At 63.6% G+C, this 52,919-nt stretch carries 72 protein-coding genes and 2 tRNA genes (1 of these 74 cut by a window edge); 12 read left to right on the top strand and 62 right to left on the bottom strand.

Translation table 11 applies throughout. The features are described 5' to 3' along the window. Positions 1-172: 172 nt before the first annotated feature. Complete coding sequence (locus ACIPY3_RS02730) at positions 173-2,227, top strand: TPM domain-containing protein (protein ID WP_400329773.1); 2,055 nt, start codon at positions 173-175, stop codon at positions 2,225-2,227. A gap of 118 nt (positions 2,228-2,345) precedes the next feature. Beyond that, positions 2,346-3,134, top strand: a complete 789-nt coding sequence (locus ACIPY3_RS02725) for a PspA/IM30 family protein (protein WP_400269764.1) — start codon at positions 2,346-2,348, stop codon at positions 3,132-3,134. Positions 3,135-3,227: 93 nt separating this feature from the next. Here ACIPY3_RS02725 and ACIPY3_RS02720 read toward each other — a convergent pair whose 3' ends face one another. Then, the gene (locus tag ACIPY3_RS02720; protein WP_400329771.1) at positions 3,228-4,025 is read right to left on the bottom strand and encodes a GntR family transcriptional regulator; all 798 of its coding nucleotides are present in this window, start codon (positions 4,023-4,025) and stop codon (positions 3,228-3,230) included. A gap of 116 nt (positions 4,026-4,141) precedes the next feature. Then, positions 4,142-4,215, bottom strand: a tRNA-Met gene (locus tag ACIPY3_RS02715). Positions 4,216-4,697: 482 nt separating this feature from the next. Between ACIPY3_RS02715 and ACIPY3_RS02710 the strand changes: the two genes are divergently transcribed. Further along, positions 4,698-5,174: a hypothetical protein gene (locus tag ACIPY3_RS02710; protein ID WP_400329768.1), complete on the top strand. Its 477-nt coding sequence runs from the start codon at positions 4,698-4,700 to the stop codon at positions 5,172-5,174. A gap of 10 nt (positions 5,175-5,184) precedes the next feature. Then, entirely contained in the window at positions 5,185-5,382 is a 198-nt protein-coding gene (locus ACIPY3_RS02705) for a hypothetical protein (protein ID WP_400329766.1), read from the top strand. A 330-nt stretch (positions 5,383-5,712) separates the two neighbouring features. Here ACIPY3_RS02705 and ACIPY3_RS02700 read toward each other — a convergent pair whose 3' ends face one another. The 6 genes from ACIPY3_RS02700 to ACIPY3_RS02675 form a co-directional block, all read right to left on the bottom strand. Continuing rightward, on the bottom strand, positions 5,713-6,111 hold the full coding sequence (locus ACIPY3_RS02700; protein ID WP_400329763.1) for a hypothetical protein: 399 nt from the start codon (positions 6,109-6,111) through the stop codon (positions 5,713-5,715). Then, positions 6,111-6,962: a hypothetical protein gene (locus ACIPY3_RS02695; RefSeq protein WP_400329760.1), complete on the bottom strand. Its 852-nt coding sequence runs from the start codon at positions 6,960-6,962 to the stop codon at positions 6,111-6,113. The genes ACIPY3_RS02700 and ACIPY3_RS02695 overlap by 1 nt, the downstream gene beginning before the upstream one ends. 11 nt (positions 6,963-6,973) lie before the next feature. Beyond that, a complete protein-coding gene (locus tag ACIPY3_RS02690; RefSeq protein WP_400329758.1) occupies positions 6,974-7,420 on the bottom strand; it encodes a hypothetical protein in 447 nt (148 codons plus the stop codon). A 16-nt stretch (positions 7,421-7,436) separates the two neighbouring features. Beyond that, complete coding sequence (locus tag ACIPY3_RS02685; RefSeq protein WP_400329755.1) at positions 7,437-9,149, bottom strand: hypothetical protein; 1,713 nt, start codon at positions 9,147-9,149, stop codon at positions 7,437-7,439. Further along, positions 9,149-9,619, bottom strand: coding sequence for a hypothetical protein (locus ACIPY3_RS02680; RefSeq protein ID WP_400329752.1), 471 nt, complete (start codon positions 9,617-9,619; stop codon positions 9,149-9,151). Before ACIPY3_RS02680 ends, ACIPY3_RS02685 begins: the two co-directional genes overlap by 1 nt. 64 nt (positions 9,620-9,683) lie before the next feature. Then, positions 9,684-9,884 carry a hypothetical protein gene (locus tag ACIPY3_RS02675; protein WP_400329749.1) on the bottom strand — a complete coding sequence of 67 codons (201 nt, stop codon included), beginning with the start codon at positions 9,882-9,884 and terminating at the stop codon, positions 9,684-9,686. Between the two features lie 29 nt (positions 9,885-9,913). On the opposite strand from ACIPY3_RS02675, the gene ACIPY3_RS02670 reads away from it, so the two are divergent. Next, on the top strand, positions 9,914-10,297 hold the full coding sequence (locus ACIPY3_RS02670; protein WP_400329746.1) for a hypothetical protein: 384 nt from the start codon (positions 9,914-9,916) through the stop codon (positions 10,295-10,297). Here the strand turns inward: ACIPY3_RS02670 and ACIPY3_RS02665 are convergent. The 49 genes from ACIPY3_RS02665 to ACIPY3_RS02425 all read right to left on the bottom strand — a co-directional run bounded on the left by ACIPY3_RS02665 (position 10,294) and on the right by ACIPY3_RS02425 (position 41,462). Further along, the gene (locus ACIPY3_RS02665; protein ID WP_400329743.1) at positions 10,294-11,094 is read right to left on the bottom strand and encodes a hypothetical protein; all 801 of its coding nucleotides are present in this window, start codon (positions 11,092-11,094) and stop codon (positions 10,294-10,296) included. The two genes, ACIPY3_RS02670 and ACIPY3_RS02665, sit on opposite strands and share 4 nt — an antisense overlap. A gap of 3 nt (positions 11,095-11,097) precedes the next feature. Continuing rightward, the gene (locus tag ACIPY3_RS02660) at positions 11,098-12,174 is read right to left on the bottom strand and encodes a hypothetical protein (protein WP_400329741.1); all 1,077 of its coding nucleotides are present in this window, start codon (positions 12,172-12,174) and stop codon (positions 11,098-11,100) included. A 9-nt stretch (positions 12,175-12,183) separates the two neighbouring features. Then, positions 12,184-12,978, bottom strand: coding sequence for a hypothetical protein (locus ACIPY3_RS02655; RefSeq protein ID WP_400329738.1), 795 nt, complete (start codon positions 12,976-12,978; stop codon positions 12,184-12,186). After that, a complete protein-coding gene (locus tag ACIPY3_RS02650) occupies positions 12,975-15,164 on the bottom strand; it encodes a phage tail tape measure protein (protein WP_400329735.1) in 2,190 nt (729 codons plus the stop codon). Before ACIPY3_RS02650 ends, ACIPY3_RS02655 begins: the two co-directional genes overlap by 4 nt. A 12-nt stretch (positions 15,165-15,176) precedes the next feature. Further along, the gene (locus ACIPY3_RS02645; RefSeq protein ID WP_400329732.1) at positions 15,177-15,599 is read right to left on the bottom strand and encodes a hypothetical protein; all 423 of its coding nucleotides are present in this window, start codon (positions 15,597-15,599) and stop codon (positions 15,177-15,179) included. Further along, on the bottom strand, positions 15,542-15,898 hold the full coding sequence (locus ACIPY3_RS02640) for a hypothetical protein (RefSeq protein ID WP_400329729.1): 357 nt from the start codon (positions 15,896-15,898) through the stop codon (positions 15,542-15,544). Before ACIPY3_RS02640 ends, ACIPY3_RS02645 begins: the two co-directional genes overlap by 58 nt. Before the next feature lie 98 nt (positions 15,899-15,996). Continuing rightward, complete coding sequence (locus tag ACIPY3_RS02635) at positions 15,997-16,581, bottom strand: hypothetical protein (protein ID WP_400329727.1); 585 nt, start codon at positions 16,579-16,581, stop codon at positions 15,997-15,999. 24 nt (positions 16,582-16,605) lie between these two features. Next, positions 16,606-17,049, bottom strand: a complete 444-nt coding sequence (locus tag ACIPY3_RS02630) for a hypothetical protein (protein ID WP_400329724.1) — start codon at positions 17,047-17,049, stop codon at positions 16,606-16,608. Beyond that, a complete protein-coding gene (locus tag ACIPY3_RS02625; RefSeq protein WP_400329722.1) occupies positions 17,042-17,296 on the bottom strand; it encodes a hypothetical protein in 255 nt (84 codons plus the stop codon). Before ACIPY3_RS02625 ends, ACIPY3_RS02630 begins: the two co-directional genes overlap by 8 nt. A gap of 4 nt (positions 17,297-17,300) precedes the next feature. Further along, positions 17,301-17,642: a hypothetical protein gene (locus ACIPY3_RS02620; protein ID WP_400329719.1), complete on the bottom strand. Its 342-nt coding sequence runs from the start codon at positions 17,640-17,642 to the stop codon at positions 17,301-17,303. 11 nt (positions 17,643-17,653) lie between these two features. Next, entirely contained in the window at positions 17,654-18,241 is a 588-nt protein-coding gene (locus ACIPY3_RS02615; protein WP_400329716.1) for a hypothetical protein, read from the bottom strand. Between the two features lie 15 nt (positions 18,242-18,256). Beyond that, a complete protein-coding gene (locus tag ACIPY3_RS02610; protein WP_400329714.1) occupies positions 18,257-18,553 on the bottom strand; it encodes a hypothetical protein in 297 nt (98 codons plus the stop codon). A 76-nt stretch (positions 18,554-18,629) separates the two neighbouring features. Then, complete coding sequence (locus tag ACIPY3_RS02605; RefSeq protein ID WP_400329711.1) at positions 18,630-19,943, bottom strand: phage major capsid protein; 1,314 nt, start codon at positions 19,941-19,943, stop codon at positions 18,630-18,632. A gap of 64 nt (positions 19,944-20,007) precedes the next feature. Continuing rightward, positions 20,008-20,766, bottom strand: a complete 759-nt coding sequence (locus ACIPY3_RS02600) for an HK97 family phage prohead protease (protein WP_400329708.1) — start codon at positions 20,764-20,766, stop codon at positions 20,008-20,010. A gap of 15 nt (positions 20,767-20,781) precedes the next feature. Next, entirely contained in the window at positions 20,782-22,716 is a 1,935-nt protein-coding gene (locus ACIPY3_RS02595) for a phage portal protein (protein ID WP_400329706.1), read from the bottom strand. A gap of 14 nt (positions 22,717-22,730) precedes the next feature. Next, the gene (locus ACIPY3_RS02590; RefSeq protein ID WP_400329703.1) at positions 22,731-23,039 is read right to left on the bottom strand and encodes a hypothetical protein; all 309 of its coding nucleotides are present in this window, start codon (positions 23,037-23,039) and stop codon (positions 22,731-22,733) included. Between the two features lie 8 nt (positions 23,040-23,047). After that, on the bottom strand, positions 23,048-24,637 hold the full coding sequence (locus tag ACIPY3_RS02585; protein ID WP_400329701.1) for a hypothetical protein: 1,590 nt from the start codon (positions 24,635-24,637) through the stop codon (positions 23,048-23,050). 7 nt (positions 24,638-24,644) lie between these two features. After that, entirely contained in the window at positions 24,645-24,950 is a 306-nt protein-coding gene (locus ACIPY3_RS02580; RefSeq protein WP_400329698.1) for a hypothetical protein, read from the bottom strand. 10 nt (positions 24,951-24,960) lie between these two features. Then, positions 24,961-25,311, bottom strand: a complete 351-nt coding sequence (locus tag ACIPY3_RS02575) for a hypothetical protein (RefSeq protein WP_400329696.1) — start codon at positions 25,309-25,311, stop codon at positions 24,961-24,963. 167 nt (positions 25,312-25,478) lie between these two features. Then, a complete protein-coding gene (locus ACIPY3_RS02570; RefSeq protein WP_400329694.1) occupies positions 25,479-25,775 on the bottom strand; it encodes an HNH endonuclease in 297 nt (98 codons plus the stop codon). A 176-nt stretch (positions 25,776-25,951) separates the two neighbouring features. Next, positions 25,952-26,875: a phosphoadenosine phosphosulfate reductase family protein gene (locus ACIPY3_RS02565; protein WP_400329692.1), complete on the bottom strand. Its 924-nt coding sequence runs from the start codon at positions 26,873-26,875 to the stop codon at positions 25,952-25,954. Continuing rightward, a complete protein-coding gene (locus ACIPY3_RS02560) occupies positions 26,872-27,045 on the bottom strand; it encodes a hypothetical protein (protein ID WP_400329690.1) in 174 nt (57 codons plus the stop codon). The genes ACIPY3_RS02565 and ACIPY3_RS02560 overlap by 4 nt, the downstream gene beginning before the upstream one ends. A gap of 89 nt (positions 27,046-27,134) precedes the next feature. Next, positions 27,135-27,695, bottom strand: a complete 561-nt coding sequence (locus ACIPY3_RS02555; protein ID WP_400329687.1) for a hypothetical protein — start codon at positions 27,693-27,695, stop codon at positions 27,135-27,137. Further along, complete coding sequence (locus ACIPY3_RS02550) at positions 27,692-28,150, bottom strand: hypothetical protein (RefSeq protein ID WP_400329684.1); 459 nt, start codon at positions 28,148-28,150, stop codon at positions 27,692-27,694. Before ACIPY3_RS02550 ends, ACIPY3_RS02555 begins: the two co-directional genes overlap by 4 nt. Beyond that, positions 28,147-28,638 (bottom strand): hypothetical protein, encoded by a 492-nt coding sequence (locus ACIPY3_RS02545; RefSeq protein WP_400329682.1) that lies wholly within the window; start codon positions 28,636-28,638, stop codon positions 28,147-28,149. The genes ACIPY3_RS02550 and ACIPY3_RS02545 overlap by 4 nt, the downstream gene beginning before the upstream one ends. Beyond that, positions 28,635-28,826 carry a hypothetical protein gene (locus ACIPY3_RS02540; protein WP_400329680.1) on the bottom strand — a complete coding sequence of 64 codons (192 nt, stop codon included), beginning with the start codon at positions 28,824-28,826 and terminating at the stop codon, positions 28,635-28,637. Before ACIPY3_RS02540 ends, ACIPY3_RS02545 begins: the two co-directional genes overlap by 4 nt. Next, on the bottom strand, positions 28,823-29,053 hold the full coding sequence (locus tag ACIPY3_RS02535) for a hypothetical protein (RefSeq protein WP_400329677.1): 231 nt from the start codon (positions 29,051-29,053) through the stop codon (positions 28,823-28,825). The genes ACIPY3_RS02540 and ACIPY3_RS02535 overlap by 4 nt, the downstream gene beginning before the upstream one ends. Further along, entirely contained in the window at positions 29,050-29,310 is a 261-nt protein-coding gene (locus ACIPY3_RS02530) for a hypothetical protein (RefSeq protein WP_400329675.1), read from the bottom strand. The genes ACIPY3_RS02535 and ACIPY3_RS02530 overlap by 4 nt, the downstream gene beginning before the upstream one ends. Then, positions 29,307-29,840 (bottom strand): hypothetical protein, encoded by a 534-nt coding sequence (locus ACIPY3_RS02525; protein WP_400329672.1) that lies wholly within the window; start codon positions 29,838-29,840, stop codon positions 29,307-29,309. The genes ACIPY3_RS02530 and ACIPY3_RS02525 overlap by 4 nt, the downstream gene beginning before the upstream one ends. Positions 29,841-29,982: 142 nt before the next feature. Then, on the bottom strand, positions 29,983-30,342 hold the full coding sequence (locus ACIPY3_RS02520) for a hypothetical protein (protein WP_400329669.1): 360 nt from the start codon (positions 30,340-30,342) through the stop codon (positions 29,983-29,985). Then, positions 30,339-30,545: a hypothetical protein gene (locus tag ACIPY3_RS02515; protein WP_400329666.1), complete on the bottom strand. Its 207-nt coding sequence runs from the start codon at positions 30,543-30,545 to the stop codon at positions 30,339-30,341. The genes ACIPY3_RS02520 and ACIPY3_RS02515 overlap by 4 nt, the downstream gene beginning before the upstream one ends. Next, entirely contained in the window at positions 30,542-30,937 is a 396-nt protein-coding gene (locus ACIPY3_RS02510; protein WP_400329663.1) for a P27 family phage terminase small subunit, read from the bottom strand. The genes ACIPY3_RS02515 and ACIPY3_RS02510 overlap by 4 nt, the downstream gene beginning before the upstream one ends. Next, positions 30,930-31,679: a hypothetical protein gene (locus ACIPY3_RS02505; protein WP_400329660.1), complete on the bottom strand. Its 750-nt coding sequence runs from the start codon at positions 31,677-31,679 to the stop codon at positions 30,930-30,932. The genes ACIPY3_RS02510 and ACIPY3_RS02505 overlap by 8 nt, the downstream gene beginning before the upstream one ends. Before the next feature lie 94 nt (positions 31,680-31,773). Further along, positions 31,774-32,271, bottom strand: a complete 498-nt coding sequence (locus ACIPY3_RS02500) for a single-stranded DNA-binding protein (protein WP_400329657.1) — start codon at positions 32,269-32,271, stop codon at positions 31,774-31,776. Between the two features lie 2 nt (positions 32,272-32,273). Beyond that, entirely contained in the window at positions 32,274-32,498 is a 225-nt protein-coding gene (locus tag ACIPY3_RS02495; protein ID WP_400329654.1) for a hypothetical protein, read from the bottom strand. Continuing rightward, a complete protein-coding gene (locus tag ACIPY3_RS02490) occupies positions 32,495-32,890 on the bottom strand; it encodes a DUF4406 domain-containing protein (protein ID WP_400329651.1) in 396 nt (131 codons plus the stop codon). The genes ACIPY3_RS02495 and ACIPY3_RS02490 overlap by 4 nt, the downstream gene beginning before the upstream one ends. Continuing rightward, positions 32,883-33,140 (bottom strand): hypothetical protein, encoded by a 258-nt coding sequence (locus tag ACIPY3_RS02485; RefSeq protein WP_400329648.1) that lies wholly within the window; start codon positions 33,138-33,140, stop codon positions 32,883-32,885. The genes ACIPY3_RS02490 and ACIPY3_RS02485 overlap by 8 nt, the downstream gene beginning before the upstream one ends. Next, on the bottom strand, positions 33,133-33,402 hold the full coding sequence (locus tag ACIPY3_RS02480; RefSeq protein WP_400329646.1) for a hypothetical protein: 270 nt from the start codon (positions 33,400-33,402) through the stop codon (positions 33,133-33,135). Before ACIPY3_RS02480 ends, ACIPY3_RS02485 begins: the two co-directional genes overlap by 8 nt. Beyond that, positions 33,399-33,551, bottom strand: coding sequence for a hypothetical protein (locus ACIPY3_RS02475; protein WP_400329643.1), 153 nt, complete (start codon positions 33,549-33,551; stop codon positions 33,399-33,401). Before ACIPY3_RS02475 ends, ACIPY3_RS02480 begins: the two co-directional genes overlap by 4 nt. A 992-nt stretch (positions 33,552-34,543) precedes the next feature. Further along, positions 34,544-35,041, bottom strand: a complete 498-nt coding sequence (locus tag ACIPY3_RS02470) for a hypothetical protein (protein ID WP_400329640.1) — start codon at positions 35,039-35,041, stop codon at positions 34,544-34,546. Beyond that, positions 35,038-36,042 carry a DNA cytosine methyltransferase gene (locus tag ACIPY3_RS02465; protein WP_400329637.1) on the bottom strand — a complete coding sequence of 335 codons (1,005 nt, stop codon included), beginning with the start codon at positions 36,040-36,042 and terminating at the stop codon, positions 35,038-35,040. The genes ACIPY3_RS02470 and ACIPY3_RS02465 overlap by 4 nt, the downstream gene beginning before the upstream one ends. Further along, a complete protein-coding gene (locus ACIPY3_RS02460; protein ID WP_400329635.1) occupies positions 36,039-37,316 on the bottom strand; it encodes a DNA-methyltransferase in 1,278 nt (425 codons plus the stop codon). The genes ACIPY3_RS02465 and ACIPY3_RS02460 overlap by 4 nt, the downstream gene beginning before the upstream one ends. A gap of 22 nt (positions 37,317-37,338) precedes the next feature. After that, on the bottom strand, positions 37,339-38,139 hold the full coding sequence (locus ACIPY3_RS02455) for a helix-turn-helix domain-containing protein (protein ID WP_400329632.1): 801 nt from the start codon (positions 38,137-38,139) through the stop codon (positions 37,339-37,341). Then, a complete protein-coding gene (locus tag ACIPY3_RS02450) occupies positions 38,136-38,600 on the bottom strand; it encodes a RusA family crossover junction endodeoxyribonuclease (protein ID WP_400329629.1) in 465 nt (154 codons plus the stop codon). Before ACIPY3_RS02450 ends, ACIPY3_RS02455 begins: the two co-directional genes overlap by 4 nt. Further along, positions 38,597-38,980: a hypothetical protein gene (locus ACIPY3_RS02445; protein WP_400329626.1), complete on the bottom strand. Its 384-nt coding sequence runs from the start codon at positions 38,978-38,980 to the stop codon at positions 38,597-38,599. The genes ACIPY3_RS02450 and ACIPY3_RS02445 overlap by 4 nt, the downstream gene beginning before the upstream one ends. 24 nt (positions 38,981-39,004) lie before the next feature. Then, positions 39,005-39,802, bottom strand: coding sequence for a recombinase RecT (locus tag ACIPY3_RS02440; protein ID WP_400329623.1), 798 nt, complete (start codon positions 39,800-39,802; stop codon positions 39,005-39,007). Positions 39,803-39,804: 2 nt separating this feature from the next. Continuing rightward, on the bottom strand, positions 39,805-40,833 hold the full coding sequence (locus ACIPY3_RS02435; RefSeq protein ID WP_400329620.1) for a YqaJ viral recombinase family protein: 1,029 nt from the start codon (positions 40,831-40,833) through the stop codon (positions 39,805-39,807). 139 nt (positions 40,834-40,972) lie between these two features. Next, entirely contained in the window at positions 40,973-41,170 is a 198-nt protein-coding gene (locus ACIPY3_RS02430) for a helix-turn-helix domain-containing protein (RefSeq protein WP_400329617.1), read from the bottom strand. 31 nt (positions 41,171-41,201) lie between these two features. Further along, on the bottom strand, positions 41,202-41,462 hold the full coding sequence (locus ACIPY3_RS02425; protein WP_400329614.1) for a helix-turn-helix domain-containing protein: 261 nt from the start codon (positions 41,460-41,462) through the stop codon (positions 41,202-41,204). A 227-nt stretch (positions 41,463-41,689) separates the two neighbouring features. Between ACIPY3_RS02425 and ACIPY3_RS02420 the strand changes: the two genes are divergently transcribed. The 6 genes from ACIPY3_RS02420 to ACIPY3_RS02395 all read left to right on the top strand — a co-directional run bounded on the left by ACIPY3_RS02420 (position 41,690) and on the right by ACIPY3_RS02395 (position 45,140). Further along, on the top strand, positions 41,690-42,040 hold the full coding sequence (locus ACIPY3_RS02420; RefSeq protein WP_400329612.1) for a hypothetical protein: 351 nt from the start codon (positions 41,690-41,692) through the stop codon (positions 42,038-42,040). Between the two features lie 7 nt (positions 42,041-42,047). Continuing rightward, entirely contained in the window at positions 42,048-43,214 is a 1,167-nt protein-coding gene (locus ACIPY3_RS02415; RefSeq protein ID WP_400329609.1) for a tyrosine-type recombinase/integrase, read from the top strand. A 100-nt stretch (positions 43,215-43,314) separates the two neighbouring features. Then, the gene (locus tag ACIPY3_RS02410; RefSeq protein WP_400329606.1) at positions 43,315-43,503 is read left to right on the top strand and encodes a hypothetical protein; all 189 of its coding nucleotides are present in this window, start codon (positions 43,315-43,317) and stop codon (positions 43,501-43,503) included. A 234-nt stretch (positions 43,504-43,737) separates the two neighbouring features. Beyond that, on the top strand, positions 43,738-43,962 hold the full coding sequence (locus tag ACIPY3_RS02405; protein WP_400329603.1) for a hypothetical protein: 225 nt from the start codon (positions 43,738-43,740) through the stop codon (positions 43,960-43,962). 324 nt (positions 43,963-44,286) lie between these two features. After that, the gene (locus ACIPY3_RS02400) at positions 44,287-44,640 is read left to right on the top strand and encodes a hypothetical protein (protein ID WP_400329600.1); all 354 of its coding nucleotides are present in this window, start codon (positions 44,287-44,289) and stop codon (positions 44,638-44,640) included. Between the two features lie 143 nt (positions 44,641-44,783). Continuing rightward, a complete protein-coding gene (locus ACIPY3_RS02395; protein WP_400329597.1) occupies positions 44,784-45,140 on the top strand; it encodes a hypothetical protein in 357 nt (118 codons plus the stop codon). Between the two features lie 64 nt (positions 45,141-45,204). Here the strand turns inward: ACIPY3_RS02395 and ACIPY3_RS02390 are convergent. The 3 genes from ACIPY3_RS02390 to ACIPY3_RS02380 all read right to left on the bottom strand — a co-directional run bounded on the left by ACIPY3_RS02390 (position 45,205) and on the right by ACIPY3_RS02380 (position 49,675). Continuing rightward, positions 45,205-45,281 (bottom strand) — tRNA-Met (locus ACIPY3_RS02390). Positions 45,282-45,412: 131 nt separating this feature from the next. Continuing rightward, complete coding sequence (locus ACIPY3_RS02385; RefSeq protein WP_400329594.1) at positions 45,413-48,409, bottom strand: UPF0182 family protein; 2,997 nt, start codon at positions 48,407-48,409, stop codon at positions 45,413-45,415. Between the two features lie 129 nt (positions 48,410-48,538). Further along, a complete protein-coding gene (locus ACIPY3_RS02380; protein WP_400329591.1) occupies positions 48,539-49,675 on the bottom strand; it encodes a PDZ domain-containing protein in 1,137 nt (378 codons plus the stop codon). Positions 49,676-49,886: 211 nt separating this feature from the next. On the opposite strand from ACIPY3_RS02380, the gene ACIPY3_RS02375 reads away from it, so the two are divergent. Continuing rightward, positions 49,887-51,323: a zinc-dependent metalloprotease gene (locus ACIPY3_RS02375; protein ID WP_400329588.1), complete on the top strand. Its 1,437-nt coding sequence runs from the start codon at positions 49,887-49,889 to the stop codon at positions 51,321-51,323. 44 nt (positions 51,324-51,367) lie between these two features. On the opposite strand, the gene ACIPY3_RS02370 is transcribed toward ACIPY3_RS02375, so the two are convergent. Next, positions 51,368-51,961, bottom strand: coding sequence for a M48 family metallopeptidase (locus ACIPY3_RS02370; RefSeq protein ID WP_400329586.1), 594 nt, complete (start codon positions 51,959-51,961; stop codon positions 51,368-51,370). After that, positions 51,961-52,919 carry the final stretch of an ATP-dependent DNA helicase UvrD2 gene (locus tag ACIPY3_RS02365; protein ID WP_400330596.1) on the bottom strand. 1,162 nt of this gene lie beyond the right edge of the window, so the window shows 959 of its 2,121 coding nt (coding positions 1,163-2,121); its start codon lies off the right edge, out of view; the stop codon is at positions 51,961-51,963. Before ACIPY3_RS02365 ends, ACIPY3_RS02370 begins: the two co-directional genes overlap by 1 nt.

Raw genomic sequence — 52,919 nt, 5'->3', positions numbered from 1 at the left:
TCATTTCGCTGGTGGCATATTCACCCCGGTGGACGGGGTATCAGGTGCACCATAGAATCAAGAGGAATTGCCACAGCGACCTGCGGCTTTACACACCATGCGTGGGGGCGCTGAGCATTCTGTGACGATTGGTTCGCCCTGTTCCAGTCGCAGACGTGCTGAAGGGTTGCACATGCGGTCAATAGTGAAACGTGTACTCGCCGTGATTGGCGTGGCTGGAGTGCTGGCCCTCCCGGCCGGCGCGGCGTGGGCCGCTGATCCGGTCACCATACCATCGGGCCAAAACATCGTCGATGATGCCAACGTCCTCGGCAGCCGGAAGGGCGAAGTCCAGGACGCCATCCAGAAGACGCTGAAGGACCACAAGTACAACCTCTATGTGGTGACGGTGAACTCTTTCGAGAACCCGTCGGATCCTGCACAGTGGGGGCAGGCTGTCGCAACGAACAAGAAGATGGGACCGGCGGACGTCATCCTGGCCATCTCGACCGCCGGACAATATTACTTTGCGCCCAACTCCGCGAGTTCCATCTACTCCAAGCGGACGAACATCACCCAGAACGCCATCGCAGCGAACCTTGGCGCGGGCAAGAAGGACTATGCCCAGGCTGCCATCGACACCGCGGCTGCCATTGGTGACGCGGCCGGCGGTGGCAGCGGAACCGTGCCGAGCGGCAACGCAGGCGCAGGCGTCCTGGTGGGTGTCGGCGTCGTTGCGGCCGGTGGCGTGGGCACGTACCTGTACCTGCGCAACCGGCGTAAAAAGTCCGGCCAGGCCTCCAGCGCCAGTTACGGACCCCAGGGCGAACAGCTCGATCCCCTGGCCGGCCTCAGCATCCCGGAACTCCGGCAGAAGAGCGGCTCGCTGCTCATCGAAGCGGACGATGCCATCAAGTCCAGCGAACAGGAGCTGGGCTTCGCCCAGGCGCAGTACGGCGACGCCGCGATCGGCAACTTCACCAAGGCCCTGCAGGAAGCCAAGGGCCACATGACTGAGTCCTTTAAGCTGCAGCAGCAGCTCGATGACCACATTCCGGACACCGAGGAACAGCAGCGGAGCTGGCTCGGCGAAATCATCCGCCGCTCCGAAGCTGCCCTGGCGTCGCTACGGGACCAGAAGTCCGATTTCGATTCGCTGCGCGAACTGGAAAAGAACGCGCCCCAGGCCCTGGCCGCGGTCACGGACGGCGCACGTGAGGCAGATGCGAAAATTGCGACTGCGGAACAGTCGCTGGAGACGCTCCGGGCCAAGTATGCCGACTCGGCCGTCGCGCAGGTCTCGGACAACATCATGCAGGCCAAGGAACGCCTGGCCTTCGTGAACAACGCAGCCGCGACAGCGCAGGAGAAGCTTGGCTCGGGCGAAAACAGCCTGGCCGCCGTTGCGGTTCGCGCTGCAGAAGAGAGCCTGCACCAGACCAACGTGCTGATCGACGCCATTTCCAAGACCGCAGGAAGCCTGGACGAGGCCCGCACGTCCTTGGAGAGCGCCGTTGCCGAAACAAGCCAGGACCTGGCCCAGGCGCGGGCCATGATCCAGTCCGGCCAGCACCCGGAACTTGCCGGACCGGTAGCCGGCGTCGAAGCGGCCTTGGCGCAGGTCAAGACAGAAATCCAAGGCGGCAGGATCGATCCCCTGGCAACGCTCAACCGCGTGGAGACAGCACACCAGGCGTTGGACCAGTCCCTCTCCGGCATTCGGGACCAGGAAGAGCAGGCGCGTCGTGCCCAGGCATCCCTGCAGCAGACCATCATGGCAGCACAGGCACAGATCAGTGCCACATCGGACTACATCACTGCACGCCGCGGAGGGGTGGGGACCGAAGCCAGGACCCGTCTGGCAGAAGCCCAGCGGAACCTCGACTACGCGTTGTCGATCTCACGCAACGATCCTGTGACTGCCCTGACCTACGCCCAGCAGGCACACTCGCTTGCGGCGCAGGCGGCTCAACTGGCTCAGGCTGACGTTGACCACTTTGGCTATGCAGACCAAGGCTACGGCCGGGGCGGCATGTTCGGTGGAGGCGGCGGAGGCGGAGGCCTCGGCGGCGCCATCCTTGGCGGTATCCTCATCAACTCCATCCTTAACGGCGGCCACGGCGGCTGGGGCGGTGGCCACAGCGACGGCGGTGGAGGCGGCGGCTTCTTCGGCGGCGACTCAGGCGGCGGAGGCGACTGGGGCGGTGGCGGAGGAGACTTCGGCGGCGGCGACTCCGGCAGCTTCTAGGCACCACACTGGTTCCGGCCAGCACAAACTAGGTGGGGTTCCCGCCCCATGTAGAAGCGGTACAACAACTGATCACTGATTTCAGTGGGCTCCACTGAGCAGGACGAAAGGCAACACCATGGTTAAGCAGTCCATTTTCGGTCGGATCGCACAACTGGCCAAGGCAAACATCAACTCTTTGCTTGACCAGGCCGAGGACCCGCAGAAGATGCTGGACCAGATGGTCCGCGACTACACGAACAACATTGCCGAGGCCGAGTCAGCCGTTGCCCAGACCATCGGCAACCTGCGAATGCTGCAGGCCGATTACAACGAGGACGTCAAGAACGCCCAGGACTGGGGCAACAAGGCTCTCGCAGCCTCCCGAAAAGCCGATGAGTACCGCGCGGCCGGCGACGCCGCAGACGCACAGAAGTTCGACAACCTGGCGAAGGTTGCCATCCAGCGCCAGATGACGGCTGAATCCGAAGCCAAGGCGGCCGAACCGAGCATCGCTTCCCAGACCGAAGTTGTGGACAAGCTCAAGAGCGGCCTCGACCAAATGAAGAACAAGCTCAACCAACTCACCGCCAAGCGCAACGAGCTTGTGGCCCGCTCCAAGACCGCTGCTGCCCAGTCCCAGGTGCACGACGCCCTCAAGAGCATCGACATCATGGACCCCACCAGCGAGGTTGGCCGTTTCGAAGAAAAGATCCGCCGGGAAGAAGCCAAGGTCCTTGGACAGCAGGAGCTGGCGGCTTCAAGCCTCGACGCCCAGTTCAACCAGCTCGAAGACCTGGGTGAGCAGACGGAAATCGAGGCCCGCCTGGCAGCGCTCAAGTCCGGTGGCAGCAAGCCTGCCCTCGGTGCCGGGGCCCCTGCAGCCTCCGGTGCCACCATCGACGAGGCAGACTTCGACAAGCTCTGACTCCGCAAGTCCCATGCGTATGGCCGGGTTCTGTTGGACCCGGCCATTCGCCGTTTAAAAGGCCTGCGCTGGCCCTGCAACCGACCGCCGGGACTAGCTCGCGGGCACTCCTGCATTGTCCGCCCCGGGGCTTGCTTCCGTGGCAACTTCAGCCCGGATCTCAAACCCCTTGGGATGGAAGTACGTCACGGTACATTCCAGGACTTCGCCATCGGGTCCCAACGTGGTCCGCTCCAGGCGCGGCACCATGGGGAAGCCCCGCACGTTGAGGGCATCAGCAAGGTGCTCGGGGGGTGCATGCATGGTCACGGTGATTTCGGCCCGCTGGAGCGGCTTCAGGGTCCTGTCCTGGATCACCTGGTAGATGGAGTTCTTCTCCGCATCGGCGAGGCTGATGTGGCGGCCAATGTGGGATGGAATGAAGATCTCTGCAATCGCATAGGGCCATCCGGCGCTGGAGTACGATCGGCGAATAACCAGGACCAGGTTGTCGTCGGATACGAGCTTGGCTGGAACGGTCCGGTCCTTTTCCATCCACTTGTATTCGATCAAGCCCTTGACCGTCTTCATTCCGGCAGCCGTAAACGTCTCCATGAAGGGTGCCAGACGGTTCAGCATCCGCACGGGCCGCTGGGCCATGACAAAGGTTCCCTTACCCTGGCGGCGGACCAACAGGCCCTTTGCCACTAAGGTTTCGATGGCCTTCCGTACGGTGGTCCTGCTGATCCCGTACTGGTCCATCAACGACTCTTCGGTAGGGATGCGCGAACCCGCCTCCAGCCGGCTCACTTGATCTGTCAAAACGTCCGCTACCTGCTGGTACACGGCCACTGGGCTGTCCCTCTGCAGAACCTGGGGTTGGGGGACGGCGTCGTAGTCTTCTTTGACCATGCGGACCTTCCTGGCGTGACCTGCCCCGTTGCCGGCGGGAAAATGATGCCGGCACCAGGGCTGTGCGGATAAAACAAAGGCCCGGACCAGCTAATACTGATCCGGGCCTTTCCCAGTTGCGGGGACAGGATTTGAACCTGTGACCTCTGGGTTATGAGCCCAGCGAGCTACCGAACTGCTCCACCCCGCGTCGCTCAATCAACTTTACCCTATGGCGAATGCGGTTTTGACCACTTCGGCGCCATCGTGCCGCAGATCACGTTTACCATCATTCAGCCCGACGATGCTCGAGGAGCATTCTCCACGCAAACAAAAAGTCCGGATCAGCATGTGCTGATCCGGACTTTTTCTCCAGTTGCGGGGACAGGATTTGAACCTGTGACCTCTGGGTTAAGAAGTCCACGTTCCCTAGATCGCTTCACTCCCCCCATGAATACCCTATTTAGACGCTGGACGCCAACGCTCAAGCGGCAGCCATAAGCGGGGGCCACAAAATTTAGCCCCCGCGCCGGAATCTAGGCCCCCATGTTTTTAGACGTTTCCGGGGGATAGTCGAGGGGAAACCGCGTCTAGAGCTACCAGACGAGTTCACAAATTAAGTAGCCAATACACGCCTAGCCGTGCTAAGCTTAGAGAGTCAGCAAGGCAGGAAAACAACCCCAGGAGCAAGCCATGGAATACCCCAAGCCAGTAGATCCGGCCGAGGCCGCACCGCTTCTCGATGCCCTCCTCGAGAACGAGGAATACGGGATCTACTACAGTGCGGCCACCCGCCGCGACATTCTCCGCCGTGCCGCATACGACATGGGACTTCTCAACCGCCAGGCTCCCCCAGCCCTGCTTCCGGAGATTGCCCAGGACGCCGCGGCCCGCATCCGCGAGGAAGTCGAGCCCCACCTGCAGGAGGTATTCAAGAACGAGCTGCGCGACGAACTCGAGCTTGCAGGGTGGACCGTCAACCCCTCGACAACTTGGTTCACCAAAGAGCAGGCCCCCGGACTGCTCAACTCCTTCTCTCTCGCGCTCACTGTCGAAAGCGTCAAAATCGAGGCGTGCCGGCCTAACTCGATCGTTGAGCTACTCAGCTTCGACCGCGCCAAGACAAGCCCCGAGCGTCTCGCTCGCGTCCTCGCTGCAGTGTTCGCGTAAGGGGCCGGCCGTGGTCGAATTTATCGCAATGATTGGCATGAAGAACTCGTTCAAGGTGTGGGCCGTCAAGTTCGCCTCAAGCTCCGATATGTTTGCTTGGGTAGACGCCCACCCTGAGATCGTCCTGAACTCTTGGTCCCCCATCGTCGATGCCGAGAGCGCCCTCGTCTATGCGTCCCTCGAGGCAGAGAGGAAAGCCGCCCAATGAAGCGTTACCTATCCCGCCCCGAGGTTGCGGAAAGAATCGGGGTCAAGCCGGACACCCTCAACCGGTACAAGCTGCCGGAGCCTGACGCTCAGGTAGGGGCCCGGCAGCTTGGCTGGCTGCCTGAGACGATCGACGCATGGAATGCCTCTAGGCCAGGCCGGAGAGGACCGAGCAAGCCAGCCGGTACAATTGAGAACGCGGGGCCGGTTTGAGCGCTGCCCTTGCTGACACTTCGGTGGTTTAGCTCGCCGGCCCCGCACTTGAACGCAGAAATAGGGCCCCCGGCCACCCCCTAGAGGGATGGACCGGGGGCCCTTTTCTTGTGTGTGGTTACTTCTCGTTGCCCTCGACGTCGGCCGGCTCAACCTGCGCCCCGTAAACGATCTGCCCGCCGTTCGTGATAGTCACGTCACCGGGCGAAGTCTGGGAAACCACCTTGGGAGTCCCGGCGTCCGCCTTGATGCCCTTGAGCAGCTCGTTCACTCGAGGAATCGCCATGATGCGCGAGAGCGCCGCGGCGATCGCCGTGAGCAGACCGGCCGCTGCCAGCAGCCAAGCAATAAAGCCCGGAGGCACTGCCGCGTCCAGTTCCTCAGCGAGGATCTGCAGCACCGAAGGGCCGGCGAACAGGACCAGACCAAAAGCCGGAACGCCGACCTCGAGCACGGTCCGCCACATAGCCCGCCAAGGGTTAGCGACCTGCGAAGGGATAGCCAGATGATTTGCCATTAGTTCCCAACTCCCTGAGTCTTGAGCGCTTCCTTTACCGCGGCAGCGATAAGCTCCGGGAGGTTCTTCTCGAGCTTCTCAACCCGAGCGAGGACCTTTAGCGCGTTCTTGTTTTCGAGAGACGGCAGGGACTCCCCGCCAATGATGGACTCGTTGTTGCCGGCGTTGTTGAACAGCGCGTAGTAGACCGCCTTGGAGAACTCAGAGTTCGTCGGAGGCTTTGGGAATTCCTTTGTGGGGGAAAACGCCGGGTAATTCATGATGGTGTTCATATCAGGCATGTCGTCATCCTCGATTCCGTTGAGTATTTCGTCGGTGTACTTGAAAAACCGGGCCCAATCGAATTTGGGGCCGGGGTCAGAGCGGGAGATCCCGGAGTCGCCGTGTGCGCAGAAGCCAGGCACTCGAGCCCTCGCCTCAGCTCCGGAGATCCGCCGGAGCGGGACCACGATGTCGTGGTTGTCCGCCATGTACTGCACGAAATCGGCGGCCATGCGCGCGAGGTTCCGATAGAAACCCTCCTCGACTTCGGCCGGCATGTTGCCCCAGTCTGTCGTCTTGCACGCGGCCGAGATCCCGACCGCCCAGTTATTGGTCTCCGAGTCCTGCCAGGTTTCCCACTCCCACGGGTAGTAGGTTTCAATGTCCTGCCAGTCACAGGCCCGGTGGTAGCAGCCGTAATCCGCGCGAGATTGAACCAGCCGTGTGAGCGCCGAAACACCGGCCCGCCAGTCCCCTTCCGAGGTGTGGACAATTGCAGTGCCGGACAGCGCCGCCCCACCACGCCGAGGGAAGGTCCCCTGCGGCGTGGCGAGGTTCGGCGCGTCGACCAGTGTGTAACCAGTCGCCATGGCGTTCCCTCCTAGTGTTCTTTTCCTTCGCTTATTTGTTCTTTGAGTTGGGCGGCCACCGGGACAATGTCCTCCTTCACAACCCGGCTCAGCTCGTCAGCTTTGGCCCGGCGTTCCTCTGTGGTGGCAATGTGCGCGTCCAGCCGTTGAGTGACGACCTTGACGGAATCGTGAACCGCGTCCAGGTCCTCGCGGAGGTTGGTTTTGTGGCTGTTCTGCACTTGAGCCCGGAGCGTCTCGAGTTGGGCCATGACACCGGGCCGGGCAGGCTCTATGACCTGCCCGGACCCGTCCACCCGTTCCGGCACGCCGTGCCAGTCCTCCGCGAGGTGCCCAAGCTTCTTGATGAACTGCCGGACCGGCTTGAGTACCTTCACAGCGCCGGCGACGGCCCCACCGACGCCGGCCAGGAAGAGGACTATTTCGCCCACGGTCAGATTGGTTACCCATTCAGGCATAGTCTTTGCGCCCCCCTTATGCGTTGATCAGCTTGAGCGCCGTAATCGACGCTGTTCCGGAATCGACCGTGGCCGAGGCCGTCGCTGTGGTGGCCGTGAGCGGCAAAGTGCCATGTTGGAACAGCTCGTAGGTGCCAGCCGCCAGCCCCGCATAAGTGCGCGTAGCATTCAGCCCCGTTGTCGCATCAGTGAGCGCAACCGTCACCGATGCCGTCGCCGTGACCGTGACCGTTGCGACCAGCTTCCGGACCGCGCCCCTCAGGTGCGCATACTTCGTTGCGAGGTCCACAGTCTGACTTACGGACGCCGCCGGCGTAATCGGTCGGAGAATGTTGTTCCGGTAGGTGCTGGAAAAGTCAGCGATCTCGAACCCCGTATGGGTAGCAATATCGATCCGGCCCGCATCTCGCTCAACCACCAGGAAGTCGAGTAGTTCCGTGAGCTTCGCCGTTGTTGTTGCGCTTCCCCCGCTATTGAGGAGGGAGGGGTGCATCATCAGGACCACACCGCCGCCGGAGGCTTGAGCGTCTGCGACGAGAGCGATAGCGGCATCAACGCCCGCGATTGTGTCCATGTTCCGGTAGGACCAGCCTGGCGTGATCTTGCCGTTCAATGGCTTTACCTGACCAGGCCGAAGCCCGGAAATGAACGCATGAGATCCCATCAGCAGACGGCCGGCCTCCGTGCTGTAGAGCGTGGCCGGATCTTGGATCGAGTTCAGCCCCGCAAATTCCGTACCACCAACACCAGGCATCAGGAAGCCCTCAATTGCAAGCTTGGGAAGCGCCGACCGCAGAGCGGTCAGAGAGTCCACCAGCTCAGTCTTGAGGCCGGCTGACGTCGCCGCGTCTCGGTGCGTTTCGCCGTGGTTCCAGATCTCGTCGCCGTCATTCACGCACCAGTCCTGCACCTCAGTAAAGGTCGTGTTATTCGACTCCGCCGTGCTGTTCGCTGTCGTGTAGACCCCAGAGTTCAGCGCAATGGCAGCGATCAGGTTCCGCAGACGCAAAAGAGGCTTGATAATGGCCTTGTAGTTGTTCAGGCCATGATCGAATCGCAGCACTACCAGAGCTTTGCCGCCCGTACCCCGAACTCCCCCACGCCGATCCGTTGCCACCCGCTGCAGAACGTCGGGAGCAGACAGGAGAGCCGCAACAGTATCCGTGCTGACAGCCGCCCCAACCTCCCGCCAAGGGCTCCACGCAGTAGCTGACGTGGAACGGACAAACAGGCGAGGCACAACCTCGAAGCTCTGCCACGTTTGCGTGTGGTAAGTCCACGAGCCGTTTTGAAACAATTGCGGCGAAACAGTCAGCCGGCCCGCGCTGCCGGTTGGGTTATTCGCACCAGTTCCCGCCCAAATTGGGTAGTCGCCTGGCGTTTTGATCGTGTTGAAGTCCGTGCCTGCGGCTGGGGCCGGACGTTCCCACGACTGCAGCTTCCAGACGGACCACGTGCCGGCGTTTCGATTGCGCGCCCAAATCTGGTGCGGATTGTCGATGGTGGTCCACCGCTGAATGAGGTTCGTGCCTGTTGGCAGGACCTCGAGGACGCCCGAACCGATCGCAGGGAGCGCCGGCGTCATGGACCCCGCGCCAGCAAAAGAGGTCACCGGGTAAGCGCCCACAGTCACGACGGCGTCCAGGTTCGAGGCGTTAGCAAGCGGCGTGCGAATCCAGACGCCGGTAGCTCCCATCAGGTTTGCCAGGTACACCCACTGGTAAGCCATTAGACGTTCCTCCATTCGTAAAGCTCGCCGGTGTTCAGCGGGTTGTTAGGGTCTGTGGGGTCCTGCTTGAGCCACAGCGTGTGTTTCAGCGGCTTCTCGGGAGGCGTGAGCGAGACGTAGACCATCCGGCGGTTCCGCGGAGGCCGGCCGAAAAGGTTGGAGAATGCGCCGCCAGTAGTTGGCACCTCTAGCTGCCAATCCGGATAGTCCGATTCGCTATAAGTTTTGGGATCGGACGAGTTCACCCATCGAACGCGCAGCGTGTACCAGGACTCGTCCTGCATGTCTGTGTTCGAGGCCAGCGGAGCAGTAAACGAGCCGTCCGCAGCAGGAACCACTTTGACCGGCTCTGTTGTGTAGAGCCCGCCCGCTTTAGCGTTTGGAGCGTTGAGGGTGAAGTAGAGCACCGGACTTTTGCCGGAGAGGTGCCCAAGACCGGCGTCCCAGAGGGTGCCGATGACGTCTGCCATGTTTGCCTCCTAGGCAAAAGAAAAGGCACCCGTTTGGGTGCCCGTTTTGGGGTTGTTGTGGCGGTCAGGTGTTCAGCGTGTCTGGCGGCGTCTCTTTGGCCTTGAGCTGCAAGCGCAAGCCCTCGATCATCCGATCCTTGTAAGCGTTCGTTGCGTTGGCCGCGGATAGCGCAAGCTGGCAGTCAGCGAGCGCCTGCCGGAACTCATCTCGCTGATGTGTGAGGACGTAAATTTCCGGGTCTTGTTTTGGTATCGCCTGTTCCATTTGTGTCCAATCGTCTATATAATGTAGACATGAGAAAGATCATGGTTGTTGGGGTCCTTGCAGCGGCAGCACTCACCGGATGCGCAGCTTCCCAGGCGGCCCCCGCAGGAATGCCAAGCACACCAGCCACTACGAGCCCACACTGGGTCACCAAGGATGGTCAGCCATTCGACCCGGCGGCCGTGAAGTTCAACGAGAGCGCCGTCCCGTCTTTCGCCACTGCCGCCGCATCGATTCCCGGATACCGCACCGCTTCAACAGCAACGCTCACCGTGATCGCCCGCGACCTATGCGAGCACTACGCCGGAGGATTCAACACCGAGGATCTGCGTGCTGGTAGTGTCTCCGGCAAGGAAAGTGGCGAAGCGCTCGCTAGGCTTGGAGAGGCAGCCAAGGCCACCGTCTGCGCCTAGAAACTGGCTGTCGATTTGTACACCTTGCCGGCACCGTCCACATAGAGGTTCGGCTTGTTAGTGGTTTCCGGAAGCGCCCCAACAAAAAACACTCCGTTGGTGTTGAAGATCATTCCCTTGCCACCTCCAAATATGTCCGCCTGGCTTTCCGATACAGATACCCCGCCACCGGAGGTTCCAGTCTGTTTGAACTGGGCACCGTTTGGCGTTGCTGCCAGGTATGCCCCGTTATCGAATCGGAGACTGCCGTCAAGGTAATCAGGGTCGATCGTCACGCCACCCGCCTTGATATTCGCCCCCGTCGTCACGTTCAGGTCGTTTTTCAGGGTAGTGATTCCCTCAACGTCGAGCGTTCCGGTTGTCTTCATCGGCCCCTCGACCGTGAAGTCGCCGGCGACCGTTGTGTCCCCGTCCAAGTCAGTTACCCCGGTTACCTTGAGTGTCCCAGTTACCTCCGTAGGGCCGGCCACCGTGAGTTGCCCGGTGATCGAGGTATCACCGTTTATCGTGGTGAGCCCGTCAAGGTCCGTCTCGCCGGTCACGATCAACGGCCCCCAAATGTCCGTCTGCCCGGTCAGGCGAACAGAACCGGTTACCGTGAGAAGCCCGGAGACGGCGGCCGATCCGGTAACGCTCAGGCCGCCGTTCTCGATCGTGATCCCGCCGCCGCTATGCACCCGGATTCCACCGCGTCCGACCGCCATGTTGTTTTGATTGGAGGCGAACTCGAGAGCCCGCAGCCTCCGGAGAATGTTGGGGATAGCGTCAGAACTGTTGAGGTCGTCTATCTGCCCCATGGCTTAACTCCCTAGTAGTTGAAGTTGCGGCGTGATCTCTTTGAGGTCGAAGGCGTAGGAGATCATCCGGTAGTTGGTCCAGCCGTCCGGGATATACCAGACGCCCTTTGTGTTGAGCCGGACCAGGCCGCCCAGGGTAAGGCTTGGCACCTTGACCGAGCCGTCGACGGGCACTTTGAAAGTGACCTGGCGTGTTGGCGTGTTCGCCGTCGCAAGGTCAGCGCGCGCCCTCGCCGCCAGTTGGTCAACCTTACTGATGCCGGAGTAGCTCACTACCCGCTCAATGGCCGGGTAGTTCGCCCCAGCGAAGGACTCCGCAGCTTTCACTAGGAGATCCTCGCCGGAACCCTCACCGGTGCCGATCACCTTGTTGCTGACCTTCGCCGCGCTCTTTTTCGACTTGAGGCCGATAACCTCAGACTTGGCCACCGTGGCGTCCCAATCAACCCGGCCTTGCGTGAGATCCCCGGACCGCATGACCAGCTCGAGCTTCCCGCTATTCCACCGCGGCGGGAAATCAAGGTCCGGCCCACCCTCAGAGCTCATAAGCTCTTGGAGCGCGTCCGCTACCGAGGTGAACTTATACCCCTCGTATTCCCGGCTCTCAGTTCCAGCGAGGTCAGCCTCCCAGACGATAGGCAACTGGTAACGCGCGAGAGGTGCCGCGTCTGAGCCCTCTTGAATGACCTTCTTGGCGATCGTTGCGAGGGACAGCCCGGAATAGGTGAGCTTGATCTTTTCCGCGCCCGCCCCGTGCATTCCAAGGACGTGCCGGAATTGAAACAGCCACCAAATATCTACGCTCGAGACGCTGATGGTCCCGCCGTCGACGTCGTGCTCCGAGTCCAGGATAAGGCCCGCGTAAATAGGGGTCCCGTCCCAGTCGAAAACGAGGGCCCTCTCAAGCGGCTCCACAACGTCCGGCGTTACCAGCCGTGCGACCTTTGAATCTGAGATCTGGAAAGACGCTGAGCCGTCCGCCATTTTGTTGAGGGTGCGCCCGCCCTTGAGCGAAGCGGCCGGCAGTTTCACCCGGTTACCCCAAGTGTCCGTGCTGACCGTGTAGACGTTCCACGCCACCGAGGCCCCCTAGATGTAAGTGTCGAAAAGCTTGAGCGTTGCTGTTCCGGTGCCAGTCGTCAACGGGACTACACCCAGGGCCGTCACCACGCCGCCCGGAAGCGTCGGCGTGTTAGTTATGCCAAGCCCGCCGTGGATGCGCACGCCACCGACCCAGAGCTGCCCGTCCGCGTAGTCGATGGTGTGTGGCTGCCCGGATACCAGCGGCCAAATGACGTGGAAATTTTCCCCCCGGAAGGTCAACCGGTACCCGCCTGGCATATCCCCAGCCACAACAAATTGAGGCGTGGCTTCCGCGTTCCCAAAATGTCGGACACCGGGAACGACGCCGCCGCCAACCGTGGCTGTATATGTCCACACGTCGCCGAACTTTCGGGGGTCAGGGCACCAGACCTGGACCTGAACCTCTGCCGTATCCCTGGCGATCTCCTCAAACTTGGTTTTCGAGGCGAGACGGCAGTCAGCCCAGCGCGTTTCGCCGTTCTGCACAACCTCGATCCGCCCCAGCTCGCCGCCGGACAGCAGCCCGGTCACTCTCTCGCCGATCTGCTGCAGCTTGGCGTTCGAGTCCGTGAGCGCGTACGAATCAAGAGATACGACGCGCGCGGACCGGTACGCCTGCCGATCGTAGGAGCCATGCTGGTTAGGAATGGCTGAATCGTCCAGGCGCATATCCACGCCGTCAGTCCAGCCCTTGAACCCCCGAGGTTTGAGAACAAGCTCGGGGGTGGTGCCGGCCTGGAGTCCTCGCCCGAAGAACTCGAGGCCGGCAATGGTCACCTTGAGGTCGCCGCGGCTGCTCATGCGTCCAACTTCCTAAGCTCGAAGGCCATTTGATCGCCGGAGATCCGGCCGACCGTTTCTTCCGACATTCCCGGCTGCGTGTGGATGTGCTGCTCAACGAGCGGCCCGTCCCCTCCGGAGCCCCTCGAGCCTGAGCCCGCGACGTCGTACTCACCGAGCCCGTAGGCATTGCCGGAAAGTTCAACGCTGCCACCTTGGATCCCGTTCGCGATCGTGTCCGAGACGCCGGACAGTTCCCGCTTGAGATCCGGGATGCCCGCCCGGATGCCTTTGCCGAGGCCGGTCATAATCCAACCGCCGGCAGGGATCAGGAGCGCGAGGTCGTAGGCTTTCGGGCCCTTGTTGTTCGCGATCCATTCGCCGATTCCGCCGACAAAGTTCTTGACGTCCTCGAAGCCTTGGGTAAGGCCCTTGAAGAATCCGTCGATGATCTGCCCGCCGGCGTCCAGGAGCAGGGTGCTCAGGTTGCCGAGCCCGTCGAGGATCATCTGCGGGACTTGACCGACCCAGCCGACCACCTCGCCGAATTTCTCGACTGCCGCGTCCTTGACGGACAGAATCCAGAGCCCGAACTGGACGTACAGGCTCGCGAGGGCCATAAGCCCGTCGAGGATCATTTGCGGGACGTTGCGAATCCAGTCAACGATCGCCGTAAAAATCCCGACCGCCGTGTTCTTGGCATTCTCGAAGATCCCGCCCCAGAAAGCAGCGAATCCGGCCCATATCCCGTTCCACCAAGCGACGAAGGCGTTCAGCCCATCCGTGAGCCAGCCGACGAAGCCGCCCCACACTCCGCTCACCCAGGCCACCACGGCGTCCCAGTTAGCGACCAGGAGCACCAGCCCGGCAATAAGTGCCACAATGCCGAGGATGATCCACGTCATTGGGTTAGCCAGCAGCGCCACATTCGCGACCCACACCGAGGCCGCCCAGGCAATGAAGGCCCCCACCAGGGTTGCGCCGACCAGGGTTGCGAAAGTCGCGATTACCCACTGGTTTTCAGTCAGCCAACCCGAGAAGGCCGTTATCGCCGGCATGGCCGTCTCAGCGAAGGACATGAAGGTGGTTTCGACGGACCGCTTGAGCCCCTCGAGCGCGGTACCCGGCCCGGAATTGAGCTGGGTACCGAAGGCGTCAGCCGCCCCCGCCGTGGAGTCGAACTTATCCCCCATTGGGTCCATCATCCCGAGGAAGTTCGGGATCTGATCGGCCCCGAGGTCCTCGAGTGGAGTACCAAAGAGGGCCAGAGAGGCGGCCGATTGAGCTGCTGGATCGTCGATGCTCTGCAGGCCGTGGACGATCTCGCCCATGGCCTGATTTGCGGAGTCCCCGCCGGCCAGGAGCCGGCGCGTCATATCCTCCGTGTCCATGCCCATCGACTCGTACACGGCAGCCGTTGACTTGGACATATCGGTCGAGCGGATCTGAAATTCCTTGACCGCATCGCCCATTTTGTCCATGCCGATAGCACCGTCAGCCGAGGCCGCAACGATCATGCCCATGGCCGTTTCGCCGTCGATACCCAGGCCGGCGAAGTGCTTGGAATACTCGTCCATGATCGGCAGGACCTCGCCGCGGACAGATGCCGGCACCTTCTGCATGGAGGCCGTGATCATATCCATGGCTTGGTCAGCGTCTTTGGCCAGCCCGTTTTTGATCAGGATGCCGGCAGTTGCGGAGGTCTCCCCCACGCCGACCTCGAAGGCTTCCTGAAGGTTCAGCGCCTTTTCCGTTATGTCCTCGAGGTCCGAGGAGGAGGCTTGCCGCATCCCGCCGATGGAGGACATAACCGAGCCCACGGCCGCGTTTACGTCGGTCAGCGACTCGCCGTAAGCGCCGGCGTAGAGCGAGCCGGCAGCCTCACCGGCGGCCGCGGACTCCGCAGGGTTGAGCCCGAGCTGCGCGGCTGTTTTGTTCCGCGCGTCCGAACTCTCGATCGCCGAGGCGAACCCATCAGCCAGGGCCAGGCCGACCGCTGCAACGCCGCCGGCGAGGCCGGCCTGGAACCCACTGGAACCGAGGACGCCGGAAAACTTGGCCCCGAAGGTTTGCCCCGACTTCTCAGCGGCCTTGTTGCCGGCTTTCTCAGCCTCCGGGACCAGCTGCTTTGTAATCGTCCCCTGCGAGCCCTCGAAGGAGGGCACCAGCGAAACATACGCCGCCGCAAGCTCCACAGCGTCCGCCACAGCACACCGCCTTTACTGTTTGTTGTTCCACCAGTCGTCAAAGTCCTTGACCGGAATGGGTGCCTTGCCGAACCGCTTATCGCCGTTGTCCTGCCCCGGCCGCTTGATCCGCTTGGGCTTTGGAGCCGAGCGCTTGCCCTGCCGCTGCCAGTTGCCAGCGGCGAGGAGATCCGCAACCGTCGCCATGAGATCCGCGAGGACCGCACCGTTCGCCCAAGCAGCGAGGTCCGGCTGCAGGGCCCGGATAAGCGCGGTAGAGGGCCCGGAGTTGCGGACGATCACGAAAAGGTCCCGCCACGAAAGAGCCGGAGTACCGAGATCCTCGATACTCCGGCCAATGACCAGAAGGTCGTACTCGACGGCCTCCGCTTGTTCCTCTAGGAGGAGGCAGAGGCCGCAGATTCCCCCACCGTGATGTTCGACGCCTTCTGCCACTCCACGAGGATTGCCCCGAGTTGGTCGTTGTCCACGACGTCCACCAAGCCCGGCGCGTACTTGTTCAGAAGAGTCAGCTGCAGCTCGCCGAGCTGCCCGAGTTCCGCCTCGGTAGGCTTCCGGCCGGCGTCCTGCGCCGCCTTGATCGGCTTGGCCGCTTCCGCGAGCTTGCCGCGCATACCTACCGGGATGAACTTGAGCAGCGGCAGCGTCCACGTTTTCCGCTCGCCGGGAACTTTGATGGGGCCGAATTGGTTCTGCTTGATCGACGCCTTAGACGCCGGAACCTCAAAAGTCATTGCGGGACCTTTCAGAGATGAATGCGGGGCCAGTTTTGGAGGTGGAGCGGGCCAAGGCCCCGCGCAGCGAGCCCGCCCCACCGGTCAAGAGCTGCCAGCTAGGCAGTAAAGACGCCGTCGTCCGTGTAGACGTAGACGTGAGTGCCGGAGGCGTCCGGGTAGGTCGTCATGGTGCACGGCCAGGTGATCGCGCCGGACTTAGTGAAGGCCACCTCGCCCGTTTCCGTGACCTGCCCGTCCGGGACAACCACGAGGACCCGGTTGTCGCCGTCCTTGATCCGGAACACCCAGGACTTGCGCGGCAGTTCCTCCGCCTTGAGCCGGGCCGCGAGCTGCTTGCCCGACGTCGCCGTGGCGGCCGTAACCGTCACGTTGTCGTCGCCGAAGTAGTTCTTCAGGCTCTGCTCGTTCGTCTCGAGGTGCGCCCAAGCGATCTGCGCGCCGAACTCGTTCAGAATGGACCGGATGATCGCGCCCGACCAGTCCCGGATTACCTCCGTGGAACGGTCCGGCGTGAGGTTCATGCCGTCCGCGGAAATGTAGCCCGAGGACTCGAAATCCTCTTCCAGGACGTCCAGCGCGTCCGTCGGCAGCGGAGTGCCAACCGGGGCCGACAGAATCGGGCCCGTAGTGAGCTGATCGGGAGCACCCGTCAGCACGTTAGAAGCTTTTACCTCGCTCATTTTTGCCCCTTTCAGGCAGGAGATTTACGACGCCCGGACGACTTGCCCGCGCAGTGACACCGCGTAAGTTGCGGAGTACCTCGCCCGGCCCGTTATGGGGTCCGGATCGTTGTAGAAGCTGAATGTTTGGACTCGCGAGCAAGGAACCCCAGCCATGGCCCCCAGCCGCTCCGCGAGGCGCATGAAAGCGCCGGCCCGTCGAGCGATCGCCGAGGCCCTCAGCTCGTCCGTTGGAGAGGCCGCCCAGGCCGTCAAAGTGAGCTGGTGGACGTCTACCGTCTCGTCACGCGCGGAGAGCCCTGTGAGCCGCACGACGACGGCCTCCGCCGGCGGCTCGTAACCCTCGACTTCCGCCGGCAGGCTGCCGACGAACTCGACGCCCTCGAAATCCGCCTCGGAGACGAACAGCGCCTGGAGGTATTGGATCGCCAGCGTTTCGCCGTCTGCCGGCTCGAGGATCTCAACCACGGCCGGCCCCGATCGCTCTCGTGAGCGTCTTATCGACGGCCTCGCGCTTGGCTGCCTCTTTCGTCTCCGTCGCGACGGTCACGCGGGCACGGTTAGCGCCCACCGTCGTTTTGGTTCCGACTCCCTCGCCGGCCGCGGCCGCGATCGCTGCCCCCCGCCGGGCGAGGTCAGCGGTCACAGCTTGAGAGCGGAGGATCTGCCGGAAGCCCTTGGTCTTGAACACAATCCGCGTGACTTTCGCCGGCATGGGATCACTTCCAATCAATGAGGAACAGAGCGACGTGATCGAGAGCGCCGGTCGGCGAGTCCCAGACCAACGGCACACCGTCTACCCCGTACAGACGGCCGCGGAACTCGACCGCCGAACGTTCATCGACGGCGGTTCCGGGAGGAGCGAGGACGGTCCAGCGGATTGTGGCCGTCGAGCGGCCGTCCGGGACCAATTCGGGGGACGCGCCAGGCTGCACGCTGCAGCCCGGCACCGTGGTGCGAGTTGCTGCCTCGCCGTAGTCCGGCTTCCGGACGTTCCGCGCGTCCGTTGTCCAGGCAGGAGCGACGACCACTATTTCTTGCGTTGCGAACGACGGCAGCACGCCGGCCCCCCCTAGATTTTGAATGGAGCGAGGACGTCGAGGTCCCGCTGCAGGAGTGAGAGGCCACCGGACACGCCCGGCGCAGTGGTGGCCCAAGAAATAGACACGGTGCCCGCTTGCTCGCGAGTCGCGCCCATCGGCGAGGAAAGCGCGTTGGCGACAACCTGCTTGACGATCTGCCGAACGTCCTCGGCGTCGGCCAGGTCGAAACCGTGGCGCACCCGGACCGAGACAGCCCCGAGCCTCGAGGTCCACCAGCCGTCGCGCAGCTCGAGCATGCCGGCTTTCGAGGCGTCAACCACGGCTGGATCCATAACGGTTCCGCCGTTATCCACAGACACGACGGACAGGAGACGGCCGGTAGGCAGCAACAGCAGCCGCCCGCCCGGACCGTCCCCCACCAGCGTTTCCTCGAGGACCGGCGCAATGTGCCAGCCCGCGTAACGCCGAAGCCCGGCCGATGCCCCCTTCAGGAGCGGCTCGAGTCGCGGATCCGCAGCCGCTACTTTGCCGTTCGTCCAGGCGGAGAACTCCGCGGCAGTGACGAACGCCGGCAGCCGGAACACTTCCTCGTCCGGCTCAATGATGGTGGTAGTCACAGCCGGCCCCCTCCGTTACTTGTTGGCCGCAGCAGCCCGCGACTTGTTCGCCGGCGTCTTGGCTGCTTTCTCCGCCTCAGCGGCAGCAGCAGCATCAGCGTCCGCCTTTTCCTTTGCCGCAGCCTCAGCAGCAGCAGCGTCCGCGGCCTCCTTGGCAGCAGCAGCCGCGGCAGCCTCCGCGGCCGGGTCCGGAGCGGGAGCCGCGCCGACGAGATCCGCGTCCGTCAGGCCGCGAGCTTTCGCGTCCTCGTCGGAGAGCAGCAGAACCGTGGGAAGTTCATTGATCGTTGCGTTGTACTTGTTCAGAGCCACGAGGGCACCGCCTTTCGAGGTAAGACGATTGAGGGCCCCACCGAAGCAGGGCCCTCAATCTTGGGAAGTGTCAGGACTAAGCCTGAGTGTCAACCTTGACGAAAGCGGTGGGGCGAGTGACGCCGAAGGCCACGCGCTCCTCCGCCAGAATGGCGACCATGTTTCGGATGAAGAAGTCCGCGTGGGAATCCGTCATCGTGACAGTGGTCTGCTGACGGTCCCAAAGGACCGCCTTGGAGTAGTCGCCGAGCAGGCCCTCGCCGGCAGCGACGGCCTCCGTCTCCACGATCGGAACGCCCCACAGGGTCCGGGGGCCCATGGAGAACGGGCCGGCACCCAGGAACTTGCCGGTGGAGCCGTTCTCGCGAGCAAGGTCGATCGTCTCGACGTCCACCGGGTTGAACGCGAAAGCGTTCGGAACCACGCGGCCCACAGTGCGAGCCTTGGTGATTGCCTTACGGGACGTCGTGAAGATGTCCGTGTCGAACGCCTGCGACTGAATGCCGGAGGTCTGCAGGATGCCGGGCAGGTTCTCACCGGAACCGTTGCCGTTCATGATCTGCGCTTCCTCAGTCTCGGCGATGTCCTTGCGGAGTTCGTCGTTGATGAGGCCCTGGAGCTGACCAGCGTCAGCAAGTGCGCGCTTGGTGGCCGGCACCCACTCGGCGATGGTCTTGACCGTGGCCGTCTTGCGCTCGAAAGCCCAGGAGCCTTCCGGCTTGTAGCCACCGCCAGCAGGCAGAACCAGCGCGCCGGCAGTGCCGGGAGCGGTAGGAGCCGCAGAGGTTGTGGCTTCCGGAACCGGAGCGGCCGCGTTGGTGTGCGCCGTCTGGACGACGTACTCCACGGTGTCCGAACCGGTGGTGCGCTTGCTGATCATGTCGCGAATGGTCAGCGGCCGGCGGCCGAGCATTTCGAGGATGCCCGTCTGCTCCGGAGTGACAAAGACGCCGGCGGAGGTGTCAGCGACACCGGTAAACAGCGACTTGACCGCGATCGGGTCCGACTGGAACCGGGAGCGCTCCGGCACGCCGCCGTTCTTGAACGGGGCCATGGCCGCCTTGAACTCCGCGGAGTTCACGATCTCGAGGCCCAGGTCCTTCACGCGGCGAAGCGTGCCGGCGGCATCCTTCTGCCCGTCCAGGTCCTCAGCAGCAGCCGGGCCGATCTCGTCGGCCAGCTTCTTGGCGTCCGCGAGAATGGCCTCGTCCGCTTTGGCCGTCTTGATCTGCTCGAGCAGCTCGCGGCCCTTGAGCATATCGGCCTTGTAGTCCGCCTGCTCTGCTTCCGTGAGGGAACGGCCCTCAGCGTCGGCCTTTTCGGCGATTGCGAATGCACGGGCAGCAGCAGCGGCCGCGGCCTCCTGCAGGTTCTTGAGCTTGGTGCTCATGGTTGCCTCCTCTAGGCATGAAAAAACCGCCCGGCAGGTGCCAAGCGGTTAGTTGTTGGATTACTTAGGAGATCGCGGCGAGTTCCGCCTCGAGCGCCTTACATGCCAAGGTCCGTGCGGACGGAATCGGGGTCAGATCCTCCGACTTGACGGCAGCGCCGCCCTCGTCGTTGTCCGGCCCGTTACCGTTGGCCTTTTCTTGGTCTGTCGCTATCTCCGCGGCCGCAATGACCGCGCCGATAGCGTCCTGCGCGGAACGCAGGGAGTCGATATGCTTTGCCGCCAGGACGCGGCCTTCCTTGATCCCGCCGGCCATGAGGTCCGCGAGTGCCTTGACGGCCACAACCGAGGTGTCCTGGTTGGCACCGATAGGCACGAACGAGAACTCGTAAACCCGGAGCTTCCGCAGCTCGTAGGCTTTCGTGCCGTCCTCCAGCTCCACGTCCGCGCCCTCGAGCACGTCGTAAGCGAAGGAAAGCTGGTTGAGTCGGCGACTCTTGACGAGCCGGTAGACGTGGGGGCCCTTTGGAGACTCGAGGTCGAAAACACCCTTCACCCACCAGCCGTTTTCGTCCTCGCCCATTTCCAGGGCACTGGCTACGTAGTAGTCCGGGTCGTCCATCCGGTGCCCGAACAGGCCAGGCAGGACGTTGCCGGAGTCCGCCCATTCCTTGATCGTGTCCAGGAATGCACCCTTGGCCACCACGTCGCCGTAAGAGTCAGCCTTACGGATGAAGGTGGACGGGTAGACGATGAACTCGCCCTCTTGGAGCCCGTCCGCCGGGCCGGCCTTGAACTGGACCGGTACGCTCTTGATTCTCATTGCTCCCCCTCCGGGCTATTCGATTGATACGTCGACGGTGCACTCACAGCCGGCCACCTCGTCCGGGCCCTTGACCGGATCACCCGGCCACTTCATGCCGTTCGAGAACTTGGCATCGATCGGCACCGTTTCCCCGTCCAAGCGCGCGTGGCTCTTGCGCGGATCAGTGGAGGTAGTCCGCCACGTCTTGACCGTCCGGTCACGCGCAAGCTGCTTGCCTGCCTCAGTCAGCGCGAAAGCTCCGACCGTGGCAGCGAGGGCCCGTCCCGCAGCGCCCGAGCGCTGCCCTTGGGCAGCCTCGAAAACAGCAGCGGGGCCCGGCGCGTCCTCCGAGTCGTCGGCGATCGCTTTCTCGAGCTGGGTCCGAGTGGCCTCGTTTACCCATTCCGCGCGAGAGTCGACTACGGCCTTGAGGAACTCGACCGTCCGGTTGACGTCGTAACTCGTCGGATCGAAGCCGAGCGCCTCCGCCTGCTTGGAACCGAGCGCGGAACTCATGGACAGCGCCAGGGCGAACAAGTCGTCGGCGAGTTCACCGTTCCACCGGTCCGCGTCCCACCAGTCACCGCCGGCACCGATCGCGGACAGGACCACCGCTTTCTGCCGCTTGAAGAAGTTCTCAAACAGCGCGACGGCCTCCGCTTTCTGCGCGTCCGTGAGATCTGGGCCCTTGTTTCCCGAGGGCCCGGCCTTGAGTGCACGCATGGGGCCGGCGGCCGCCCCGTCCGGTGCCGAGTCCGTCGGCGAAGCCTGCCCGCCCTCGATCACGTTGAGCGGAACGATCAGCTCGTCGCCGCCCTCGATCGCCGGCAGGTTGTTCATGGCGCGCGCTTCGTTGCGCGTCATGTACGGCCCGCCCGTTGCCGTTTGCAGTTGCGCGGCTTGCTCCTCGAAGCTGCCGCGGAGCTTCTCCTCGAGGTTGAACTCGAGATAGAGGTCCTCAGAATCCCCGAACTCCGGCAGCAGTTGGAGCATAAGCTCCTGGGCAAGCATCTTGAGCCAGGGGCCCAAAGTGTCCTGGTAGAGGTGCTTGTGCTGCTCTTTGATGTTCGAGAACGTCGCGGAGTCCATGACGCCGACCATTGTTGGCGGGATGAAGTACGCCGCGGCGACCTCCTCGCGCGCCAGCTTCCGAACCTCGACGTATTGCAGATCCTTGGCCGACTGAGACGCCGGCACAAACTTCATGCCGTCCTCAAGAATCGGAGTACCGCCAGCCTCCGGTCCGCCGCCCGTATATTGCGCACGCCAGGACTGCCGGAACCGCTCGCGCGCCTCTTTGGACCACGCCGATTGATTGTTGGCAGGAGCCGGACGCTCGAGGTAACCCGAAGCGCGGGCACCGTTGCGGAGCGTCTGCTCACGCATCCGGCCGGCCTCGTACTCCTCAGCAAGCACACGGCGGAGAGACTCGAGCGGCGACGTGCCCGCAAGGTCACCCTCCGGCGAGTAGCCGCGGAAGTTCACGATCATTTCGGCCGGGATTGGCTTGGTTCCGTTGGAGCCGTACAGCTCGAATTTCTCCGGGCCCCACCAGGTAGCGCCGATGGGCCGGACGGATACGGCAGGCAGCCGGACCACCCAGAAGCCGCCGGCCTCCGACTTGAGCTTGAGCCAGTAGGCCCGGTCGTAGATCGCGAGATCGCGGACCGTGCCGTCCATGAGCCGGTAAGTCGTGGTGCCAGGGTTAGGCCGGCCGAGGAGTCGGGCCAGAGGATGATCCCGGACCCGTTCGCGGCTGTTGTCAGCCTTGCGCCGGTAGACGTGGAGGCCGATGCTCGCAATGTTCCGGCCCAGGAAGTCCACAACGGTCCGGACGGAACCGTGGCTGCGCCAAATGGCCGAGTAGTCCGGCGTGTAATCGTCGGCGAGCGTCATGGCCGTCCGGACGCCCGAGACACCCGCCGAAGTCAGGGCCCGCAGCGCCCCGTCAGTAATGACGAAAGCCATAAGTCAGCGCCCCTTTACAGTGCTTGGATGAAATCGACGTGCTCAGATTGGATGACGGCCTCGCCGTCGATTGCTGCCGGCTCGTTGCCCTCCTCGAGCAGCACGGCGTTGCGGAGGAACAGCAGCGGTCCGTCCTTGCGGATCAGCACGCCGTCCACGGCCCGGCCTGTCTTGAGGTTGACCACGCAGCGGCGAGCCACGACGACTTCCCAGGGATTCGGGGCCGGTTCCGGCGCAGGTGCCGGCTTCCGCTGAATCTTCCACATGCAATAGACGCAGTAGAGGACGGACAGAGCCACCAGAACGGACACGAAAATTTCCACATCGACCCCTAAACGATCATCAAATCCCCGTCCTCATACGCGGATTCCGTAACAAGTTCGGCCGGCTGCAGGACGTCCCACACGGCACCGGACACAGCCATGAGCGGAGCAGCTCCGAACGGCGACGCCTGCCGGTTCCAAGCCCACGAGTCACCGAGTGGCTTAGTCACCGCCGTGCCTGCCGCAATGTTGAGGAACGGCTGCGGCAAGTGATACACCCGGACCGGCCGGTCCGCTTCCGTTTCCCCAAGCTCAAGGTCCGGGGTCCAGACGTGGGCCCGGACGGCGTCGTAGAACTTGCCGCACCCGACGCCCAAGTCAGTACCGCCCCACTCGATCACCTCGAGGAAAGGGATCTCCTTGAGGTCCTCGAGCACGCCGGTAACCGGAGCGCCTCGAGCTTGGACTACAACCCGCATAGGCCGCTGCTCCGATGCCCGCGACTTGAACCAGTCCACGAGCCAGCCGAGCCCGTACTTGGACGCGACCAGCTCGACGTGGAGTTCCCCGTCAGCACGCCGGCCGGCGGCTGCCACGAAAGACCGAGTGCGGTCGTGCTCCGTGTCCACGCAGTAGGTAACCGGATTCTCTGCCGGAATCTCAGACCGGACGTCTTGGCCGGCCTCCCAGGAGCCCGAGGGGAACGGCCCCTCGGTTACGCCGTCGTTCCATTGGCAAAGGACCTCAGTCCGGAACACCCATTCGGGGTCCGTCTTGCAGGCCGAAGCGATCGCGCGCTCCGTGATGGAGTAGCCAAGCGACGGATTCGCCGCGGCCCAGCCGTCGCGATCGTCTCGAGCGCAGCCGGGAGGAGCTGACCACTCGAAGATTCCGAGCGCGTCATCCTCGAGATCCCCGACCGACTCCTCGAGTTCCTCCTGCTCCTCCGGAGTCGTTGCCATGAGCAGTTCCGGGGCCAGGCCGTCCGAGTTGATGCCGTCCGGATCACCGAGCGAGGCGTGCGCCATTTTGCGCAGGTACCGCAGCACGATCGAGGAGGCATCCCCGGCGTTGGAAAGCGCAAGGATCAGCGCGAGGGCCCGCGCCATCGTCGTCTTGGTGATAGCGCCCCAGGCGTCCCACGACTGATGTTCGCGCAGCTCGTCAAGGAGGATCAGGTCACCGGACAGGCCACGGCCGCCGCGCCGGCTCGCTGTCTGCACTTTGTAGCGCTCACCGGTCACGAGATCCAGCGACTTCTTGCCGTTGGTCTGGTTCACCTTCTTGATCTCAGAGGCGAGTTCCTCGCACTCCTCCGCGATCTCGACCGCACCCGCCCAGACCTCCTCCGCAATGTCGAGGTTCTGCGCCGTGCCGATCACTAGGCGAGCCGCCCGAATGTACATGAAGAACAACGCGAGCACTTGGGCGAGCGTCGACTTCCCGTTCTGCCGAGCGACCAGCAGCACCACCGTCCGGAACCGGAAGGACCCGTCCGTGAGCAGCTCGAGCGCGTGGATCAGAAACCACTTTTGCCACGGAAATAGCGTGAGGTTTAGGACCTCCTCCGCGAACTCGATGCAGGCGAAGCCGGCCGAGGTTTTCGGGGTCAGCCTCCGCAGCGGAGGCGTGTAGATCCGCGGGACCTCATGGCCCATGAGTTTCTTAGGCTCCGCGCCTCGACTTCCCGCCTTGGACCGAGCGGAGCTGCGCGAGCTTGCCACCGCCGCTCTCCTTCTTCTCTGGCAGCTTGGCCCGGCCCGAAGGCGTCAAGCCCAACTGCTCGCACGCCTTGAAGTACAAGGCAGCCGTTACGTTGTCGAAGCGCCCGTCGATCAGCGGGTAGTCGGGATCGTCCATGCGCTCCGCGAGCTGCAGCAGCGCCGCGCACGCTCCGTCGTCCATATCAGTCAGGACGCCGGCCCGCCGGGCAGCTTGCACCGCCTCGTTGGTTTGCTCCCAGATCTCCACCGCGTCCGCCTCAGAATCCCGTCAGGACACCGACCCGGCTCGTGTTGAGAGCCGGCCAAATATCCGCCAACCGGTCCGGCGAAATGCCGACCGGGACAAATGCGCGGTCCGCGGCCCAGCCACGATGCCCGCGACTCCGCAAACCGTAAAACCGGATCTCCCCACCGGAGCCCTTGAACCGGAATGACTCCCGCCCGGACGTCCGCCGCAGGTCCACCGCGTAGCCTTCCGGCAGGTGTGCCGCGAAAGCCTCGAACAGCTCGTGCGCTTCCGCGCCGCCAGGGGCGAACACCGCAACCCGCTGACCGAGCGCGGCCGCAGCGTTGAGCGCCGTGGCTATGTGTTCCTCGTGCATGCTCATTTCCCCGCCCGTCTATATCGAATTGACTCAGAACTCAGTGCGCGCGCCCGCGCGCGCGACCCCCTCCCTCCCTGCCGGGGGGAGACTTCCACTGCCGGCAACTCGGGCCAGGCCCACCCGGCGGTAGAGATTCAGACCCCCCTACCCCTATGGCAGCGGTTGAGGGCTCACCACACGCGAGAGAGGAGGCCGAGGCCCGCAGGTGGTTCTCTGTTGCCTCTTGCTTTGTTGCAGCCGAGGTGGGACGGGGCGAAGTTCGCTGGGTCCTCGCGGAGTTCCGGGTACTTGGACCAGGGTTTCTTGTGGTCCGCGCTGAAGGACAAGGGGTCGTCCTTTGGTGCGTCGTAGTCGATAGGGTCACCGCATAGCCAGCAGTCCCGTATGCGTTGAGCCCGTAGGTCCGCAATGATCCGCTTCTGTGCTGCCGTGTTCCGGCTTGTGACGTGTGCACTACCCCCGGCCATGGGCCCCGCCCCCTATGGTGGACACCCCCCGGACATGGGAAAAGCCCCCGGCCGTGGCTTCCCCTCCACAGGCCGGAGGCTTTTCGCGCGAGTTGCAGGAGAGACAGCTCTAGCGCTGTTGCTAAGTGTTGCGTGCACCCCAACGTCTCGTCAAATTGGACACGCGCCCACGCTACCTAGACGCTCTCCACATCAAACAAGGCCGGCTGGTTCGACAGCCCAGACCGCCGAGCCTCGATGCGCGCGTATGCTTCCCGCACCCGTTCCGACACCTCGCCGCGCTTGCTTGGGTCAGAACGGAAGTCGCAGCTGGAGCACAGCGGGCCAACTGCCGAGGCAGGCCCCCCGTCACGGTAGGCACCCCAGCCCCACATGCACCGTTCTTCCGGTACCTTGCCTGCCTCGAGCAGGCGCACCTCGAGCGCGCGGATCTCCTGCCCGACGTCAGGGTGCAGAGCCTCGATCCTCTCAAGCTCGCCAGGTTCAGCAAAGGCCCCACATAGGCACTCGCCGCTCATGCCCAGCGCGTCCGCTACCTCGTTGCGCGGCAGATCGACAAGCCCCCGGTACTCCGCCATATCCTCGCTGGTCCAGTTCGCCAGCGGAGACACCCAGATCACGGACCCCTCGCGCTCGTACTCCGGCACGTCTGCCCGCCTTGCCGACTCAGCCCGGCGACGTCCTGCCAGGAACACCACCCGCTGCTTGTATGGATCAGCGACCAGGCGACGGCGCGCCTGCCTCAGTCCTCGCTCCTTGAGCCGTTGGTACATCTTGAAGTGATGCGCCGGGCCCGGAAACCCTTGTTCCTCTACAAGCTCCGCATATGACGCCGGCGGCACCTCCTCAAGCAAGGGCAGCCCCAGAACGGAGCAGCGAGTCCGGACGAACTCCCTGGTGGCCTCGATTCCGATTGTCGTGTTGGCATGGATCGCGTGAGTTGCCACGCCTTCCCGCACCATGAGATCCGCGAGAACGTGCGAGTCGTTCCCACCGCTGAATAAGACGGCGCGCCCGACGATCTCGTGCTCGCCACCATGAGCGGCGAGAGCTTCCGCCAGTATCCGACGCGCGTCCACGATCTTCTCCGCCAGGCTCACTTGCCACCGCCCGTCCGGGCCGCTACCTCGTACACGTCAGCGAGCGAGTAGACCGTGCGCCCTCGATCGTCACGGCCTCGCCGCTCGAGATCCCCGCGTGCTGCCCAGCTCCTCACGGTGCCAGGCTTCCGCTGCACCGCGGCCGCGGCCGCCACAGTATCCACCAACACCAGTGGCTCCCTTGCGGGGCACCCCACCGTGTGATCGCTTGGCAGCGTGGCAATGTTGACAGGCGTCCGGCAGTCCTTGCATTCACGGTTCACAAGAGCACCCCTTGCGCAGCCTCGCCGGCAACAGCCCCCGAGCCGTGGAACAGATCCGCGAGGACGTCCCGCTCGTGGTCGAAGCCCAGCGCGTCAAGCACCCACCTTGTCCAGGCCGGAGGCTTGGCACCGGCGAATCCTCCACCAGGGGCCGGCGCGTCGAGCACGTCGTTCACTGCTTGCCCAGTGCCTCGAGCCCGGCGAGGAGTCCACACGATCACCGGTTCCCAGCAGTTCCGGAGTCGAGCTCCGGACGGTACCGCGTTGCGCTTGTGCCACACCATGACTTGCGCCGTTGGAGGTACCCGGTTCAGGTACAGCGGCAGCGAGGACGGATGGAGCGCGACCGCCCAGGCCCCGTATTCGTCCATAAGCCGGCTGATCAGCTCGTGGTGCTTGGCAGGGTTGTCCCACTCCGCGGCCGCTTCGTGCTCGTCCGCCCTATGCGCGCCACCTCCCGAGCCTCGCCCGCCCACGCCGTACCAGCGAGCAGCCCGGCCGAGGTACGGCGGATCCGCTATTCCCATAAGCAACCCGGTGCCCTCGCTGCTGCTCACTGGATCACCTCGAGGTGCCCGCAGCTATCGCAGGACCACAAGACCGGCATGCGCCCCATCTCCTCGACAGGCCGCTCAGCTCCGGAGTAGCTCACGTGTGGGCACCAGGGCACAAGCTCCTTGCTCTGCTTATGCCCGCAGAAGATGCACCGCCCGGCGTCGAAATACTCGAGGTCCTCGATCGTCTCCGGGTACTTGTGTCCAATGGTGGTGTGCTCGCAGGGCAGCCACTCGAACTGGGTTACTTGAGTACGCCGGTGCAGGTGCCGGAACTCCGTCCGAATGATCGGCGGCAGCTCGTGGTCCTTCCAGTCCGCCCACCGATGCTTCGGCCATTCCTCGATCAGCTCCTGGTATTCATAGCCGGACACAATGCCGCAGATGGTTTCGTTCTTGCGGATCTCCTCTTTGGTTTGGTCACAGTGCAGGCAGCGCCGGGCGTCCTCGCTGCTCACTCTGCCAACCTCTCGTCTTGGGCGCTCACCCTGTTTGGGTCTGTCAGTGGCGTGACGCTCCAGGAGCCGTTGCGGATCCGGCCTTGCATCCACTGCTCCGCCTCCTCGCGAGTTGCGAAGGGTCCGACGTCGCGCGGCATATCTTCCGCGTGGATCTCGAGCGCGTAGCCGGCATAGTCGCCCAGCTCCTCGCGTACCGCCTCGAGGTTCTGAGTCACTTGGGCCCAATACTCGTCGCAGGCCGGGCACTTGCCACGCTCCTTTATGTCTCTCGTGACGTGGTTATGGTGCACCGCGCCCTCCGAAGGCCCGCCGTGCAGCGCATCCTCGCCCTCGTGGAGGTAGTCCATTTCGTCTTTCAGCTTGTCCCATGAGCCCTCCGCTATCTCCTCATACGTCACGCCGTCCTCCGCCAGCTTGCACAGCATGGCCCGGCCGAGCTGCTCCGGATGCCGGACCAGTGCAAACAACGGAATCACCCGGCTCATTTGCTGCCCCTCGAAGGTCCGGCCAGCGCATAGTTCGCCTGGTTTTCCGCGTCTGCCAGCCTCCGGAGGCCGACCGCTACCGAGTGCGCGATCGCAGCCGAGATCCCCCCGCCATGCGTCCACTTCCCGGACCGCTCGAGCGTCACCGGGTACTTGCACAGCCGGCACTTGCCCTTGAGTTCCTTCACTTCTTCTCCTTTTTCATCGGCTGGAAAATTGCATAGCCTCGCAGGAAGTCGCCCAGGTCCTGCTCCTGTTGGCGGGAAAGTCGGGCCCCGTCCACCCGCATCACCTCGACGCCGAGAGGCCCGTCCGAGGAGTCCACCACGACGACCTCGCACTTGTGGTGCTTGTCCATAAACCGGACGATCGAATCGCCTAGCCGCTGCTTGCGCCGTTCCTCTTTGTTGCTCATAGTCCCCACGCTTTCAGGAATGGATTTACTGCCGGCCGGACCATGAACTCCGCATAGTTCGCGAAGGGGTCCGGCATTTTTGGAATGTCGACCTTGATTTGGTACTTGTCCGGCAACGGTGGCGCGGTCAGGACCTCGTGGTTCGCCAACGCCTCAACGCCGAGCTGTTCGTTCTTGATCCGGACCCAGGTAATGCCGTCCTCGATCACAATGTCCGCCGGCTTGCCGTCGTATGGCTCCGGCTCGAAGCCGCTCAAAGTGCAATCCCCATCCGATGCCGGAGCCGCTTCATCGCCAAATCCTCGCCATGGACCAGCCGGACGGCCGTTTTGGTCACAGCGCGGCTGAACGTGGCCTGCAAATCACGGCCCATCGGAACAACCAGAGGTTGCCGTTCGGCGTGTACGACTACGCGCAGCCCGCGTCCGTGGACGGTCATAAGTCCCCAGCGTTTCGGAAGTTCGCCCGGTGCCACAATCTTCTTGTCCGCTACCACCAGCCACCAGTAATCGCAATACTGCGCGAACGATTCAGCCTTGTCCGGGTCCTTGAGTTCAGTCAGCCAGTCCGACCGGGACACTTTGACCTCGTGACCATGAAGCTTGGGCCCGGACCCTGCCCCCATTCCGGGCCAGAGATCCAACGCCATGTAATCGCAGATCCGGGAAGCGTTATGCCCGGCGGATACCTTGACGTGTTCGGCCCGCGTGTACCGCAATCCGTTTCCGCCGAAGGTCGAATACTTCTGGTTCAGCCGGTCAAGCATGGACCGCTCCGTCTCGCTCATGCCGGTTCCGCCATGGTTTCGAGCTTCTCGCCGTCGACTTTGCATTGCTGCCAGCCGGAGACGCCGGAAGGCGTGATGTGGACCCATGGGATTGAGCCCCTCAGTGGTCCGCGTTCGATGTAGTGGCCGCAGTGTTTGCACCTCATGCCCATTGCCCTTCCGTTGCGACGACCGGCAGGTTCCGGACCGAGTGTGGAGCCTTCCGATGCTTGCGGAACAGGTCCGCGAAAGTGGAGCCCCAGACAGGAGCGGCCGAATAGTCACGCTGCGCGACGGCCTCGCAGCCAGGGCAGGCCATGGCCTCGATTCCGGGGCCGGAGATCCCGCCGCCCACGGACCAGCCCGGCCCGTTTTTGTCGAAGCGGTCAATGCCGCAGATGGTAGGGCCAGGCGTGCCGCTGTCTGTCATACGGACTAGGTGGATCCGCTTGTCCGCCGGCCGGCCGTCGAACAGGCCGCCGCTTGTGAATTGAAGGGTTGCGAGTGCTACTACCCGGATCATTTGCCGGCCTCCCGGTACACCTCGAGCAGCTCGAGGACCATGCCGTCCTTGCGCTTGAGCAGTGGCCGGAGATCCGCGAGAGTCGCCGCCGCCTCGAGGAACTCGCCGGCCCTCATTTGTTCGGCGAGCCGCTCGAGGGTTGCCTCGATCTCCTGCGCGAGCTTCCGGATCTTCTGCCGGATCTCGTCCGCCTTGGTCATCATGATGTTCTCCTCGTTGGTGTTGGCCTCTTTGCCCGTCCGCGGAATTTGTCGCCCCAGTCGCGGATTTCCTTTTGTGCTGCCCGCTCGAGCGCGATCGCTGGGTGCGGTTCCGGCCGGCCTCGCTCGTCCGCAATGATGGAGCCCTCGCCGGCGATCCTTGCCCGGAGGTCCCGCTGCAGCGCTACTTGCGCGCAGTACGCCTCGAGGTCAGGGCCGACGATCTTGGCTGGCTCGTGGTGCTGCTCGATGATCTCGCGCCACACTTCCGAGGCTGCCGAGTCGAGCCGCTCAGGCGGAGGGAAAGCGCGCGACTCCTCCGCCGGAGCTTCCGCGGCAGCAGACCCGCGCCTGCCTCTTGCTGCCGTGGTGGTTTTCTTGGTTGTCTCAGGCATTGCCGATCCTCACTTGCCCCATGGACACGCCGGCACGGTCCGCCATTTTGATGTTTGAGCCGGAAGGGTCGAGCCTGCCGAGGGCCGGGGCCCCGCTGTCCGGATTCCAGCCGGGCTTGACGTCGTGGAATAGCTCCTCGACCAGCTCGAGGTACCAGGCAGCGCGTGCCGGGTCGTCCGAGAAGCTGAATATCTCGAGCCGCTTGTTTTCGTTCAGGTTCGCCGTGCTCGAAATGCTCAGTTGGTGCTCGTCGTTGGTGATGGTCACGAATTTCGCGTGGGTCCGTGTGGTTCGGATGCACTCCTCGCCGAACATATCCATGAGGAGCGAGGAGTATCCGCGGCTGCCTCCGTTGTTCCGGAAGGACACGTCCAGGATGAACCGGATGGACTTGATAAGGCCGGTATTCATGAACCGGTTAGCGACCTCGACGTCGTATAGGCCCGCGGACCAGGTGGAGATAGCGACGTCGGCCGGGCCGGTCCGCTCGAGGAGTACCAGGATCGCGTCCAGGAGCGAGAAGGCCCCGTTGGTGCTGACCTCGTAATCCATGCCGGGCTCGAATTGGTCGAGCGCGATACGTGCCGAGTTGGTCCGGAGTACCCGGTGCCGGCGGACTGGCCTCTTGCGTGCGAGTACCTTGATCCCGGAGGCTGCCGGGTCGAGCTTTTCGGCGACGTTCAACGGCACGTCCTCGCCGGTCCGGAATTGCTGTAGTTGGCTGTTTTGCGCCTCAGTCATGGCGATTCCTCTCCCTTGCTGACATATCCAATTATAGCCGATCGTCTAGGAAAAGTAGACGGACCGGACGCGATAAATCCGGCCCGTCTACATATCAGAACGGGGGCTCGGAATCGGGCCCGTTGCCCCAATTGCCGCCGCCACCTTGACCGCCCCAGGCGTCAGACTGCGCGCTCGAGTTGTTGCCGGCAGGCTGCCCGCCGCCGAAGCCTCCGCCATTGCTGGACCGTTGGGTGCGCGTCACTTTCGCCATGGCATACCTCAGCGAGGGGCCGATCTCGTCCACCTCAAGCTCAACGACGGTGCGCTTCTCGCCCTCTTTCGTCTCATAGCTCCGGGACTTGAGCCGGCCCGAGATAATGACGCGCAGGCCCTTGGTTAGCGACTCCGCGACGTTCTCCGCGGCCTCTCGCCAAAGCGAGCACCGCATGAAAAGCGTCTCCCCGTCCTTCCACTCGTTCGACTGCCGGTCGAACGTGCGAGGCGTCGAGGCCACGGTGAAGTTTGCCACGGCCGAGCCGCTAGGCGTGAACCGTAGCTCCGGGTCGTTGGTCAGGTTGCCTATCAGGGTTATGGTCGTCTCGCCGGCCACGCCTAGCCTTCCAGCTCGAGGAGATCCGCGATCGCCCGCAGAGCATCCGGACCCAAAGCGAACGCAACAAACGGTGCCGGCTGAAAGCCTCCGTTAAGGAATCGGCCGGCTTCCGCGTTCCGGGCAAAGTCCGGCGCGTCCGGATGATCCAGGACAACGGCCCGGTCCCCGTCCCTGTCCTCAACCGTTACCGTCGTTCCGGCGGAAGTGGTGGTGGTCCTCATCATTTGCTTGCCTCTTTCGTTTCGTTGTTCAGCAGTCGTGACATATACGCGGACTGCCCTGCCTCAGTAAGCCAGGCCCGGACCGGCCGGACCCGCATCTCAAGATCGACGGCCAGGCGCATCTCTATGCGAGCGCCCTTGCTGTTGCCGGCCCCTGCCAGGAACGCCACGGCGTCCGCTTGGGCGAGCTGCCCGATCGCGAGCTTCATGTAGTCCACCCATTCCGCGCCTTCCGGTGCCGAGTTCTCCGCAGGGTTGAGGACCTCGAAGCCGGCCTCGCGTAGCTGCTTTGCGGCAGCGTCGAAGCTGGGATAGTTGAACGCCGGGAGCCCGGACATTGGGCCGGCGAGGTAGAGCACCCGCGGCAGTGCCGGAGCCTCGAGGACCTCAGTCATGGTTGCGCCCACAGCCACACTTGCCCCCGTCAGGTCCGAACTCGCGCTCGAGATCCGCGACCAGGGTTTTGAGTGCCCGGACTACTAGGCTGGGGCCGATGCCGGAACGCGCCCGGACTTGGGCGTCCATGCCGAAGCCGAGGTCCCCGATCGCTTCCGGCTTGCCGAGGACGATAACCGCGACCTCGTCGTCTGTGATCTCGAGGGGTCCGGTCTTGAGGATCCCGGCTTCCTGTGCTTGCTCAGACATTCTTTGCCGCCTCCGTTGCGATTGACTCAGCGACAGCTACGGCCGCCATGCCTTGGATTGTTTGTTTGATGGACTTCTGGACGATGGACTCGAGATCGTCCACCATGGCCACGCGCTGCTCAGGCGTGGCGAAAATGAGGGCAGCCATGGCCGTTGGATTCTTGACCATTTCGCGGAACGCCGTGAAGGCGGCAGTTACGCCGGAGCCCGTCGCGGAGGCCACCATATCGGCCGCGGCCGGGATCCGCTCCTCGCCACTCATGCTGCCGCGCCTCGCAACTTTGCAAGGACCAGGACGGCGAGGACGGCCGCAAGGAGCGAGCGCCCATCAAATCCGGCGGAAGGATACAGTGCTAGGGAAGCCGCGATCAGCAGCAACGCCGCGAGCGCGAGCAAGAAAAATAAGCGCATTTCGTCTATCTCCTCTTGTTGGTTGACTATTTATTTTGGACGATTGGAGCACGCCGAAGCGCCCCCGCTAGAGCGAGGACACCACCGGTGGTTCAAGGGCCGAAAGCTCCAAAATCGCTGCTGTGACTTGCTTTGCTGCCCGAGCCGGTATCGGCTCGTCGCCGGTATCGACTGAGACGCAAACCCCGTCCTCGTCCGTCCAAAGTGCTGCCACTCGAATGGCCTCTAAATCCCCAAGCGGTACCTCGATAACTGGCCCCTCAGCGAAACCATCCCCCGTGATTACCCAGTTGTTCAATGTGTTTCCCCTTCGCAGGCCCCCCAGCCCTGTTAGTGCGTTCGTCTACGTTTTATAGACTACCGGAAAAATTCTATGACCGACAACCCAAATGCAAGTTTTGCTCAAGTTATTTGAGCCACTCTTGAGGTTTCAACTTTCCGATGAGGCCACCATAGACGAGACCCCTGACACTGGATCCTGACGGCCGCACGCAGGGTTGCCGCAGCGGACCACCATCCGATCCGGGACCACCCAAAGCGACGGCAACCCGCAGCTCTCACAGCGGTCCGTCAGCGCGAACGGCCGCGGCACCTCGCCGGCAGCCCAGGCTGCCCGTCGCTCGAGATCCCAGGCCCCGCGCGAGATCTCCTCACCGAGGCCAAGGTCCCGATGATAGACCGCCGGCAACAGCCTGGCCATAAGCAGCAGGCCCGGCCGGACGTCGCCGGCTCCTCGAGTGATTCCCTTGAGCCTCATGGACAGCCGGACTCGAGGCAGGAAATCCCGGACAAACAGCGCCACCTCGTCCCGGACGTCTACCACCTCCACCCGGAGCGGAGCCCGAGGGCCGGCCGGCGCATGGAATGCCGGCTCGTCCCCGCCGCCTCGACGTCCACCCGCCGGAATATGGCTAGCCAGCGTCACATACCGGTCCGCGAGCGCCTCGAGGCGTCCCGCGGTCCGCTCCGCGTGGGCAGCCACCCGCCGCGCCTCACTCTCCGTCCATTGCCTCTTGACGTCCACCGCATTCCCTCCGTTCGTCCACCAGCGCCGCAGCGGCCGCCTCGATAATTTCCCGCGGATTCCTGCCAGGCCCCGCGAGCGCCTGCCGCTCGACGCCGACCCGCTTACAGGCCACAGCGTCCGCTTGTTCCTCCGTAGCTCCGGAGCCCAGGGCCCAGAGGTACGCCCGGCCGAACAGCAGCTCAGCGGCCGGTTCGAGTGGCATAGGAGGGGCCGGAGCCACTCGCCCGCCGATCCTGCCGGCACGTAGCCGCTTGACTGCCCGGAAGAGATCCGCCGGCGTGGCGAATCTCTCCCGGACTGCCCCGGCCCGGACCATTTCGCGCGCCGCGACTTGAGCGTCCGCGAAAGTGACGTCATAGAGCGAGTCCCGCCATACAGCGGCTTGGCCCTCCATGGCGATCACCAGTCCGGCCCGGTTCAAGTAGGCCACCAGCTCGACGGCCTCCTCGTTGGTCATAGTCACGCGGCCAGCCTCCACTGAGCTTGGAAAGCGCCCAGCATGTGGCGCAGGGCAGCGGCCGCCTGTTGTGGGACGACACCATTCCCGCAGGCTTTGAGGTGGTCGCCCCAGCCGATGCCCGGGACCGCCGTTATCCACCCGGGAGGGAGGCCCATCATCCACTCCGCAAAGTGCGCGGAGAGGCGAGGCTTGCCAGCGGGGCTCAACTCGACTGGGGAAGGTGCGGCTCCACGCATGGCTTCCCACCGACGAACAGCCCCGGCGTATCGACCCCAGTCAACGCCCTCGCTAGAGTGTCCGTGTCGTTCGGACGGTGCGGCTCCCTCCGGATGGTGTTGTCCTTGTGATCGCGTGTCGTTGGCGTTGGCAACAGAGCTACCACGGTCCGCAAGTTGTCGCCCCCGGTCTTGTTGGGGCCATTGCCCGGCCCGGTACTCTCCGAAGTAGTCACGGTTGGCAGCAAGGACAAAGACCCTGAATCTGCCGTGAGGGGCTCCCACGTCGGAAGCTCGAACGCCTCGCCATTGGCAGTCATACCCGAGGTCGGAAAGGTCCCCGAGAACACGTCCAAGTGCTCGCAGAAAAGTCCTTCCGTCCGAGGTATCTCCCACACATCCCGGGCACTGTTCCAAACTGCTACTGGCGTCGGCACTGAAGGCCCCCCTCACGTTTTCCCAGGCCACGAAGCGCGGCTTCTGGACTGCTATTGCTTCTCGCATGGTGACCCACAAGTTGGAGCGAGTCCCCTCGTTCATTCCGGCTCGGCGTCCGGCCGTGCTGAGATCCTGGCAAGGCGTCCCCCCGCTTATCAGGTCAACCTGCTCAATGGCCGACCAGTCGATCTTGGTCATATCGCCGTGGTTTGGGACGTCAGGCCACCGGTAGGCAAGGATTTTCGACGGTGCTGGGTCGAACTCGCTGAACCATGCAGTGGTAGCCCCGAACACCTCCTCGATAGCAAGGGCAAGGCCGCCATATCCGGCGCACAGCTCCCCCGCCCTCACAGCAGTGCTCCGAAGTCGAACACTGGCTCCAGCGTCTTAGCGAACCTCGACTCAATGAGAGGCAGATACTCCGGTTGCCGCTCAACGGCTATGCACCGGAAGTTCTCAAGGAACGCCGCCTCGACCGTTGTTCCGGACCCGGCGAACGGTTCCAGGACCACACCACCCGGAGGAGTGACCAGCCGGCAGAGCCACCGCATAAGCTCCAGCGGCTTGACCGTTGGGTGGGTTACGCCGTTCACCCGCGGCCGCTCCGACGTCGGAGCCTTGGGCTCGTACCGGAACGTGGGGAAGAACTGCGCCGGCTTCTCGTTGCTCACCCGATCCAGCTCCGCAGCTTGCGACTCCTCGAGCACCACATTGGCCGGCCAGCGTCCAGACTCTCCACCGGCCCGGCACTCCGCCAGATTGAAAGCACCGGTGCCGAAGTTGTGCACATTCGACGTGATCGACCCGACCACAGCCTTCCTTGCGACCACCACCGGCTCGAATGCCGGCTTCAAGGCAGTGCCCCAGTCCCCCGCGCTGGCGAACTCCACGTTCTTCTTGAGCGAGTCAAGGAAGCCGGAGTCCCCGTCGCCCGCGCCCCAGTCCTCCGGCCGCTCCGTCGAGCACAGCCGCTCCACAACGGCCCGGATGCTCTTGTCGTCAAAGGCGAGCGCCTCGCGCAGGATCTCCCACTGCCGCAGGGACGGCACCGAGGGTTGCGCGCCCTGGGTTGTCCAGTGCCCAGCCATGCCGTTGGTTCCGAACAGCTCGTCAATCCGCCGGTTCGTCCACCCTGCAGCGTCCCGCGCTTCCTTGAGGAACTTAGTCACCCGGTACACGTCCGGGTCCTTGCCGACCTCCGGAGCGTCTCCCTCAAGGTAGCCGGCCATTGCTGCCGACACGTCGCGCGACTTGGGAAAGCCGGACCCGTAGAGCCACATGATCGAATCCCGAATATCGAAACCGGCGAAGCGGATCCCCAAGCTCATGAGGTCCAAGGTCCGGGAACCGGAGAACGCCAGGAGGTGCCCGCCCGGCTTGAGAACCCGGAGGCACTCGTCCCAGACGGCGACCGGAGGCACGAAAGCGTCCCAGGGCCGGCCCATGAACCCGCGCCCCTCCGGGATGTACTCCCGGTCCCCGCCAAGCCATGCCGTCACCGTTTCCGCGACTAGGGCCGGCGAAGTGTTGCCGAGCCCATACGGCGGATCAGTGACCACGGAATCGACCGAAGCGTCCGGAAGGTCCCGGAGCACCTCGAGGCAGTCGCCGGCGTAGAGGGTCACGGACTCGTTTTCGTAGTGAGGCTTACGCAACGTGACCACCGCCCGCCGTGATGCCCCGGAGCGCAGACGCCGCGTCAGCAGCCCGCGCCGTTTCCATTTCGCGCTGCAGGATCTCGCCCTGACGATCTCGGGGACCGGACTGGCTGCCGCGAGCTGGGAGATCCTCGTCCTCCCACCGTCCGCCGTTCAGCCACGTTGCCGGGTAGGCCGTGTACTGAGGCGACCGGTTTGGATCTTCCGCGTAGCGGCGAGCGCCGACCACGATCTCCTCCGGAGTGGCTGACTTGAGCGCAGCCTTCCAAGCTTTCAGTGCCGATGCTTTGGCAGTCTTGCGAGGGTAGACCTTCCAGAAAGCCTCGAAGTCGAGCCCCGCAAGCATGGACGGTTCAGAAGGACGGTTCAAGGACGGTTCAAGGACGGTTCTGTCTGCACACACGTTCGCCCCTGCCGGTACCGGTGTGCGCCCCTGCTCGTTCTCATGTGCACCCCCAGAGCCCTCACCGTGCACCCCAGAATCTTGGGGGCGAACCAGATTCACCCCAAAAATATTGAGGTCGTAGGCCACCGGGCGACGGTTCGCCGGCATATGCGCAACGCCTCGCTGGTCACCCTTCCAGATCAGGCCGTGCTCCTCGAGGAGTCGGAGCTTATTCTGCACGGACCGCGGCGAGCACCGGGCGTACTCCGCCAGGACCGAGACGGACGGCCACGCGGCCGAGCCGTCGTCCTTGGCGTGATCGGCCAGGCCGATAAGCACAAGGTGCGCGATAGGGTCCGGCACCGGGGCCGTTTTGAGGGCCCACACCATTGCTTGCAAGCTCACAGCTCGCCCTCCTCTGCAAGGTCAAAGATCCGGACTTGGACGCCGGGGTCGTGTGCGTCCGCGTATGCCTTTTGGGCGTAGACCATGACGGCCCGCGAGTCGTCAGCCCAGACGCCGGCGGACGTCAAGGAGTCGAAGACGGCGCGCTCGAGCTTGTCCGTGTCCGGCTTCACGGCAGGCCAGAGAGGAGCGGAGGCCCGGAGCGTCCGGTCCTTCTTGAAATGGCTCTGTGGCCGCGGCAGGAAGAAGTGAAGCTCGATCCGTACCGGGCCCTCGAACCGATGCAGCCCGCGCATGGCTCGCCGCGCGTAAAACTCGACCGTCTCGCGCCACGGCTTGAGGGCCTTGCTGTTGTCGTCCACCAGGAGAGGCCGGCGCGTTGCAGGGTGCCGGCCGATCTTCTTGGAACCTTGAGGGGCCGGCACGCCGTAGGCCCAGAAGTCCAGCTCCTGCCCGCTCATTCCGTCTCCTCAGTTTCGCCGCTCGTCTCTGAAATTTGGACGCTTGCGGCACGCCAAAGGATGCTGGGACGGCCGAACCTCGACCGCCCGGCCGTTTCCTCCACGCGCTCCACCGCGCCGTCTCGCCACAACTCGTTGCAGCGCGTCCGGATGCTCGAGTCCGACGCCGGAGGCCAACCCAGGCGCAAGCTGTAGCCCTTGTACTCCGCGATAATCTCGTCGTGGGTCAGCCCGCCATTCTCGCGCGCCTTGTCTCCGCCTACCAGGATCGCTTCCACCCTCGAGCGGACGGTGCTCATTTTCCGCGGTGTGATCGTTGCCGCCGCAAGGTGCGAGGTGGCAGGGTCAGACTTCCGGGCCGGGGCCGTTTTGTTCTTCATGGTGTTCTCCTCGTTGGTGTTGGGTTATTCCGACTGTTCGCCGAGGTCGAGAGCTTCGCCGGGGATGTAGCGCTGGACTTCCTCGTCAACCGTCCGCGCGAGCGCGAGCGCGGCCGATTGCGGCAGATCCCCGGACAAGGCACGGAATCCGGTCTTGCGGACCATGGCGTCGTAGTCCGTCGCCCAGGGGCCCTTTTCGCCGGCGGAGCCGCGCGCCTTGCGCTCGAGGACCTTCTCGATTGGCAGGTAGCGATCCTGGACGCCGCCGCCGACCTCAGCCCAAGCCAAGACGCCGATGATCTCGCGCGTTTCGAGGTAGTCCACCGGCTCCCATTGCGTGAACTTGCCCCCGAGCCTTGAGTCATAGCCTCGACGGAAGGAGTCGCCCTCCCGCACCAGCTCCGCGCCAACAGCACCGACGCGACCGGATCGTTGCGCCAGTTCGAGGAGGCCCTTGTATCCGATGATCGGGACGACCTGCCACTCTTTCGCGCCCTTTCCCTCGTTCAGCTCTTTGTTCCAGATGCTCCGAGGCGTCAAGTAGAACTGGCCCATAGGGCCGCCCACCTCGAGGCCCAGCCGGGCAGCGACCAGGAACGCGCCGAGGAGCGAGTCCGCGGAGCAGCGCTGCAGCTCCGGATTCTGCCGAAGCTCCGTGAGGCCGGTACGCATGAACTGCTCGACCGGAACGTGGGTCGGAAGCGCCTTCTCAAACTCGTGGCGCATGGACTTCATGAGGTCAAAGGCCGAAGCCCGGCCCGTCTCCGCCTGCTTGTTGCCAATCGTTGCGGCGAGCGCGCTGCCGTCTGTTGTTGCTGTCATGGTTATTCCTCTCCCTTTGCTGCTTTGGTGAGGAGCAGATTGCCGCGCCCCTCGACGGCCGGCGAGTATTCCGCCGCAAGGTCCGGATGGTCCTTCTTGAAATTGGCCTCTTGGAATCGGCGGCTCGTGCCCTTCTTCCAAGTTGCGAGCAGCTCGCCGTCCGCGTTGACAAGGCCGGTTCGCTCTTTCATGGACGTCTTGAGCTTGAAAGCTGCCTGAGCCTCGTCGTCCTCTGCTTGCTTCTTCCGGCGTTTCGCGTCCGCGAGATCCGCGACCGTCTGCTCGAGATCCGGGCCGGCCACGATCGCGTCCGCTTTCGCGTCCGCCGGCCACAACAGCCCGAGCTGCCCGCGATCGCCGAACGTCGGCTCCGGCCGGAGCATCCCCTCGACGTGATCGCGCCACCACATACCGCCGTAGTGGATCAACTGCCCGATAACCTCGTCCGATCGCTCCACCCGTACCGGAGGCATGAACTTGGCAGTGTCCCGGAGGTAGCAAGTCACCCAGGCGAAAGGCCAGCGAGTCACCGCGAGCTGCTGCTGGACCTGCACTTGGATATAGGCCGGCGGCAGCCCGTCAATCCAGTGCGCCTTGTAGTTCTGACTTGTGGTCGTCTTGACCTCGAGGATTGAGAGCAACTTGCCGGAGCTGCCACGTTCGAAAAGCAGCCGGTCCAATGTTGCAAGCATCCAAGGATGCTCCTCGTGGGCCAAGAGCCCCGGAGTAGGACCCAGTTTGCCGAGATCCGGCCACCGCTTCACGGTTCCGACTGCCACCGGATGCTCGAGCATGTTGCCGGCAGCGGCCGCGTCCGAAAGGTCCGAATCATCCGGAGGCGTCAGGCTTGTCTTTTCCTGCCATACCTGCAGCGGAGTCCGCCACTCGTTCAGGCCCAGGATTGTTGCCGTGTCCGAGGCACCGAGCCCGGACCGTCTTGCCCGCAGCCAGAGGCCACGGTTTCGCCGATAGTCAGCAGCGGCCAGGACCAGCCGGCCGCCGAGCCCTGCCGGCATAAGAGCGTTTGTCATTGTTCCCTCTCACTTGCGCACTTGTGTGGTTTGTTCATATGCTGTTCAGGCAGTCGCCAGGCCCCGCAGCACCAGCAGCGGAAAACGTAGCTGTCCATTCGCTCGAGCCAAGCCCGCCGGCTGCCCGTTAGCGGAGACGTCAGTCGTTTTGAGCGTCCCAATGCTGTTCCTGTTTCGCTTCACCCCGGAGCAACTGGATCAGTTCCTCGACGTCGTCCTTGTGGTACCGGTAGGACCTGCCCACGCGGACCCCGCGGAGCTTGTTCTTTTTCCGAAGGCCCGCGACCGTTTTGGTGCTTGGGGCCCGCAGGACTTCCGCGACCTCCTGCGCAGTCATGAGCTGCTCAAGCCCAACCCAGCCCGACACGTTAAGCGCCGACCAGTTCCGCGCCGTCCTTATGGAGGAAGAGATCCCCCACGCGAACTTCCAGCGCCTCCGCGATCCGCGTGGCCTTTTTCAGCTCGACGCCGCCCTGCCCGTTTGCCAGGTTCGCGAGAGTCTGATGATTTACGCCGGTGGCCGCCTTGAGCCGATGCACGCCCACGCCAACCTCGTCCATTCGCTGCCGCAGCGCAGTAGTGAGCCCGTCCGGGCCCTCCACTCTGCGCGGCATGATGAACACTTTCACTTCATGTCCCAAAGCCCGTCCAATCTCTTAGTGCGATCGTCTACATAATCTAGACGGTCACAAAGTAATATTGCAAGCCGGATCTACTCGGGCCGTCTAGAGGAAACTCGTTGGATGAATTATTGAACTAGACGACGGTCGTCTATAAAAGGTAGACTGTAGCTATAGGAAGCCAACTGGGAGGTGGCCAAATAACAAGCCGACCACGAAAAAGGAGCAGCGCAGCAATGACCGAACAGATTACGCTCGCCGAGCTAATCCGGCAGCACCAGGAAAAGACCGGCGACAGCTACTCGCAGATCGCTATCCGCTCCGGACTGTCTAAGGCCAAAATTGGCCAGCTCGCCGCTGCCGGCCAGCCCCACATGCCGCGAATCGACACCATCGAGAAGCTCGCATCCGGCTTGCGCCTACCGCTCCATATCGTCCAGCAAGCAGCCATGGCCTCCGCCGGCATCCTTCCCGAGAGCTACAGCGAGGACCAGGAAATTGACCTGATTGTCGCCCAGCTCCGCGAACTGTCCCCGGACCAGCTCGCAACCGCGGCCCGGCTTATCCAGGCACTCCGCCATGGGTAGGCCGCCATTGCCCGTTGGGACTTGGGGCACTATCCGCATTGAGCAGATAGCCGGCGGTTATCGCGCGCGCGCCCGGTTCCGGGACTACGACGGCCGGACGCGCGACGTCGAGCGCTCCGGCAAGACCAAGGGTGCGGCCCGCGCCGCCCTGACAGCGGACCTCACCTCGAGGACCGCGCCAGCCGGCGACGAGATCACCGCCTCAAGCCGGCTGCAGTTCGTCGCCGAGATATGGCAGGCCGAGAAGTGGCCGGCCCTCGCAGAGAACAGCCGCAAGCGCTACCGGGACGCCCTCGAGGACCACATCCTGCCAGGACTTGGGGCCCTGATGATCTCCGAGTGCTCAGTTACGCGCATCGACCGTTTCCTCAAGGCCACCACCGAGGCAACCGGCGCGCCGTCCGCGAAGGTTTGCCGCTCCGTGCTATCTGGAGTGCTTGGCCTCGCCGTCCGGCACGGTGCCGCGAACACCAACCCGGTCCGCGACGTCGCCGGCATCACCGTGACGCCGAAAGAGGTCCGGGCCCTGACCGTGGACGAGATCAAGGCAGCCCGCGCCGCGGTCCGGAGCTGGCAGCTTGGAGAGCCACTCAAGGAAGGCGCACCGCGCCGGGGCCGGCCACCAACTCAGGACCTCCTTGACATACTGGACCTGCTGCTTGCCACCGGTGCCCGTATCGGCGAGCTGCTCGCGACCCGTTGGGAGGACGTGGATCTCGAGGCCGGCACTCTGACCATTACCGGAACGATCATCAGCACGGAAGAAAAGCCGTCCCGGCTTATCCGCCAGGAGCACCCGAAGTCCAGCAGCAGCCGCCGGCGGCTCGCGCTGCCGCCGTTCGCTACCCAGGCACTCATGCGCCGGCGGATCAACATCACGGTGGCCAACGTCCACGACGTGATATTCCCGAGCACCGAAGGCACGCTCCGAGATCCGGGAAGCGTCCGGAAGCAGATGACAAAGGTCCTTACGCCGGCCGGGCTTGGATGGGTTACGCCCCACGTTTTCCGCAAGACCGTGGCCACCGTCCTCAACAACGCCGAGGACCTCGCCACCGCGGCCGGGCAGCTTGGGCACGTCGGAACGGACGTCACCCGCCGGCACTATGTCCAGCTCACGCACGAGGGACCCGACGCACGCCAAACGCTCCAAAACTTGGTCAAGGGCGTCTAAATTTCCCAGCCGATTAGCCAACTTTCATAGCCAATACACGCCTAACCGTGCTAAACTTAGAGAGTCAGCAAGGGAAGAAACAAGCCACCAGGAGCACACCATGGGAAACATCAACCGCCGCGAATTGGTCAAGTCGATCGCCGACACTTTCGGACTGGGACTGCCGGACGCCGCAAGCCGAGTGACCTTCAACAGCGAGGAACTCGAGATCGAGGGCACCACCTACACGGAAGCCCAAGCCGCCGAGGTTGAGCGCTGCATCGCCGCGGACCTCCGCAGCGGCAAATAGAAAAAGGACCCCCGGACGGCCCAAGTCCGGGGGTCCTCCACCCTCACCCAACAAGAGAGAACACGTCCACAGTAGATCAGAGGAGGCAAAGTGTCCAAAGAACGTGGTCGTGGGCCCACGCAAGCTGTACGCCAGCAGGTAATCGCGCGCGACCTCAACACCTGCCAGTATTGCGGCCGGCCCGTCCAGGTAAAGGACGGCTGGTACTCCTTGCAGCACCGAAGGGCCCGCGGCATGGGAGGGAGTAGGGCCGCGGCCACCAACCTTGCCGCTAACCTCGTCCTCGTTTGCGGCTCCGCCACCACCGAGTGCCACGGATGGATCGAGAGCCAGCCGGCGCAGGCAACCGGCCGAGGCTTCCGGATCTCCGCAGCAGCGGACCCGGAGAAGGTCCCATACATGGACTGGACCGGCCGTGAGTGGATCCTGACCAACGACGGCCGGAAGGTGCCGGCGTGAAACTTGTCAGCAGCCGGCACGACCTGCCCATCAGTTGGGACGGCGAACCGATCGAATGGGGCGAGTGGAGCGACGCCCAAGTGCGGGGCAGTTGACGAGTCCCTCATTGCGTGGGGCAAGCGCCCGCCGGAGAAGCCCACGATCATGATCACCGAGGACCGAAAGACCAAGAGCGTGACATATACGCCGCCCGCTGCCGGCATTGCGGCCACGACGTGGTAACCGACACCCGAACAGACGAACGCTGGGACCTCGAGGAGGAGGACTACGGCCCCGGCGGATCAACCCCAAGCGACACACTTTTCTAAACGAAGGAGAAGCGCCATGAGAAACATTCAAACCGTGAGCCGGGAACAGATGAAAGCCCGCCTCGAGGCGGCTGTCCCTGACCAGACCTGGTATTCGCCTGAAGAGGTCCGGGACATGCTGGAGCACGCTGGGGCTGACGCTGATTGCATCGGCCAGGACTCCACCTTCATCTCTGGAGCCCCGCAGGACATGGTCAAACTGCACAACGCACTGGACGCCGTAGAAGCACTACACAAACCCGTTGACAGCGGTCACCCAAACATTCTCGGCAAAGTGTGCGACCAGTGCTCTGACCTAGTAGACCTCTTCACGTTCTACCCCTGCGCAACTGTGGAGGCCATCCAAGCTGCACTTGGGGGCGAGGCGTGACCGCCACTGTGCACCCTGGAATCCCCGGCCGGTGGGTAGCCAACTGCCCGCCCTGCAGGGTAGCCCAGAACGGGCCGCAGCAGGAGCGCGCCCAAACATGGGCAGACGCCCACAACGCCGAACACCACCCGGAGGAGATCATCATGACGCTAGACGAAAACGGCGAAGGCACGGTCGAGCTTCCAAGCCCGAATGTGCCGGAGAGTCCCCAAGTTCTTGCCGTGGCTATAACCGACGAGCTTGGCTACGAGTGCCACCACACCGGAAGCCCGGATGAATCCGTCCCCGGTGCCTGCCCAGATTGCTGGCAACTGGGGCAAAAAGTAGCCGAACGCCTCGAAGCTGAGGGATACCGGAAGGTGGACCTTGAGGAAGCCTGGGAGGAGGGCCGGCGGGCCGGATGGAGTGAGCGCACGCGGTCGATTCTTGGAGGCTTCACTTATGAGCAGGAGGAGGCTAATCGCACTCCGAACCCTTACCAAAACGAAAGCGGGGGGTAAATGAGGGGAATTGCTCCCCTCGAAAAAGAGAAGGGCCCTAGATTCCGCGGAATCTAGGGCCCTGTGGTTGCGGGGGCAGGATTTGAACCTGCGACCTCTGGGTTATGAGCCCAGCGAGCTACCGAACTGCTCCACCCCGCGTCGCAAGAACAACATTACCGTCCGGTGAATGGGAGACCAAATCCTGGCGACGTGATGTGCATCTCCCCCACATGCAGCAGGTGCCCGCTCCTGAAAGGAACGGGCACCTGCCTCAGTGAATCGTTGCCGGGCTAGTTGCTCGGCGAGGGAGACGGCGTCGCGCTTGGAGTGGCGCTGGGGGTAGCCGTCGGCGCCGGCGTCACACCCAGCCGGGTTTCAGCGTCAAGGGCCTTCTTAAGGGCCGCGGACAGCTTGTTCTGCTGGTCTCCGTAGCCCGCAAAGTCACCCTTGGCGAGGGCAGCCTGGCCATCCACGATTGCCTTGTTGGCCTCATCGAGGGCTGCCTTGAGGTCTGCCTTGGCATCCGTGCTGCCTTCCGGTGGGGTGGTTGTCCCCGGCGGAGTGGCCGGGGTCTGGCCGTTGTTGTCCGAGTCGCCGGCTGTGGCACCGGAGTTGCCTCCAAACAACTGGTCCAGGGCCTCATCCAATGTCGGCGCAAAGCCGATCTTGTCGCCGAAAGCCACCAGGACGCGCTGCAGCGTTGGGTAGGAGGTCTCACCGGTCGACTTCAGGTAAACCGGCTGCACATACAGCAAGCCGCCGCCAACCGGCAGGGTCAGCAAGTTGCCGTTCAAGACATCCGAGGCACCCTGCCGCAGCAGGTTCAGAGCCTGCGAAACTGTGGGATCGGAGTTGAACTTGTTCTGCGCCTGGCCCGGACCCGGGACCTGCGTGTCGGTGGGCAGCTGGAGCAACCTCAACTGGCCATAACTGTCGGCCTTGACCCCCTTGACGTTACCGGCGTCGGAATCAGCGGCCAGGAATCCGTACAAGATGTTCCTTGCACTGCCGTTCACCGTCTGTGGGATGAAGGAGGACGTCAGCTGGAAAGCAGGCTTGTCCTGGTCCGGCATCTGCAGGGACATGTAGAACGGCGGCTGCTTCACTGCTTCGGACACCGTGGGATCGTTCGGAACGCTCCACGCATCGTTGTTCTGGTAGAAGCTGTCCGCATCCGTGACGTGGTAGCGTCCCAGCAGTTCACGCTGGACCTTGAAGAGGTCTTCCGGGTACCGGACGTGGCTCATAAGGTCACCGGACATCTCAGTGAACGGCTTCAACGTGGTGGGGAAGACTTTCTGCCAGGCCTTGAGGATGGGGTCCTGGTCGTCCCACGCATAAAGCGTCACCGAGCCGTCATAGGCATCCACCGTGGCCTTGACCGAGTTGCGGATGTAGTTGACCGAACTGTTGGGCAGGGCAACAGTGCGTCCGGCACTCGTCTGCGAGTCGGCAGTAGCGTTCTGGAGCTGCTGTGGCTGGGAGTACGGGAAGTACTGGCTGGTGGTGTAGCCATCAACGATCCACTTGACGCGTCCGTCAACTACGGCAGGATAGGCATTTCCATCCACGGTGAGGTACGGTGCCAGCTTCTCGACGCGGTCGCGCGGGTTGCGGTCGTAAAGGATCTGCGACTTCTCATTAACGCCGTCGGAAAGCAGCAGGTCCGAAGACTGGAACTTGATGGAGTACAGGATCCTGTTCAGCCAGTTTCCGACGTTCGGCCCGCCGTTGCCGGTGAAGGTGTACTGGGTTTCACCGCTGCCTTCCCTGCCGGCCGGACGGTCCTGCTCACGGTGCGGGGCACCTTCCGGAGCACCCACGATGGAGTATTCCGGCGAGTTTTCACCGAAGTAGATGCGCGGCTGGTAGCTGGAGTCGTTACCCAGGACACCGCTGGAAGGAATTCCCGATTGAAGGAAATCCGGCTTGCCGTCGGCGGTGAACTTGTTGCCCTTTGCGGCCACCACGCCGTAACCGTGCGTGTAGACAATGTGCCGGTTGACCCAGGTTTGCTGGTTGGCGCTCAGGCCATCCGGGTTCAGTTCGCGAACAGCGATGACAGTGTCCTGCACCTTCCCGTCGACCGTGTAGCGGTCTACGTTGAGCGTCTGCGGGAACTGGTAGTAAGGGCGGTACTGCTCAAGCTGGGAGAACGCCGACGAGATCAGGTTCGGGTCCAGGAGACGGATGTTGGCGGCCGTCTGCGCGTCCTTGGCCAAGGCACCGCTCGTTGCAGTGGTGGTGGCGTTATAGGCGGACACATCGATCTTGTCCAAGCCATAGGCAGCCCGGGTCATGTTGATGTTGCGGCCGATGAATTCCCGCTCCAGCGTGTTTTCGGACGGGCGTACCTGGAACTGCTGGATGACCCATGGATAAACGCCTCCGGCAAGGATGGCCGTGATGATCAGCATGGCCGTTCCGATAACCGGAAGGCGCCAGCGGCCGATGACCGCTGCCACGATGAACAGGATGGCTACGAGGCCGGCGGCCACTGCGAGAATCGCCTTGGTGGGAACCACGGCGTTCACATCGGTGTAGAGCGCACCAGCCCAACGTCCCGAAGCACTCTGGACCGTCGTGTAACGGTCCAGCCAGAAGTTGACGCCGAGCAGCAGCAGGAAGAACGCGCCCGTTACGGCAATGTGGATCTGCGCAGCCCGGCTGGTGAAGATTCCCCGCTCCATGAGGCGGATGCTGCCGTAGAGGTAGTGCGTCAGGATGCCCGCGATTCCGGCAACCACCGCGATACTGATGAGGAATCCGGTGATGAAGCCCAGGAAGGGCAGGGACATGAGGTAGAAACTGATGTCCATGTTGAACAGCGGGTCAGTTTGGCCAAACGGTTCCTGGTTGAAGAACAGGAGGACCTTCTGCCACTGGCTGGCTGCGGCGCTCCCGGCAAAAAGGCCGAAGAGGATGGGCAGGCCGATCATGACCACGCGGCGTACCGGCTCGAGCTGCGCCTGGTACCGGTTGAGGTTGTCGCGCGACTCCGCGTCAGGGGCATAGACCGGGCGTGAGCGGTACGCGATCCGGATGGCGAAGAAGACGGCCGCGAACATCATGGCGAAGCCAACCAGGAACGTCAGGATCCGGGCAAGGTTCTCGCGGATATAAACCTCGAAGAAGCCCAACTGCTGGTACCACAGGACATCTGTCCACACGTTGGCGAAGAATATGAAACCGACGACCGCCACGGCTACGACGATCAGCGTCGGAGTCAGGGCACCTCGTCTCAGCGGCGATCTTCCGGGCGGGCTGGAGCTGGCGGGACGGGACAAACTCTGTACCTCATTGGTGGTCGTCAATTAAAAGTCGGTGTGCGTGTGCTTTGACAGCTTCACCGCTGGGTGCAGGCAGAGCCGTCATATATGCCACGAGTGGCGGTGGAGCTAAGTTCCACCGCCAGTCTAGTTGTTTGTGCAGGTGGGAAGGCTTGACGTGTCCTTGCCGCTGCCGAGCCGTTCCACGGCAGTGGTGGCATCAGCCAGTGTTTCCACCTTGACCACTTGGAGACCATCAGGCACATGACCAACCACGTCGGCGCAATTCGCTGCAGGGGCAAGGAACATGGTGGCCCCGTGGTCCCTGGCACCGATCATTTTCTGCGCGATCCCGCCAATGGCTCCCACGGCACCGTCCGCGGTAATGGTTCCCGTTCCGGCCACGTGTTTGCCGCCGGTCATGTCCCCCGGCGTCAGGCTGTCCACAATCCCCAGGGCAAACATCATCCCGGCACTCGGTCCGCCAACGTTGTCCAGCGAAATCTTCACATCGAACGGGAAGGTGAAATCACTGGAAAGAAGGACCCCCAGCACGTATCGGTCGTTGGAGTTCTTGGTTGGCGTCACGGTTTCCGTGACAACCGAACCGTTCCGTTCAACCACAACCGTTGCCGGAGCCCCGGCTCCCGCTGACAACTCCGTCTGGATGACGCTCATGGATGTGACCGGCTTGCCGTTGATGGAGACCAACCGGTCCCCGTCCTGGACTTTGCCGGCGGATGGTGAAGCATCCGAAAGACCCGCGACGGTAAGACGCTGCTCGAACGGAATGTCCAACTCCCGCAGGGCTGCGGCAACGGCGTTTTCCTGGGACGTCTCCATGGCGATCTCGCCTTGTTGGACGGTCTGCTCCGCAGTTGTCCCCTTGGGATAGATGAGCTCCTCCGGGTAGATGGCCTTGGATTTGTCCAACCAGGCACGGAAGACGTCAAAGATGGTTGCCGGGCTCTTCGGACCTCCCGTCATCACCACGGTGGTGAGGTCCAGATTGCCCTTCGCCGGGAAGGACTCGCGTCCCGAGATGGTGATGACCTGCTTGTCGCCGTCCTGGCCCAAGGTATTGAAGGTGGGGCCGGCAGATTCCACCACGTAGGGAACAGGCAACGCAGCGGCGCCTAGACCGAGCCCCAAGGCAAGGAGGCCGGACACGATCATGATCATGTAGCGGCTGCCGCCCGGCGGTGACGCTGGCGCAGAGGAGGGATCGGCGTCGGGCGTTTGACGCGGGTCAACCGAGCCCTCGGGACTGGGCGAAGTAAGCATTGAGGCCTCTCTCAGCCGGCACTGCGTGACGGCAGTTTCGCTCCTGCCGCCGGCAGCGGCACAGGGAACATACCAAGCATCCACACTACGCGGTCCGGACCTTGCAAGGCTGCTTTGCCTACAGCGAACTACGCCGCCCGCAGGCAGACAGCCCCTCCCCTGCGCGGTACGGTGAAAGTGATCACCAGCCAGTTCGACGATCGGCGGCACCATGTCTACCAACCCCAACAACCCGTCAAACGACGATGACAACCCCAAGGACCCTCTGGCAGAAATGCTGCAGAACCTGATGGGCGGCCAGGGAATGGGCAACATCGATCCCGCCGAACTCGCCAAAGCGGCCGGACTGCCCAACGATCCGCAACTGTTGCAGCAGATGTTCGCCCAGGTGCAGGCCATGATGAGTTCCACCTCCGAAGGACCCGTCAACTGGCAACTGGCCCACGAGAACGCCCGACGCGTCGCCGCCGCGGGCAGCGACCCCTCCGTGAACTCGACGCAAAAGCGCGAGATCGACGAAGCCCTCCGTCTGGCGGAACTCTGGCTCGACCCCGTGACGGACCTCCCCTCAACCGGCCTGATCGGCCGGGCCTGGTCCCGCGCCGAATGGGTCGAGGCAACACTGGGCACCTGGAAGCGGCTGACGGAACCCGTAGCCAACAGCATCGCCAATGCCCTCTCCGGCGCCCTCAGCCAGCAACTGCCCGAAGAAATGAAGTCCATGATGGGCGGCGCATCGTCCATGCTGCAAAACATGGGCGGAGCCATCTTCGGCATGCAACTGGGCCAGGCGATCGGAGCCCTGTCTGCCGAAGTGGTCAGCTCAACGGACATCGGGGTCCCGCTCGCCGACCTGGAAATGGCCTTGCTGCCTGCCAACGTTGCGAAGTTCGGCGAAGGACTCAGCCTGCCCGAGAACGATGTCCGGCTGTTCCTGGCCGTCCGCGAGGCCGCCCACGCCCGGTTGTTCGTCCAGGTTCCCTGGCTCCGCGGACATTTGCTGGGCGCCATCGAAGCCTACGCCCGCGGTATCCACATCGATATGTCCCGGATCGAAGACCTGGCCCGGGACCTGGATCCCAGCAACCCCGAGGGTATCCAGGAAGCCCTGTCCCAGGGTGTCTTCACGCCCGAACGCACCCCGGTCCAGACGGCCGCCCTCGAAAAGCTCGAAACGGCGCTGGCACTAGTGGAAGGCTGGGTTGACGAGCTCACCGCGGAAGCCACCGAAAAGTTGTTGCCGTCCGCCACTGCACTGCGCGAGATGGTGCGGCGCCGGCGCGCTACCGGCGGACCTGCGGAACACGCGTTCTCTTCCCTGGTAGGACTGGAACTGAGGCCCCGACGGCTCCGTGACGCTGCGACGCTGTGGGCCACGCTCAAGGAAGAACGCGGGATTGCCGGACGGGACGCCATTTGGCACCACCCGGACCTCCTGCCAACGGGCGAGGACCTGGACGACCCCAAGGGTTTCTCGGAACGCCGCCGCCTGGCGGAAGCGAGCGACAGCGAAGTGGACGATGCTCTGCAAAAGCTCCTGAGCGGTGGATACGACTCTTCGGATGAAGCGGGCAGTGACTCGCCGTCCGACGAACCTTCCGGCGGCTCCGGCCCTGATGAGGGAGAACCTGAAGCGCCCTCCAAATAGCGCCTGACGGTGGCCGCCCCGGAAAACCGGGCGGCCACTGCTGCTTAATCCTCGTCTGTGTCCACCGAGGCGGGGCCTTCGCCCAAGCCGCGGGAGGTGGCAAAGCTCACGCCTTCGAGGAACGCCTTTGCCCTTTCCGTTTCCGGGTAGGCCTCCAGCAGACGCCAAAACGCAGCGTTGTGCCCGGCCACCAGAAGATGCGCCAGTTCATGCAGCAGGACATAGTCGACAACCCACTGGGGCATGGGCTGCAGCTTGTGCGAGAGCCGGATGGTGCCCTCGGACGGAGTAGCCGAGCCCCAGCGTGAGTTCTGGTTGGTCACCCAGCGGACCGACGTCGGAACAGCGCGGCCACCGAGGTAGGTGCGGGACAACAGGGCAGCGTGCTGCGCCAAAGCAGAGTCCGACGACGGACGCCTTCTCCCGTCGCCGCTCCCCCGGCGTTCGCCCTTGGCCTTGAGCTTGGCCAACATCCGGCGAACCCATTCGCGTTCCTGCGCCTTGGTGAAACTGGCGGGGATGGCCACAACGGCATTGCCGTCCTCCCAAAAAGCTGCGACCGTGCGCCGACGGCGCGCGGAACGGCGCACTATGACGGGAGCCCCGTCATCGGTGCGAAGGGGAATCTCGTCCGCCATCAGGTCTCTGCGCTTTCAGTGAGTACCTCCAACACGGCCTCCCCATAGCGCTCCAGCTTTGACGGCCCCACTCCGGCGAGTCCCGCCAATTGCTCCAGGGTTTCCGGCCGCGCCTCCGCTATGGCCGTCAAAGTGGCGTCGGTGAAAACCACGTAAGCGGGCACGTCTGCCGATTGGGCCTCCTCGCGACGCCACTGGCGGAGCGCTTCGAAGGTCTGTTCCTGATAGCTGGGGGGACATTGGTTGCAGCGCCCCACTTTGCGTTCGGCTCCGGTGGCGAGCATGCTCCCGCAGACACGGCACGACGCCGGTGCAGCGGCTTTTCGACGAGGCGCACCCGCGCGGCTCCTGGCGTTCGCCGATGCGACAGAATCAGGGCGAAGGCCGTCAAGGAACCGAGACGGCTTGCGGTTGGCCCGGCCACCCGGTGTCCGGGCCGCCGACCACGACAGATTGAGGTGTTCCCGCGCACGGGTGATTCCGACATACAGCAGCCGGCGTTCCTCATCCACGTCTTCGGGAGAATCCGCGAAGGATATGGGCATGAGTCCTTCGCTGAGCCCAACCAGGAAAACGGCATCCCATTCCAGGCCTTTCGCGGCATGCAAGGAGGCAAGAGTGACTCCCTGGACGGTGGGCGCATGCTGGGCAACGGAGCGTTCCTGCAGCTCATTGACGAACTCCGCCAAGCTGAAGGACTCCCCCCGGCTGACAGCAAGTTCGTCAGCCAAGGCCACCAAGGCAGCCAACGATTCCCAGCGCTCCCGGAGGGCCCCACCGCTATGCGGGGCTGTGTCCGTGTAACCAAGGGAGGCAATGATGTCCCTGACCAGCTGGCCCAGGGGTTCCGGGGTTCCTTCCTGGACGGCCCGGGTCGCGGCCCGCAACTGCAGGATGGCGTCGCGGACCTCCTTTCGGGCGAAGAACCTCTCGCCGCCGCGGAGCTGGTACCCGATGC

The organism is Paenarthrobacter sp. NPDC089714 (genome assembly GCF_044748905.1).
GTDB lineage: Bacteria > Actinomycetota > Actinomycetes > Actinomycetales > Micrococcaceae > Arthrobacter.
Note: the sequence above shows the minus strand (reverse complement) of the source record. Positions and strands in the feature narration are given on the sequence as shown.

Bases quoted from the DNA above. Each gene is read 5' to 3' on its own strand.
- ACIPY3_RS02420 (WP_400329612.1), top strand. From the start codon at position 41,690: ATGACCGAACAGATTACGCTCGCCGAGCTAATCCGGCAGCACCAGGAA.
- ACIPY3_RS02595 (WP_400329706.1), bottom strand. From the start codon at position 22,716: ATGGCTTTCGTCATTACTGACGGGGCGCTGCGGGCCCTGACTTCGGCG.
- ACIPY3_RS02545 (WP_400329682.1), bottom strand. From the start codon at position 28,638: ATGAGCCGGGTGATTCCGTTGTTTGCACTGGTCCGGCATCCGGAGCAG.
- ACIPY3_RS02635 (WP_400329727.1), bottom strand. From the start codon at position 16,581: ATGAGCGAGGTAAAAGCTTCTAACGTGCTGACGGGTGCTCCCGATCAG.
- ACIPY3_RS02535 (WP_400329677.1), bottom strand. From the start codon at position 29,053: ATGAGCAACAAAGAGGAACGGCGCAAGCAGCGGCTAGGCGATTCGATC.
- ACIPY3_RS02655 (WP_400329738.1), bottom strand. From the start codon at position 12,978: ATGAGCAGCCGCGGCGACCTCAAGGTGACCATTGCCGGCCTCGAGTTC.
- ACIPY3_RS02575 (WP_400329696.1), bottom strand. From the start codon at position 25,311: ATGAGCATGCACGAGGAACACATAGCCACGGCGCTCAACGCTGCGGCC.
- ACIPY3_RS02375 (WP_400329588.1), top strand. From the start codon at position 49,887: ATGTCTACCAACCCCAACAACCCGTCAAACGACGATGACAACCCCAAG.
- ACIPY3_RS02410 (WP_400329606.1), top strand. From the start codon at position 43,315: ATGGGAAACATCAACCGCCGCGAATTGGTCAAGTCGATCGCCGACACT.
- ACIPY3_RS02640 (WP_400329729.1), bottom strand. From the start codon at position 15,898: ATGACTTTTGAGGTTCCGGCGTCTAAGGCGTCGATCAAGCAGAACCAA.
- ACIPY3_RS02395 (WP_400329597.1), top strand. From the start codon at position 44,784: ATGACGCTAGACGAAAACGGCGAAGGCACGGTCGAGCTTCCAAGCCCG.
- ACIPY3_RS02505 (WP_400329660.1), bottom strand. From the start codon at position 31,679: ATGACTGAGGCGCAAAACAGCCAACTACAGCAATTCCGGACCGGCGAG.
- ACIPY3_RS02480 (WP_400329646.1), bottom strand. From the start codon at position 33,402: ATGAGTGGCGAGGAGCGGATCCCGGCCGCGGCCGATATGGTGGCCTCC.
- ACIPY3_RS02445 (WP_400329626.1), bottom strand. From the start codon at position 38,980: ATGAAGAACAAAACGGCCCCGGCCCGGAAGTCTGACCCTGCCACCTCG.
- ACIPY3_RS02600 (WP_400329708.1), bottom strand. From the start codon at position 20,766: ATGAGAATCAAGAGCGTACCGGTCCAGTTCAAGGCCGGCCCGGCGGAC.
- ACIPY3_RS02710 (WP_400329768.1), top strand. From the start codon at position 4,698: ATGGAATACCCCAAGCCAGTAGATCCGGCCGAGGCCGCACCGCTTCTC.
- ACIPY3_RS02475 (WP_400329643.1), bottom strand. From the start codon at position 33,551: ATGCGCTTATTTTTCTTGCTCGCGCTCGCGGCGTTGCTGCTGATCGCG.
- ACIPY3_RS02370 (WP_400329586.1), bottom strand. From the start codon at position 51,961: ATGGCGGACGAGATTCCCCTTCGCACCGATGACGGGGCTCCCGTCATA.
- ACIPY3_RS02685 (WP_400329755.1), bottom strand. From the start codon at position 9,149: ATGGCTTACCAGTGGGTGTACCTGGCAAACCTGATGGGAGCTACCGGC.
- ACIPY3_RS02665 (WP_400329743.1), bottom strand. From the start codon at position 11,094: ATGGGGCAGATAGACGACCTCAACAGTTCTGACGCTATCCCCAACATT.
- ACIPY3_RS02625 (WP_400329722.1), bottom strand. From the start codon at position 17,296: ATGCCGGCGAAAGTCACGCGGATTGTGTTCAAGACCAAGGGCTTCCGG.
- ACIPY3_RS02570 (WP_400329694.1), bottom strand. From the start codon at position 25,775: ATGGCCGGGGGTAGTGCACACGTCACAAGCCGGAACACGGCAGCACAG.
- ACIPY3_RS02695 (WP_400329760.1), bottom strand. From the start codon at position 6,962: ATGGCGACTGGTTACACACTGGTCGACGCGCCGAACCTCGCCACGCCG.
- ACIPY3_RS02490 (WP_400329651.1), bottom strand. From the start codon at position 32,890: ATGACTGAGGTCCTCGAGGCTCCGGCACTGCCGCGGGTGCTCTACCTC.
- ACIPY3_RS02450 (WP_400329629.1), bottom strand. From the start codon at position 38,600: ATGAGCGGGCAGGAGCTGGACTTCTGGGCCTACGGCGTGCCGGCCCCT.
- ACIPY3_RS02440 (WP_400329623.1), bottom strand. From the start codon at position 39,802: ATGACAGCAACAACAGACGGCAGCGCGCTCGCCGCAACGATTGGCAAC.
- ACIPY3_RS02520 (WP_400329669.1), bottom strand. From the start codon at position 30,342: ATGATCCGGGTAGTAGCACTCGCAACCCTTCAATTCACAAGCGGCGGC.
- ACIPY3_RS02430 (WP_400329617.1), bottom strand. From the start codon at position 41,170: ATGACTGCGCAGGAGGTCGCGGAAGTCCTGCGGGCCCCAAGCACCAAA.
- ACIPY3_RS02670 (WP_400329746.1), top strand. From the start codon at position 9,914: ATGAGAAAGATCATGGTTGTTGGGGTCCTTGCAGCGGCAGCACTCACC.
- ACIPY3_RS02435 (WP_400329620.1), bottom strand. From the start codon at position 40,833: ATGACAAACGCTCTTATGCCGGCAGGGCTCGGCGGCCGGCTGGTCCTG.
- ACIPY3_RS02680 (WP_400329752.1), bottom strand. From the start codon at position 9,619: ATGGCAGACGTCATCGGCACCCTCTGGGACGCCGGTCTTGGGCACCTC.
- ACIPY3_RS02700 (WP_400329763.1), bottom strand. From the start codon at position 6,111: ATGGCAAATCATCTGGCTATCCCTTCGCAGGTCGCTAACCCTTGGCGG.
- ACIPY3_RS02690 (WP_400329758.1), bottom strand. From the start codon at position 7,420: ATGCCTGAATGGGTAACCAATCTGACCGTGGGCGAAATAGTCCTCTTC.
- ACIPY3_RS02730 (WP_400329773.1), top strand. From the start codon at position 173: ATGCGGTCAATAGTGAAACGTGTACTCGCCGTGATTGGCGTGGCTGGA.
- ACIPY3_RS02515 (WP_400329666.1), bottom strand. From the start codon at position 30,545: ATGATGACCAAGGCGGACGAGATCCGGCAGAAGATCCGGAAGCTCGCG.
- ACIPY3_RS02380 (WP_400329591.1), bottom strand. From the start codon at position 49,675: ATGCTTACTTCGCCCAGTCCCGAGGGCTCGGTTGACCCGCGTCAAACG.
- ACIPY3_RS02675 (WP_400329749.1), bottom strand. From the start codon at position 9,884: ATGGAACAGGCGATACCAAAACAAGACCCGGAAATTTACGTCCTCACA.
- ACIPY3_RS02495 (WP_400329654.1), bottom strand. From the start codon at position 32,498: ATGATGAGGACCACCACCACTTCCGCCGGAACGACGGTAACGGTTGAG.
- ACIPY3_RS02405 (WP_400329603.1), top strand. From the start codon at position 43,738: ATGGGAGGGAGTAGGGCCGCGGCCACCAACCTTGCCGCTAACCTCGTC.
- ACIPY3_RS02725 (WP_400269764.1), top strand. From the start codon at position 2,346: ATGGTTAAGCAGTCCATTTTCGGTCGGATCGCACAACTGGCCAAGGCA.
- ACIPY3_RS02400 (WP_400329600.1), top strand. From the start codon at position 44,287: ATGAGAAACATTCAAACCGTGAGCCGGGAACAGATGAAAGCCCGCCTC.
- ACIPY3_RS02525 (WP_400329672.1), bottom strand. From the start codon at position 29,840: ATGAGCGAGACGGAGCGGTCCATGCTTGACCGGCTGAACCAGAAGTAT.
- ACIPY3_RS02585 (WP_400329701.1), bottom strand. From the start codon at position 24,637: ATGGGCCATGAGGTCCCGCGGATCTACACGCCTCCGCTGCGGAGGCTG.
- ACIPY3_RS02720 (WP_400329771.1), bottom strand. From the start codon at position 4,025: ATGGTCAAAGAAGACTACGACGCCGTCCCCCAACCCCAGGTTCTGCAG.
- ACIPY3_RS02485 (WP_400329648.1), bottom strand. From the start codon at position 33,140: ATGTCTGAGCAAGCACAGGAAGCCGGGATCCTCAAGACCGGACCCCTC.
- ACIPY3_RS02510 (WP_400329663.1), bottom strand. From the start codon at position 30,937: ATGCCTGAGACAACCAAGAAAACCACCACGGCAGCAAGAGGCAGGCGC.
- ACIPY3_RS02605 (WP_400329711.1), bottom strand. From the start codon at position 19,943: ATGAGCACCAAGCTCAAGAACCTGCAGGAGGCCGCGGCCGCTGCTGCT.